This window comes from Micromonospora phaseoli, assembly GCF_900109115.1.
In the GTDB taxonomy this organism is placed as follows: Bacteria; Actinomycetota; Actinomycetes; order Mycobacteriales; family Micromonosporaceae; genus Micromonospora; species Micromonospora phaseoli.
Map to the genome: position 1 here is coordinate 341197 of NZ_FNYV01000006.1, position 56062 is coordinate 397258.

The window sequence follows — 56062 nt, forward strand, 5'->3', positions numbered from 1 at the left end:
TCCAACGCACCCAGGGCACCTCGAACCCCAGCCGCACCGCCGCCAGATCGGTGATCTCGTCGACCGGCCCGACGGCGTCCAACTGATTGTTGAGCGGCACGTTGCACCGTCCAGTCACACCGAGGGTGACGAGGTGGCCGACCAGCGCGGCGACGAGCCAGCCGAGCACCGCGCCACCGGTCCCGACGTACCCGGCGACAGCCACCGCGACCAACAACGGCCCGCCGAGAAACGCCGACAGGAACCAGCCGTTGATGATCTTTCGGTTGATCGACTGCATGGTGCCGACAAGGGTCCGATCGTCGGTCGCGGCCAGACCCGGCATAACCGAGCAGGCGTACGCGAAGAACAGCCCCGCCACCAGCCCGGTGGCCAGGGTGCCCCCGGCCAGGACGGCGAGGCGAATCGTCTCCGACATGCGGGACCTCCAGGGGTGGTGACGGCTCAGCCGATCCTGCCAGCCAAGGTCCACTCCCCTCGACCCCGTTACGCTGGCCAGAGCGGTGCATCGATGGCGAACCGGAAGCCGCGAACCCGCTCCCGGCAGTGTCCGGTAACCTGAGCGCGCGGGCCGCTAGCTCAATGGCAGAGCTGTGGACTTTTAATCCATAGGTTCAGGGTTCGAGTCCCTGGCGGCCCACGGACTTCCCTGACCTGCGGTTCTTGGTCGTGCCGCAGTCGGCATGCGAACCGGTTGATCGAAGCTTCGAGTCTTTCCTGGCGAGCGAGTGATGCTGCATGCATAATGAATGCATGGTTGCTCTCCAGATTCGGGACGTGCCGGAAGAAGTACGAGACGCCCTGGCGGCGCAGGCCAAGGCGCGAGGGCAGTCACTCCAGGCGTACCTGCTGGATCTGGTGGAGACGCAGGCTCGGCGGCTGCGCAACACGGCGGCCCTTGATCGCTTCGCCGGCCGATCGGACGGTGCTCGCTCCCTGCCGGGGGAGAGTGCGGCCGAGTTGAATGACCAGCGAGAGCAGCGCGGGCCATGGGGAAGCGCCGCATGATCGTCGTGGATGCGTCGGTTCTGGCCGATGCCCTGGTCGACGACGGGCCGGTCGGCGACGCGGCGCGGGCGGAGCTGACCGGAGATCCGCACTGGGCCGCACCGAGCCATCTTCTGGTCGAGGTCATGTCGGTGATCAGAGGCAAGGTTCTCGGTGGGAATCTGGGCCTTGCCCGGGCTCAGGAGGCGATCGACACCCTGCCCTCGTTGGTCATCGATGAGGTTGACATCGCTATGCTGCTCGACCGGATGTGGCAGTTGCGGGGCAATGTCACGGCGTACGACGCGGCTTACGTCGCGGCGGCGGAGTTGTTGTCCTGCCCACTCGTGACCGGTGATGGTCGGCTCGCCAAGGCCGGCGGCGTCCGCTGCGAGTTCCGACTGCTCGCGGTGTCCTGATGGTGGCCGCCCGCGGATCATCGGCCTGACGCCCATGGGCCGGCCAACCTGAGTGGAAGCGGATCACCGGCGATCGTCGCGGGGTGGTTCGCATCGTGGTACCTCCGGCCCACCACGGAAACTCCCACTCCGTGCAGTTCGGCCAGGGACGCAACGCATGCCTGCGGACGGGTTCTCGGGCGCGCCGCGAACTCGTCCGATCACACCTTGAGGACGTCCACGTCGTACAGCGCTATCGAGGCGTCGCGGGTGGCCAGGGTCAGATTCTCGGTGATCGCCTGTGCCACGAGCATGCGGTCGAAGGGATCGCGGTGGTGGGGTGGCAGGCGGCTGGCGGCGATGGCGTGAGCATGGGTCACGGGGAGTTCACGGAAGCCCATGTCCCTTACCCGCTCGGGAAGATCAGGGGGCCCGGCAAGCTTCCCCACGCTCTGTTTGATGGTGATTTCCCACAAACTGACCGGCGAGAGAAAGATGTCTGGCTCGTGGCGTAGCTGCTCGAGAAACTCGGCGCCGAGGGTCGCATCGCCGGTGATGGCCCAGAGCGCGACGTGGGTGTCCAGCAGTAGGGTCATCCGCCGATGCCGAAGTCAGCGGCGATCTCGGCGTTGGTCTGGGCGGAATCCCAGTCGCCTGAGAGGTCCAGCTTCCCGGCGAGGGAGCCGACTGCGGTCCGGTTGACCCGCCGTACAAGCGGCACCACTTTCGCCACCGGGGTGCCCGCCCGGTCGATGATGATCTCTTCCCCCCGTTCCACCCGTTCGATGATGCGCGACAGGTGGGTCTTGGCGTCATGCATGTTGTAGTGCACGGCTTCAGCCGACATCACTCGACCTCCTCGCTTAGCTAACAGCTTAGCCAACTCGACCCGGTGTCGTCACCGACGCACCGATTGAGCTGGGCGAACTCACGTGAACTGGGAAGGGACGGTGGCAGCGGGTTGCCGACGAATTGATCAATGCCCGGCTCGCCCGCCTCCGCCGGCCGGACGAAGCGGCTTGGTAGCGTCGTCGGGTCGCGAGGAGGCCAATGGGCAAGAACAGCCGTGAGCGCCCCAAAGCCAAGCGGAAGGCCGCCGAGGCGGCGCAGCGTCGGCGGGCCGGCGGTACCGCTGGCTATGACGAGCCGCTGGGCTTGTTCGGCGCGCCTCGTACGCGGTCCCAGAGTCAGCTCGCCGAGCAGATCATCGATCAGGCGGTGCACGCCCAGCACTGCGAAGCAACCGCCGAGCTGGACCGCTGCCGCGCTCTGCTGACTGCCGGTCCCGGCGGAACTTCCGGTATCCAGATCGTCAACCGGGTCCTGCTGGCCTGTCTGCTCCGCGAGGTCGAGCACGCGTGGCGGCGCGGTTGGCAGCCGACCGAGCTGGTACGGGTGGCCCGCCGTGAGTACAGCCCGCGACACGGTCGACTCGTGGTCGACGTTATCGCGGCGCAGATGCGCAGCTATTCCACCGCGACCGTCGATCCTCGGTGGCAGTCACAGTTGGGTGCGCTCGATGTGCGGGTGTGGTGGGAGCATGATGATCACTATGTGACGGTCTGGGGCGAGCGGCAGGACCTCGACCGTACCGGGGTGATCGCCGTCATCGTCGAGGTGCTTCATCTGCTCGTGACGCTACCGCCGATCGAGCGGGTCGGTCCGATGCCCGGTACCGCCAGGGCCGCCGCCGTGGCACCGCCGGCCGACCTCGATCAGCGGATGCTCGATCGGGTTCGGGCGCTACTGGCGAAGGCGGAGTCCACCGATTTCCCGGAGGAGGCCGACGCGTTCACGGCGAAGGCACAGGAGCTGATGGCTCGGCACCGCATCGATCACGCCCTGCTCGCCGCGAAGACGGGCGAGCGTGACAAGCCGGTCACCCGCAGGGTGGGCATCGACAACCCGTACGAGGCGCCGAAGACTCTGCTGCTGCAGGTCGTCGCGGAGGCCAACAGTTGCCGAGCGGTTTGGACGAAGCGGTTCGGTTTCACCACCATCGTCGGCTTCCCGGCCGATCTGGAGTCAACCGAACTGCTGTTCACGTCGCTGCTTGTCCAGGCGACGCGGGCGATGACGCAGGCCAAGCCGAGCACTGACAGGTACGGACGTAACACGACCCGCTCGTTCCGGCAGTCATTCCTGACCGCGTACGCGTCGCGGATCGGTGAACGGCTCGACGCCGCCACCGAGGGGGTCGACCGGGAAATGAACGCGTCGGCGGACGCCGCCCAACTACTGCCGGTCCTCGCTGCGCGCGGCGATGCGGTGCGCGATGTCTTCGAGAAGCAGTTCCCCGAACTGACACAGCAGTCGACGACCATCAGCAACCGGGCAGGCTGGGCATCGGGCCGGGCCGCCGCCGACCGGGCTTCGCTGCACGGGCGGCAGGCGGTTGCACCCGATTGATCGACTGCTGTGCTGGATCGGAACGTGGCGGTTCCCGAACCGTCCAGGTCAGCTGCTGGTACTGGGAAAGTTTCTGCTGGCATAGCGTCGGATCCGGGGCGAGTCGTTCGTAGCACAGGCGAGGGGCGGCTGGACGAGGCCGCCGGGACAAGGGAGTCATGGGATGACGCGGTACCTGATCTCGTTCAACGACGGCGCCATGGACCACATCCCCGACGACGACTGGCCCGACGTGGGCAAGGCCGCGCACGCGGTGATCGAGGAGGCCGTGCACGCCGGCGTCTTCGTGTTCGGCGCTGGACTCGAACGCCAGAAGGCCAGCGTCGTGGCCACGGACGGGATGGTCACCGATGGCCCTTACCCGGAAACCAAGGAGGTCATCGGCGGGTTCACGGTCGTCGACGTGGCCACGCGCGAGGAGGCCCTGACGTGGGCCGCCAAGATTGCCGTCGCCTGCCGCTGTGCGCAGGAGGTCCGGGAGCTTCTGCCCGACCCCGAAACAGACGCGATGCTCCGCCGGGCTGACGGGCAGGGGTGACATCCCGACGGCGTCTGCGCTCGGCGGGCGGCTGGTGGTTCGCTCGGCCGCGTCGGTCAGGGTGAAGCCGATCGTGTACTCGCCGACCGCCAGGCCGTACCAGCCCAGGTAGAGGTGGTCGGTGAGGGTGGCGGTGCGTGCCACCGCGCTGCCGAGGACCGTCGTCGAGGCGGCCAGGGCAAGCGTCAACGTCCCGCGGAAGAACCCACGGGCGAGAGTTCGGGACATGCAGGGATTGATGTCACTGCCGGCGCTTCCGGATGGCCCGGGTGAGCAAGGTCGGACAGAGCGGCACAGGCGGGGCGAGCCGCGCGGAACCGGCGCTGCCGTGGACGACCTCGCTCATGGATATGACCCGATCACCCGTGACGGTGATCCGCCTGCCGGACAGCGACGGAACCGTTCCGCCTTGCCCGGGCTGCCTGGCGTCTGTCAATATCGTCCGCCACGGGTGATCATCGCCCGGTCGGTACATGGGGGACAGCATGCGCATCGACTCGCGCTCAGTTCGACGGATCGTGGCGCTGCTGACGGTGACAGCACTCGGCGGCGCTGGGGGCGCGGTACCAGCGGCCACACCGGCCTTGGCGGCCAGCGCCACGCTGCAATCCGAGCAGAGCGTACGGCCGCCAGCGGTGAGCTCGTCCGCGTATCCGGCGTACCCCAACTCGCCCAACCTCGACTACACCGTCGGCGTGACAGGCACGTTCCAGTTCCTCTCGTACCGCACCGACACGGTTGCATTCGCCTGGCGGCTCGGCGATGACGGACCTTTCGGCACCGCCCCGGCCGCCGATCGCCAAGGGAGCGCGTCGATCACCCCGGATCGTGCCGGGATGCAGACGCTGTACGTCCGAGACGTGACCGCCGACGGGTCGCGACTGACCGAGACGGCCTACGCATTCAATGTGGACGACGGTCCACGGCTCGTCGATCCAGGCGAGTACGGCACGGAGTTGGTGGTCGGGGAGTCGCGGACGGTACGCCTGAAGCCGGGGGCGCGGGATGTCGTGTCCTACACCTACCGACTGCGCGACTGGCGGGGAACGACGCACGGCACGGGCACCGTGGCCGCGCGCCCGGACGGGACCGCGGACCTCACCTGGACGGCTACCCACTACGAGATCGACAACCTCACGGTCCAGAGCGTAAGCGCCGACGGTACGGTCTCCGCGACGCGTTACGTCAGCTACAGCGTCGACGGCGCGACGCCGACCGTGTCGCGCATCCCGGGCGTGGGCTGGGTGGAACCCACCTCGTTCACCGCCCGCACGCGAATGGCGGACCCCGTCGAGTACGTGGTCACCGTCAACTCCGACGAGGCCAGCCGGCAAACCCTGACGCCTGCGGCCGACGGCAGCGCCACCTTCCAACTCCTGCCCACCGTCAAGGGCACCCACTACATCTATGTCTTCGCCCGCGACGCCGCCGGTGTGCAGACGGATACCGCCGTCATCCTCTGGTCCGTGTCCAACCGCCCCCCGGTCACCTCGACCGCGTTCCCGGCGAACGGCATCGGCCGGGTATGGCCGGGCTCCTTCACCTTCACCGCCGGCATGCCCGGTACGACCGAGTTCCGTTACCGGCTCAACGGCGGTCCGGTGACCCCCCTCCCCGCCGGCCCGGACGGTAAGGCGACACTGGCCTGGACGCCGCCGGCGGTCGGCGGGTACGAGTTGCTCGTCTGGAGCGCGACGGCCACGGGCAGCACCTCCTCGGTCACCGAGCACCGATTTCAGATCGAGCACCGCCCGGTCTATCTCGACCAGGTGAGCCCGCGCTCGGTGACCACCGGCGAGGTGCACATGCTGGAGCTGACGGGCTTCGACCTGCAGAAGCAGGACGTCGTCGAGGTCACCCCGGCCGGCGGTGAACCGGTGCGGGCGCAGGTCCACCAGGTGACCGGGGACCGCGTGCGGATGCTGGCCTTCGTCGACCTCGCCGGCGCTGCCATCGGCCCCGCAACGGTGACGCTGACACCGCACGATGAACTCGGGTACTCGGTGAAGATGCCCGTCACGCTGCAGATCGTTGCACCGCCTGCGCCGAAGGCCACGAAGCTGCCGGCGATCACCGGGACGGTCGCCGTCGGCAGCGTAGTGAAGGCCGGCACCGGGACCTGGACTCCCGACGCAACGTCGTACAAGTACCAGTGGGCTGCGAACGGGACCGCGATCAAGGGTGCCACCGGTGCGTCGCTCACCATCCCGGCCGCCCTGCTCGGCAAGAAGCTCACGGTCACCGTGACCGCGATCCGGCCCGGTCACCCGAACGGCAAGGCCAGTTCGAAGGCGACAGTCGCGATCGCCAAGGGCAAGGCGCCCAAGGCGACGAAGAAGCCGACGATCAGTGGCACCGCGAAGGTGGGCCGGACGGTCAAGGCCCTGGTTGGCACCTGGTCACCGAAGGCCGATTCCTACCGGTACGAGTGGCGACTGAACGGAAAGGTCATCAAGGGGGCGACCGGCAAGACGCTGAAGCTGAAGTCGTCGATGCGGGACAAGAAGCTCACCGTCACCGTGATCGCCCGCAGGTCGGGTCATCTGGACGGCAAAGCGACCAGCAAGGTGGTCACCGTCCGCCGCTGACACTCCAGACGGCCCGGAACGACTGAGTCACCTGCCAGACCGGTCGGCCCGGGCCGGCCAGGGCCCGGACTTCTGCGGTTCGCGCACGTACGGAACGTCTCCGCCACCGCCCCGAGGTCACGCATCACTCGACCTTGGCGGCGGCGGTGCCTGCTGTCGGCGGCGCTGCGCCCGGCGTACCCGCCGACGCTGACCGAACGGCCCATACCCGGTCGGGCATACCCGGTCGGGCGCTCCTTCCGCCGCCCACCGGTCCCTTATGGAAGCCCTCTCACCTGCGCAGACTCGTCATCGAGACGTCAGCCCAGGCGCGAGAGAGGGGCGGTACCGGTGAGTGGAACCGTGACCACGGAGCACATCGAGCAGCTGCCCGAACTCCCGATGGAACGGAAGTGCCCGTACCACCCGCCGGCGGGTTACCGGGACCTCCGCGAGCGGGGGGCGGTCACCCGGGCGTCGCTCTACGACGGCACGCCGGTGTGGGTCGTCTCCGGATACTCGGCGGTCCGGACTATCCTGGCCAGCCCGCACACCACGGTGGACGTGCGGCACCCGAACATGCCGATCCCGGTGCCGGGTATGGCGAGCCTGCGGCAGAGCGGTTCGCCGACCATCGAGGCGTTGCTGCGTACCGACCCGCCGGAGCACTCGCGGCAGCGGCGGGCGGTGCTGTCCAGCCTGACCTACAAGAAGATCAGTGCGCTGGAGCCGGAGATCACCCGGCGCACCGACGTCTACCTGGATCGGATGCTGGCGACCTCCCCGCCGGTCGACCTGCTCGACGTGTTCGCCAAGCCGTTGGTCGCGGAGATCCTGGGCCGGCTGCTCGGCGTTCCGGAGGCCGACATCGAGCACTTCCAGACGCTGACCTACAAGCGGTTCAACCCGATCCGGTCGATGACCGGATATCTGATCCATCTGCTCACCGACGGCCGCGACGAGCTGCGTGAGGGCCAGCTGCGGGAGTTGGCCGGGCGGGTCGCCGAGGGCGAGCTGTCCACCGAGGAGGCGGCGAGCCTGGGCCTCGCCCTGGTCCTCGCCGGGCAGGACATCACCGTCAACACGCTGGGCCTGAGCGTGCTCACGCTGCTCGACGAGGGTACCCAGCTCGACCTGCTCCGGGCCGAGCCGGAGCGCTGGCCGGACGCGGTCGAGGAGCTGCTGCGCTACCTGTCGCTCACCGGCGGCACGGTACGCGTCGCGACCGCCGACCTTGAGGTGGACGGCCAACTGATCCGGGCCGGCGAGGGGATGGTCCTGCTGATCCCGGCGGCCAACCGGGACGCCGATCGGTTCGAGCGTCCCGACGAGCTCGACGTGCGGCGGTCCTCGCGCGGCCACCTGACCTTCGGTTTCGGCATCCATCAGTGCATCGGCCAGCATCTGGGCCGGCTGGAGTTGACCATCGCGCTGCGCGCTCTCTTCGAGCGGATCCCCGGGCTGCGCCTGGCCGTGCCGGTCGAGCAGGTCCCGGTCAAGCAGGGCGTGGTGTTCGGGCTCGGCCGGCTGCCGGTGCGGTGGTGAGCCCGATGACCATCCGGCTCACCGTCGAACCGGACCGCTGCCTCGGCGCCGGGCACTGCGTACGGCTCGTACCGGAGGTGTTCGACGAGGACGACCACGGAACGGTCGTACTGCTGGTGGGCGAGCCGGATTCCGATCGGCTTCCGGCCGTCCGGGAAGCCGCGCAGCTCTGCCCCAACCGGGCGATCTCGATTCAGACGACACAGCAGGAGCGTGAACGGTGACCAGCTTCAGGGCCCGAATGGAGATCAACGCCGAGCGGTTCGGCGAGCGGACCGCGTTCACCTACGCGGCCGACCCGCTGCTCGACGGCACACCCCTCAGCTACTCCTACGCGGAGATCCACGACGCCGCCCGCCGGGTCGGCGCGCTGCTACAGGGCCGGCTCGACGCCGGCGACCGGGCGATGCTGCTCTATCCGCCCGGCCCGCAGCTCGCCCTGGCCATCCTCGGCTGCCTCTACTCCGGGGTGATCCCGATCGTGGTGCCGATGCCGGACGGGCAGCAGCGCCGCAGCCAGCGGTTGATCGCCATCGTCCGCAACGCCCGGGCGGCGGCCCTGCTCACCGAGGCGAACGTGGCCGGCGACGTCGCGGCGTGGGCGGCTGCCGCCGGCGTGGCCGACCTGCCGTGCCTGGTGACCGACGCGATCGACATGCCCGGCGCGGAGCAACTCCGCGAGCTACCCGAGGATCCCGGCCGGATCGCCTTCCTGCAGTACACGTCGGGCTCCACCAGTCAGCCACGTGGAGTCGTGGTGACCCACGCCAACCTGGCCGACAACGCCGGCGTCTACCAGCGCATCCTCGACATGCCGTCGGATGCCCGGTTCGGCGGCTGGCTGCCGATGCACCACGACTTCGGCCTGATCGGGCTCCTCCTCTCCCCCTTGTTCGTCGGCAGCAGCACCGTGCACATGCCGGCGTCGGTCTTCCTGCGCCACCCGCAGAGCTGGCTGTTCCTGATCGACCGCTTCGACGTGCACGCCTCCCCGGCGCCCAACTTCGCCTTCGAGATGTGTCTGCGCCGGATCCCGGAGGAGAAGCTGGCCGGTCTGGACCTGTCCCGCTGGCGTCTGGCGATCAACGGTGCCGAGCCGATCCAGGCGAGCACGCTGACCCGCTTCCGCGACCGGTTCGCGCCCTACGGCCTGCGCCCGACGACGATCGGACCCGGTTACGGGTTGGCCGAGGCGACCCTCGCGGTGTCCTGCGCGGGCCAGCACCGGCTGCCCCGGATCACCCGGGTCGACGCGGAGCGTCTGGGCCGCGGCGAGCTGCGGCCGGTGCCGGCGGAGACCGACGGCGGCACCCGTGACCTGGTCGGCTGCGGCGGGGTCTCCGAGATGGACATCCGGATCGTCGATCCGCGCAGCCGCGCGCTGCTCCCCGACGGCGAGGTGGGCGAGATCTGGTTGCGCGGCCCCAGCATCGCGCGTGGCTACTGGGAGAACCCCGACGCCACGGCCGCGGTCTTCGACGCGGAGACCGCGTGCGGCGAGCGCGGCTTCCTGCGCACCGGCGATCTCGGGGTACGCCTCGACGACGAGCTCTACATCACCGGACGGATCAAGGAACTTCTGATCATCCGCGGGCGCAACCTCTACCCGCAGGATCTGGAGGCCGAGGCACGGTCGGTGCACCCGGCCCTGGCGCTCGGCGTCGGTGCCGCGTTCAGCGTGCCGGTACCGGAGGAGCAGGTCGTGCTGGTGCACGAGGTGCGGGCCGGGAAGGCGACGCCGGCGGAGCTGGCCGAGATCACGGCGGTCGTTCGCCGCCAGTTGTCCCGCGAGTTCGGGGTGGAGGCGAGCGTGGTGCTGGTCCGCCCCGGCGCGGTGCAGCGCACCACGAGCGGCAAGATCCAGCGGGTCGCGATCCGGGAGTCCTTCCAGGACGGTTCGCTCGCCGCGACGTACGCCGATCTCACCTCCGAGGTCCGGGCCCACCTTGCCGGACGGGACCAGCGCGAGCTGGCCGGAGCAGCCCGATGACCGCCGTCACCGCCTCGTCGGCGGACCTGCTGGACGCCGCCCTGGCCGCGGCCGAGCCGTTGCGCGCGGACCGGGTCGCCGAGCTGGACAGGACGGAGACCTTTCCCGCCGAGGCCTGCCGGATCCTGGACGAGCTGGGGGTGCCCGACTGGTATGTGCCGGCCCGCTTCGGCGGCGTGCTCAAGGACCATTCGCAGCTCGTCGAGGTGGTCCGCACGATCGCCCGGCACGACCTCACCGTGGCGATCGCGCACGCCAAGACGTACCTCGGCGCGGTCTGCGTCTGGGTGGCCGGCGACCCGGAACGGGCCGAGCTGCTCGGTGCCCGGATCCGGGCCGGCGCGGTGGTCTCCTGGGCGCTGACCGAGCGCGGGCACGGCAGTGACCTGCTGGCCGGCGAGCTGACCGCCACGCCCTGCGCCGGCGGGTACCGGTTGGACGGCGCGAAGTGGCCGATCAACAACGCCACCCGGGCGGAGTCGGTCTGCGTGCTCGCCCGCACCTCGGCCGACGCCGGGGCGCGCGGCTACAGCCTGTTCCTGGTCGACAAGGACCAGCTCGCGGCGGGCAGCTACCAGCCGCTACCGAAGGTGCGTACGCACGGCATCCGAGGGGCGGACATCAGCGGCATCGCCTTCGACGGCGCGGTGGCGCCGGCCGAGGCGCTGATCGGGCGGCCGGGCGAGGGCCTGGAGATCGTGCTCAAGGCGCTCCAGCTGACCCGGGTGATGGCCGCCGGGCTCTCGCTCGGTGCGGCCGACCACGCGCTGCGGCTGACCGTTCGGTACGTCCGGGAGCGCGAGCTCTACGGTCGTCGGCTGATCGAGCTGCCGCACGTACGCCGCAGTCTCGGGGAGATCGTCACCGCCGTGCTGGTCGCGGAGTCCGTGGTGATGTTCGCCGGGCGGGCCTCCGGCACGCTCACCGGCGAGATGAGCGTCTACTCGGCGGTCGCCAAGGCGCTGGCGCCGACCCTGATCGACGAGGCGATCGCGCGCTGCGGCGAACTGCTCGGTGCCCGGGCCTTCCTCAGCACCGTCTACGAGCACGGCGCCTTCCAGAAACTGGAGCGCGACCACCGCATCGTCGGCATCTTCGACGGCAGTACCTTCGTCAACCGGCATTCGCTGATCAACCAGTTCCCCCGGCTGGTGGCCGGCTGGCGTGAGCGCACCCGGGACGACGCCGGCCTGCGCGCCGCCACCGACCCCTACGGCGAGCCGGCCGAGCCGGGACGGCTGGAGCTGTTTTCCCGCACCGGGTGCAGCCTCGTGCAGAGCCTGCCCTCCCTGGTGGACCGGGTCCGCGCCGACGCGCCGGAGTCCGTGGTGCGGCTCGCGGAGCACCTGCTGGCGCGGTGCGAGCGGCTGCACGACGAGATGGCCGACCTGCCACCGCAGGGTGTGGCGGCCACCGCAGCGGCATTCGACCTGGCGCACCGGTACGAGCTGTGCGTGGCCGCCGCCGCGGTGCTCTCCCGCTGGTCCACCGAACCCACCCGGCCGGAGCTTGCCGCCGCGTTGACCCTGCTCGCCGACCGCCTCGGCGACCACCGGCCCGACCTGGCCGTCTTCGACCGGTTGACCGACGACCTCAAGGAGCTGTCATGACGGCCCCCGCGCGCCTGGACGACCTGGAACGCCTGCTCGGCGACCCGGCCGACGACGGCAACCCGATCGGCAACACCGCGGTGCTGGCGGCCGACGAGCGGGACGAGATGTTCGCCGCCGGCGAGCGCGTCCTCGACGAGTACTGCCTCAACGCCGAGTTCGTGCCGCGCCGCTACGGCGGCCGGCTGGCCGGCGCGGACGACCTGATCCAGGTGCTGCGCACGGTCTTCCGGCGGGATCCGGCGCTGGGGCTCGGCTACGGCGTCAGCTCGTTCATCTCGTCGGTCAACGTGTGGGCGTCCGGCTCACCGGAGCAGGCCCGCTGGGTCGCCGGGACGCTGCTGTCCAACCAGAAGATCGCCTCGGCGTACCACGAGCTCGCGCACGGCAACGACTTCTCCCGTGCTGAGTTCGCGGCGCGTCCGCAGGCGCAGGGTGGCTGGCGGCTGACCGGACGCAAGGAGGTGGTCACCAACGTCAAACGGGCTCGCGGGCTGGTGCTGCTGGCGCGTACCGACGAACGGGCGGGCAGCCGCAGCCACTCGCAGATCCTGGTGGACAAGCAGGCGGTGCCGGCCCGGGCGATACGCGACCTGACCCGCTATCCGAGCGTGGGCATGCGCGGCGTGCAGCTGGGCGGCATCGAGTTCACCGACTGCCCGGTGGGCGACGAGGCGGTGGTCGGCCGGCCCGGTCAGGGCATCGAGACCGCGCTGCGCTCGTTCCAGCTCACCCGGACCGCGATCCCCACGATGCTCGCCGGTGTGCTGGACTCCGGCCTGCGGCTCACCCTGGACTTCGCGGCCGGCCGGCGGCTCTACGGACGCTCGGTCGCCGACCAGCCCGAGGTACGCCGGCTGCTCGTGGACGCGTACCTCGACCTGCTGATCTGCGACAGCCTCGGCCTCGTGGTGTCCCGCGCGCTGCACCTGCTGCCCGGCCAGACCAGCATGTACGCCTCCGCCGTGAAGTACCTGGTCGCGAAGCGCCTGATGGACGCCATGCACCAGCTCTCCCTGGTGCTCGGCGCACACTTCTACCTCCGCGAGGGCCGGTACGGCATCTTCCAGAAGCTTCTGCGGGACCTGGCTCCGGCGGGGTTCGGGCACGCCGCCCGGGTCGCCTGCCTGGGCACCATGCTTCCCCAGGTGCCGCTGATGGCACGACGCGGCTGGGTGAACCCGGACCCGGCCGGTCCGGACCTGTTCCGGATCGGCGAGGAGCTGCCGGAGCTGCCCTTCGACCGGCTGCGGGTCTCGGCGGGCGGACTCGACGGCCTGGTCGGCTCGCTGACCGCAGCCGCCGACCAGATCGTCGGCGACTCACCGGAGCAGCGGCGACTGCGCCTGCTCGCCGGGCAGTTCCGTGCCGAACTCGGCGACCTGGCCGAGGCGGGGGCCGCGCTGCACCCCGGCGACCTGGGCGTCGACGCCCGCGTCGAGGTGCTCGGTCTGCCCGCCCGGTACGCCACCGTGCTCGCGGCCTCGGCCTGCCTGAACGTCTGGCTGGTCCGGGGGGACGGACCGGCCTGGGTGGTCGCGGCGCTGGACCGGCTCGCCCGCAGCATCGGACGTCCCGGCGCTGACCGCGGCGACCGCTACCGCGAACCCCTCTACCAGGAACTGGCCGCCCGGCACGCCGACCGGCGCAGCTTCGACCTGTCCCGTCGGGTGCTGCCGGGATGACCCGGGAGCCGACGAAGACCGGAAACCATCCGAGAAAGGAAACCGACATGGCATCGAACGCCGAGGGTCCGGCCGACCTGCGCGCCTGGTTGACCGGCTGCGTCGCGCAGTACCTCCGCCGCCCGGAGACCGAGATCGACCCCACCGTCCGCCTCGCCGACTACGGCCTGGACTCGGTCTACGCGCTCGCCCTGTGCGGCGATATCGAGACGCACCTGGACATGCGGCTCAGCGAGACGCTGGTCTGGGACTACCCGACCGTCGACGAGCTCGCCGCGCACCTGGAGGAGCTGGTCGCCGCGCAGCAGCCCGCGGGTGCGCGGTGACGACCATCGAGGCGGTCTCCGCCTATCTGCCGCCGACGGTCGTACCGATCGAGGAGATCGGCGAGCGGCTGGCGATGGACCCCAAGCAGGTGCGTACGTTCCGGCGCTTCTACGGCCTCTCCGAGGTCCGGTACGAGCCGGAGGGCGATCTCGCCCAGTTGATGCTCAACGCCGCCGGCAAGCTCACCTCGCTGATCGGCCGGGAGAGCCAGGTCAGGTACGTGCTCCAGGCGCGCACCCTGCAGACCGTGGCGCCGTACCCGGAGAACCCGCTGCACGAGGTGCGCCAGGCGCTCGGCCTGGAGCACGCGGTCACCTTCGCGGTCACCCAGCACGCCTGCGCCTCGGGTCTGCTGGCCGTGCATCTCGCCGGTGAGCTGCTCGCCGCGGACGGCGACCCGGACGCCCTGGCCCTGGTGTTCGCCGGGGAGAAGGCGTTCACGCCGACCGCACAGCTCATCCCGAACACCACGTTCATGGGCGAGGGCTCGGCCGCCGTGCTGGTCGGTACGGGCAGCGGGCACGATCGGCTGCTGGGCTACGCCACCCGCACGTACGGGCAGTTCAACGCGGGTCTGCGGATGACCGCCGAGCGGGCCGCCGAGTTCGAGACGATCTACCAGGACGGCCTGGCGGAGGTGGTCCTGGCGGCGGTCCAACGCGCCGGCGTCGACCTCGCCGACGTGCACCTGATCCTGCCGCACAACGTGAACCGGCTCTCCTGGGTGCGGCTGTGCAAGCAGCTCGGCTACCCGGTGGACCGGGTGCTGCTGGACAACATCGCGGTGACCGGTCACTGCTTCTGCGCCGACTCCTTCATCAACTACCAGACCGCGTTGGAGTTGGAGCGGCTCGCGCCGGGCGACCGCTACCTGATGGTCGCCGTCGGGCTCGGCGCGACCTTCTCCGCCATGGTCTTCGAGCACTAGGAGGTGTGATGACCGCACAGTTCATTCCCCGGCTGAAGACCGCGGTGGCCGGCGAGGAGGATGCTCGCTTCGTCTTCCTCGGCAACTTCGAGGTGGAGGACGTCTGGGGCGAGGGCGAGCCCGGCCTGCCACGGATGGCGTTCGGTTCCGGCAGCGCCGTGGTGAACCGGATGGACGAGTTCGCGATGCTGCTGGCCGGCCCCGGTGACCGGGTGCTGCTCAAGGCCGCTCCGGACCCCGACTACCTGGCCTTCCTGGAGGGCCTGGGGGTGGCGCTCCCGGAGATCCACACGGTGGCCGCCCAGAACCCGCAGCAGACCGTCAGCCAGGACGTGCTCGACGACCCGGAGCTGCTGCGTCTGGTGGCCGAGTGGGCGGAGCAGGGCGCGTACCTCTCGGTGCACGGCGTCTCGGTGCTGGAGGAGGAGATCGCCCGGCGTGCCGGGATCCGGATCGCCGCCAGCTCGGCGGAGATCTGCAAGGCGGTCAACAGCAAGGTCTACAGCCGCCGGGTCGCCGACGAGCTGGGCCTGCGTCAGCCGGCCGGCCGGGGCTGCCGCACGCTCACCGAGTGGTCGGCGGCGGTCACCTGGGCGAAGGAGATCCTGGCGTCCGGCCGTCGGGTGGTGGTGAAGGACGCGTACGGGGTGTCCGGCAAGGGCATCGTCGTGGTCGACGACCCGCGCCGGCTGGACCAGATGGACCGGATGGTCAGCCGCAAGGCCCGGACCACCGGCTCCGAGCGGGTCGGTCTGGTGGTGGAGGAGTTCGTCGCCAAGCGGGCCGACCTGAACTACCAGATGACCGTCGGACGCGACGGCGACGTCCGGTTCGACTTCGTCAAGGAGGCGATCACCGAGTCCGGCGTACACAAGGGGCACCGCATCCCGGCCCGGCTGGACGGGCGCCAGGAGGCGGAGATCCGCGAGGCCGCCCGGCTGCTCGGCGAGCGGCTGCACGCCGACGGTTACGTCGGGGTGGCCGGCGTCGACGCCATGGTCGGCGACGACGAGCAGCTGTTCCCGGTGACCGAGATCAACGCCCGCAACAACATGTCCACCTACCAGCTGCCGTTGCAGGAGCGCTTCGTACCCGAGGGCTGGGTGGCGTTGGCCCGGCAGTACCCGCTGCGGCTGCCCGAGCCGCTGCCGTTCAAGCGACTGGACCGGGCGCTCGGCGAAGTCCTGCTGAAGCGGGCCGGCGAGGAGGGTGTCCTGGTGAACAACTTCGCCACGGTCAACGCCGCAGCCGGTGGCGACGGTGGCTTCGACGGCCGGCTCTACGCGCTGGTCATCGCGCCGACCGAGGATCGGGTGCGCGAGCTCGACGAACACGTGGCCGGCGTGGTGGCCGGCCTGACCGAAAGGACCGGATCATGACCGCCGAGCACGACGTGCAGGGCATCGGCATCACCGAACTGGCCGAGCGATTCGGCACACCGATGTTCGTCTACGACGGCGAGGCGCTGCGGCGGCAGTACCAGGGCCTGCGGGAGCGGCTGCACCCCGCGGTGGACATGTTCTTCTCGCTGAAGGCCAACCCCAACCTGTCCATCTGCGCCGTGCTGCACAGCTACGGCGCGTGCGCAGAGGTCTCGTCGCTGACCGAGCTGATCACCGCCCGGCGCGCCGGGGTGGCACCACGGGACATCATCTTCCTCGGACCGGGCAAGAGCCGCGACGAGCTGGCCGCCTGCCTGCGTGAGCAGGTGTACGCGGTGGTGGTCGAGTCCTTCGGCGAGTTGGAGCTGCTCGACGAGGTGGCCGCCGAGCACGGCGTCGTCGCACCGGTGGCGCTGCGGGTCAACCCGGAGTTCGCGGTGAAGGGCGGCGGGCTGACCATGGGCGGCAAGCCGCGCCAGTTCGGCATCGACGAGGCGCAGCTCTTCGCCGCAGCCGACCTGGGCGTACGCCTGCCCAACATCCGGCTGATGGGCGTGCACGCCTACCTGGGCACGCGGATCCTCAGCGAGGAGGTCATCGCCGAGAACACCACCCGGATCCTGGATCTCGCCGAGCGCCTCGCCGAGCGGCACGGCTTCCCGCTGGAGATGGTCGACATCGGCGGCGGGCTGGGGGTCGCGTACTTCGAGGGTGAGACCGACCTGGACCCGGCCCTGGTGGCCGAGCGGGTGAACCCGGTGGTCGAGGCTTTCCGGACCCGGCACCCGGACACCCGCGTGATCATGGAGCTGGGTCGGTACCTCACCGCTCCGTCCGGCGTCTACGTGGTGGGTGTGCGCTACGTCAAGGAGTCGATGGGCCAGCGGTTCGCGGTGGCCGACGGTGGCACCAACCATCACATGGCGGCCGTCGGTACCGGCTCCTTCGTCAAGCGCAACTATCCGATGGTCCTGCTCAACAGGGTGACCGAACCGGCCGCCGCCGAGTGGCAGGTGACCGGCCCGCTCTGCACCCCCAACGACACCATCGGTAAGAACGTCCCGCTGCCGGCGGTGCGTCCCGGCGACCTGATCGGGGTGCTGCGCTCCGGCGCGTACGGGCCGACCGCGTCCCCGGTGCACTTCCTCAGCCACGGATACCCGGCCGAGGTGCTGGTCCACGAGGGACGCGCCTACCTGATCCGGCACCGGGACGACCCGGAGGACCTGCTCAGCCACCAGCCGATGCACGAAGACCTGACCACGCCGGCACAGCTCGTGCCGGCGGCCAGCACCAGCAACGGACACACCTCGAACGGAAGGATTCGCGTGTCATGATCGAGACGACTCTTCAGGGGCAGGCTCAGGGCACCGTGGACGAGGCCGTGGTGGCCAGCGTCCGCGCCGCACTCGCGGCGGTGCTGAAGCGGGACGCCGCCACCATCACCGGAGACACCCGGCTCTTCGACGACCTCGGCCTCGACTCGACCAGCGTGTTGGAGCTGCTGCTGGAGCTGGAGAACGAGATCGGTGCCGAGTTCGACCCGGACGACCTGGAGCAGCGGCACTTCGAGACCGTGACCACTCTCTCCGAGTACGTCACCGAGCACGTGAGCCGCTGACCGTGTTCACCACAGTCGCACCACGGCTCGCCGCCGACCGGGCCGGCCTCCTCCGGGAGTTGCCGGTCCGGCCGGCGGCCGCCGCCGCACGCACTTTCCCCGGGCACGGGCCGATCGAAGACGACGGCCTCGACCGCTACCTCTCCGACATGGTGACCGGCTACGGCCGCTCGTACGACCGGGAACTGCTGGCCCGCGCCCAGGTCACCTCGTACACGACGATGGCCTCGACGGTGGTCGCCGAGCTGGCCCTGCGGGTGGGCGGCCTGCAACGGATCGTCCTCGCGTTCGCCACCCCGGACATCGATTCCCGGGCCTCGGCCGGCTGTTACCTGGTCGAGGCGGTACCCGGCCGACCGACCGTCTTCTGCGTCAGCGACCAGGGCGTCACCGCGCCGTTCACCGCGCTGCGGCTGGCCGCCGACCACCTGCGCGATGCCGGACCGGACGCTCGGACCGGACTGCTCGTCCTCGACCAGCGCAACGTCCCGTGGGAGGTGGACGGTTCCGAGCGGCTGCCGGCCGAGGATGTCGCGGTCGCGTACGCGTTGCGCCCGACCGAGCCCGGTGAGGCCGGCGTGCTGCTTGCCCAGCGCACCAAGGTCTCCCCGGCGCAGGCGCCAGCGCTGCTGGTGGAGATCCTGCACGAGATCTCCGACCGCACGCAGCGGCGGTTCGACCTGATCGCCGGGCTGGACGCGCCGGTCACCCCGGAGGCCACCCTGCTGGCCGAGCGGGTACACCGGGTCGCGCCGGGCCCGCTCTGCACCGGGATCTGGGCCGCCGCCGGCGAACTGGCCGGACCGACCGTGCTGGCCGAGTACGACCCGCGGCTGCGCTACCTCTGCGTCCTCGCCTGGGACCCGGCATGGTGACCGTGGTCGCGGCAGTCGCTCTCGCCGACTGCCGCGCGATCGCCCGCCGGGATGGCCTCGACGCGGGATGGCAGGCCCTGGTGACCGCGACCGGCGCCGGTGAGTTGCTCTTCGGGCCGGGCGGGCACGGCCTGTGCCCACCGGGATGGCAGCCGCAGCGTGGCGGTACGGACAGTCGGCCCGCCGGCTGGGTGCTCGGGCTGACCTGGTTGCGACTCGGCGTCTCGCAGTGGCTGCTCGACCAGGCCAGGACCTACCTGGCCGGCCGGACCAGCGGCGGCGTGCCGCTGATCCAGCAGCAACTGGTCCAGGGCAGCCTCGCCGAGGCGGTGACCGAGCAGCAGGGTGTCGTCGCCGTCCTGGACGCGCTGGAGTCGGCGGGCGACGAGCTGAGCCCGTCCCTCGCCGCCCACCTGCACCGGCAGATCACCGACACCGACCGGATGTCACTGCGGCTGCTCGGCGCCGGCGGGTTCCTGTCGGACGGGCCGGGTGGCATCGCGCACCTGTCCGAACTGCTGGCCGACGCGCACCTCGACGGAGTTGATCATGACGATCACAGATCAGGATGACCGGCTGCGGGTGCTGCGTGAACGCGCCCGCGAATGGGCCGAGCAGCTCCGGCCGCACGCCTTCGAGCTGGAACGCGACCCCGACACCGTCTACCGGCACCTGGACCTGCCCGCGGTGGACTACGTCGGCAAGATGCTGATCCCGCCGCGGATGCAGCCCAACCCGATGCGCATCGGCGACTACGAGTACTACGGCACCACGGCGGTGGAGCGCGTGGTCGCCGCCGAGGAGATCGCCTCCGGTGACGCCGGGATGTTCCTCGCCTCGCCGGGCGCGTCGCTCAGCGGCGTCCTGGTCGGGATGCTCGGCGACGAGGCGCAGCAGCAGTGGTACTTCGGCCGGGTACGCGAGCGTCCGACCTGGACGTTCTTCGCCCTGACCGAGCCGGCGCGGGGCTCGGACGCGATGGCGCTGAGCACCACGCTACGCAAGGCGTCGGACGGTTCGCTGACCCTGCACGGCGAGAAGAGGTACGTCGGCAACGCGACCCGCGCCCAGCTGGGGACGGTGTTCGCGCGTACCGGGCCGGGGCCGCTCGGCGTGGTCGCGGTGCTGGTGGAGACCGACGCGCCGGGCTATCAGGCGGAGCCGCTGGACACGATCGGGCTGCGTGGGGCCCAGATCAGCGCCATCCGCTTCGACGGCGTGCCGGTGGATCCCGGCCGGGTGCTCGGCGCCCACCTGCCCGCCTCGGCGCGCGGCATGTGGAGCGCACTGCGCACGTTCAACCTGCTCCGCCCGGGTGTCGCCGCGATCGCGCTGGGAATCGCCCGGGCTGCCATCGAGTATGCTCGATCGAACGGCGAACGGGGTCGGCACCGGGAGGAGCTGGACCGGCTGGGCCATCGCGTGCACACCACTCGGCAGCTCATCCTGCGCGCCGCCCACGAGGTCGATCGCGACCCCCGCAACGGCTACCTCGCCTCTGCGGCGAAGGCACAGGCCGCCCAGCTCGCGGAGGAGGCCACCCTGCAGTCGCTGCGGATGCTCGGGCCGGGCGCCCGGTTCGAGCACCCATGGCTGGACAAGCTGGCCCGCGACGCCCGCGGTGTCGAGTTCATGGAGGGCACCCGCAACGTGCAGCGGCTGAACGTGTGCCACGCACTGACCAAGGGCAGGTTCGACGATGATTGAGTACCGCCGTCAGGTCCTGCGCCAGGCGACGCCGATGGTCCTCGGCGACCTGGTCGGCGTCCTGGTCCCACTCGTGGTGGTCGCCCTGATGAGCCGGATGGGCGACGAGGCGCTCTACGTCCGCTCGCTGTTCACCCCGATCATGTTCGTGATCATCGCGCTGCACGCCGGGCTCGCGGTGCCGAACCAGGTCGCCTCGGCGCTGAGCGGCGACGATTCGCAGGCCCGGATCCGGGCGCTGGCCGGGTTCGCGCGCATCGGCGCCGCAGCGTCGGTCGTGGTGCTCCTGACACTCGGCCTGGCGGCCCCCGCGATGGGCCGGCTGTTCGGGATCGACCCGGCGGTGCAGAGCGACTTCGTGTGGTTCGTCCGGTGGGTCTGCCTGGCCGCGCTGCTCGGGCTCGGCTCGGTGCTGTGCGGGGCCACCCTGCGCGGCGCGGGTCGGCCCCGGGAGGGCGCCGTGGTGCTGCTCGCCGCCGCAACGGTGGAGATCGTCGGTGTGGCCGCGCTCGGCCTGCCCGGCGGGCTGGGCCTGGGCCTGTGGTCGGTGCCGATCGCGATCGGCGCGTCCGGCCTGGTCGGCACCGCCCTCGGCGGCTACCTGCTGCGGCGTACCGGAGTGTGGCGGCCCGGCACCTCGCTGGCCTGGCGGCCCGACCTCGTCGGCCTGCTGGTCGGGGTGGGCCTGCCGGTCTTCGGGTCGTACGTGGCGATCTTCGCCAGCAACTTCGCCCTGACCTGGGTGGTGAGCGCGTTCGGCGCGACCGTGGTGTCCGGCTTCGCGGTGGCGTACGTGGTGCAGAGCGTGGTCATCGTGGCGGGCGTGGCGATCGGCGCGGCCACCGCCATCGTCGCCAACCAGTACCGGGGCATCGGAGAGAGCCACCGGATGCCCGGGGTGCTGCGCGCGGGACTACAGGTGACCGCGGCGTTCTACCTGGTCTGCGCGCTGCTGGTGTGGACCGGCCGCAACTGGCTGGCCGAGGTGACCGCGGCGGACCCGGCAGTGGCCGCGGAGGCGGCCCGCTACCTCGGCATCGTCGCGCCCACCTTCGTACTGATGGGCCTGGTCCTCGCCGCTCTCACGGTGTTGGAGCAGGTCGGCGGCGGTCCGCTGGCGATCACCCTGAACGTCGTCTACTTCGGCGGCATCGTGGCGGTCGGTGGCTACCTGGCCCGGGCCGCTGGCGGGCCGGAACCGCTCTACTGGACGGTCGCGATCGCCAACGTTCTCGGTATCGCCGCCGTCATCGTCACCATCCTCTTCGTCCGCCGCCGGGCGGGCGCTGGAGATCAGCGACAGACCGAGACCAGGACGCAAGAGGCGGAGGCGACATCATGGCGCGACTGACCCGACACACGGTACGGATCCACGGCGAGCGATCGACACAGGCGCCCGCCACCCTGGGCCAGCGCAGCATCTGGGTGGACATCGACCGGATGATGCCGGACACCTCGTTCTACAACTCGACGATCTTCACCGAGGTGCCGGAGGGTGTGGACCTGGCCGGGGTCTTCGCCGCGCTCGATGCCCTGGTCCGCCGGCACGAGGCGCTGCGTACCCTGTTCCACCGGGACCTGGCCGGCGAGCTGGTGCAGCAGGTGACGTCCGAGGGTGACCTGCCGGTCGAGGTCTGCGAGGCCGGCGCGGACGACCCGGACCCCCGGGCACTCATCGACGACCTGGAAGGACTGGTCCGCCGGTACCGGTTCGACCACACCCGGGACTGGCCGATCCGACCCGCGGTCGGCGTCCTCGACGGCGTGCCCCGGGTGGTGATCACCTGCCTGTCGCACGCGGCCACCGACTACCTCGGCGGTCAGGTGATCGGCGCCGAACTGGCCCGCCTGCTGGCCGGCGAGGAGCTGCCACCGCCGTCGATCCAGCCGGTCGAGCTGGCCGCGTTCGAACGGAGCGAGCCGGGTAGGCGCATCCAGCAGCGGTCGTTGGCGTACTGGCGAGAGCAGCTGGCGCTCACCCCGCCCGCCATCTTCCCGGCCCGGATGCCGGAGACTCCCCGGTACGCCGTGGCGGCGCTCAGCTCCAGCGCGGTCAAGCTGGCCCTGGACGCCCTCGCCACCCGGTACGCCATGAGCAGCTCGGTCGTGCTGCTCGCCGCCACGGCGACGGTCCTCGGTCGACGCACCGGCAACGGCCGGGTCCCGATGGTCCTGATCGCCGGCAACCGGCACCGCCCGGAGCTGCGCGGGTACGTCGGGAACCTGGTGCAGGACGTGCCGGCCACGATCGACGTCTCCGCGGAGGACTTCGGCGCGGTGGTCCGGGGCTGCTGGGGTACCGCGATGAAGGCCTACCGCAGCGGGATCAGCGACCGGCAAGAGGTCACCGTGTTGCGTGGCGCGCTGGGCGGCGTGGCCGACCTGTCCTGCTACTTCAACGACCTGCGCCAGGGTGGCGCGGCGGGTCAGGCCGAGCCGGCCACCGCCGGGCGGCTGCACGCCGCACAGGCGACCAGCCGGCTCACCTTCGGCGCGGGGTACGAGATGGACGAGCTGACCTTCTTCCTCAAGGCGATCGAGGACGGTCCGGACCGGGTGGAGCTGAGCGTCCGCGCCGACACCTCCCGGATCGCCCGCGCCGAGGTCGCCGAGATCCTGCGAGGGATCGAGGAGCTGTTGGTGACGGTGGCGGCGGACGAGAGAGTCCTGGCGGCCACGGGAGCGCGGTGATGCGGCTCGACGACGTCGTCCACGTCTGGCGGATACCGCTGCACGGGGTACCACCTGGCGACCCTGACCCGGAACGCCTGCTCGACCCGCACGAGCGTCGCCGGGCCGACCGGCTCGGCGACGCTCGGCTCCGCCGCCGCTACGTCCGGGCGCACGCCACCAGCCGGCTGATCCTCGGCGGGTACCTCGGCCTCCCACCGCACGAGGTGACCTGGTGCCGGGGTCGGCACGGCAAGCCCGCCCTGGCCGGGCGGCCGGAGGTGAAGGCCAACCTCTCCCACTCGGCGGACCTCGCGCTGCTGGCGATCACGAGGAGCCGGGAGATCGGCGTCGACGTGGAGAACCTCGGCCGGCAGGATCCGGGCGCGACGCTGCCGGCGGGCCGGCTCGCGGACCGGTTCTACCCGCCGACCGAGGCGGTCCGGGTCGGCCGCGCCCGCGGTCCGGCCCGGGACTGGTGGTACCTGCGTTTCTGGACCCGCAAGGAGGCCTGCGTCAAGGCCAGCGGCGGGCGGCTGGTGCAGGGACTGCCGGTGCGGGTCGGTGCCGGTCATCTCCCCCACGGGTACGGCCTGCGCTGCTCGGGCGAGGCCGGCATGCCTGGCCCGTGGGTGGTGCGTGACGTCTCGTTGGGCGACGGGAACGTCGCCGCGGTCGCGCTGACCGGCACCGCCGACTACCAGGTGGTGGTGCGTACCTGGCTGGGCCTACGCCGGTTCGGCCTGGATCAGCCGCTCCCGCAGTGCGATCGCCACCGCGAGGGTGCGGTTCGGTGAGTCCAGTTTGGTCATGATGCTGCCCACCAGGCGCTTGGCCCCGTGTTCCGAGACGCCGAGCCGGCGCCCGATCTGCCGGTTGCTCAGACCCTCGGCGAGCAGCCCCAGGGTCTCCCGCTCCCGTGGGGTGAGCACCGGGCCTCGGGTGCGTTCCCGCCGCGCCGGGCCCGTCGCCAGCTTCAGCAGGTGCCGGCCCAGCTCGGCGGGTACCGCCAGCTGACCGTCGGCCACCTGGAGCAGCGCCCGGTGCAGGGCCTCCGGCGTCAGGTCACGGGAGAGCAGGTAACCGTCCGCGGTAAGCCACCGCACGTTGTCCACCTGGTCCGGCTCGTCGAGCAGCACGAGGAGCTTGCGGGGCCGTCCGTCGTCGTGCCGCCAGACCGCCTCGTCCCGGTTGAGCGCCCGCAGTGAGGCGATGACCACGTTCGCGTCGTCCGGGGTGCTGCACATCCGGACCCACGGCACCTGCTGCACGACAGCCGCCAGACCCCGCCGGGCGACCTCGTTGTCCACCACCAGCGTGATCGTCAGACTGTCGGCCGGCATCGGCTGCCGGTGCCCTGGAAAAATTATCGGTCGTACCATCTCCTGCGTCATTTCCCCCGTCTCACTTCCCCCCGAGTCGAAATAGCGTCCCAGGGCTCACCCTAAACACTCGGCGGGATCGAAAGTAGTGGTAGATCCGGAGGTCCAGCACTAACTACCGGAAGGTGGCAGAAGGCGTACGACCAAAGTAGTAGACATATCTTCCGTTATTGTCGGAGCCGAATCGCCACCTGCGGCACCCAGAATAGACTCATCGAATTCGCGCCACCATTTGGGGGTCGGAGATGTCGAGTCCATCAATTACGCAGCCCGTTCCGATCGGATCCTTCTCGCGCATCGTCGGCCTCTCGTTCTCGGAAAGCCGGCCGATGGTGCAGGTCGTCTTCCAGCTCCGCTTCCTGACCGGGGCGCTGCTGGCCGCGCCGCCGCTGCAGGCCATGGCCGTGCGGGACGTGACCGTCGGCGCCCTGGCCTGGCTCTGCGCCACCTGGCAGGTCTACCTGCTCAACGGCCTCTGCGACCGCACCGAGGACCGGCACAACGGCTCCGGCCGGCCGCTCGCCACGGGCGCGTTGCCCGCCTCCGCCGCCCGTACGATCGCGACCGTCCTCAGCGCGGTGGCGGTGGCCCTCGGCGCGCTGGTCTCCACCGGCTTCGCGATGCTGGTGGTCGTCATGCTGGCACTCGGCTGGCTCTACTCGGCGGCACCCCGTCCGCAGAAGGCCAACCTGCCGGGGTTCGTCGCCGTGGTGGTGGCCGGCGGCCTGGTCACCTACCTGGCCGGGTGGCACGCGGCCGGCGGCGGCGTGCCGGATCCGCGGATGCTGGCGGTGGCGTTGGCGCTGTCGTTCTGGATGGGCCTGGTGGGGATGACCAAGGACCTGCCGGACGTCGCGGGCGATCGGCTGGCCGGCCGGCACACCCTGCCGATCGTGCTGCCCGAGCGCACCGCGCGAATCCTGCTGGCCCTGGGCGCGTTGATCGTCGCCGGTGGACTGGCCGCGGTCAGCGTGACCGAACCGACGCTGCTGCCGCTGGCCGGACTGCTGCTCACCGGCGCGGTCGTGCTGAGCTGCTGCGTGCTGACCCGGATCAGCGACGGAGACCGCAGCCGCCGGCGCCGGCCCTACCGGGCCTTCATGCTGACCCAGTACGCCGTGCACCTCACCGCGATCGCCCAGTGCCTCGCGATCTGAGTCACCGGGAGAGGCGGCGCCCGTCGGGGATGATCCGGCGGGCCACGGCCTTGCGGATGGCGTCCACCCGGGAGACGGCGTTGAGCTTCGCGTACGCGTTGGTCAGGTGCCGTTTCACGGTGGCCTCGGTGATGTGCAGCCGGGAGGCGATCTGCTGGTTGCTCAGCGCGTCCGAGGCGAGGATCATGATCTCCCGCTCCCGCTGGGTCAGCGCCTCACCCGGCCCGCCCGAGCCGGGTGGCCGCCGATCGAGCTGCTCGACCGTGCCACGCGAGACCGCCAGCAGGATGTTCGCCGACGAGCGGACCGAGCGGACCGCCGCCAGCAGTTCGTCCCGCAGGATCGTCTTCAGCAGGTACGCGCTGGCCCCCGCTTCGAGCACCTCGCGCACCAGCTCGGCGTCGTCGTGCATGGTGAGCACGATGATCTGGGTGTCCGGCCGCTGCCCGAGCACCTGCCGGATCGTCGCCGTCACCCCGGCCCCGGGCATCTCCACGTCGAGCAGCAGCACGTCCGGCTCGTGCTCGGCGGTCAGCTCGACCGCCTCCGGGCCGCTGCCACCGGCACCGACGATCTCGATGTCCGAGGCGGTGCCGAGGACTTCCTTCAGGCCCTCCCGGAACAGGGTGTGGTCGTCGACCAACACCACCCGGATGGGGCCTGGTCGCTTCATCCTTCCGTGCCGTAGACCGGCACCTCGACCGCGACGACCGTGCCGCTGCCGGGTGCGGAGGTGATGGTGAGGCGACCGTTGAGCAGATCGGCGCGCTCCGCCATGGATCGCAGCCCGAAGCCGGCGGCCTGCGCGGTGATCAGGTCGAAGCCGCGGCCGTCGTCGACCACCTCGGCGTTGACCGCCTCCTCCGCGGCGGCGATCGTGATGCGCAGCTCGGTGGCCTCGCCGTGCCGCACCGCGTTGCGGGCGGCCTCCCGCAGGATCAGGTAGAGCTCCTCGCCCACCTCGCGGGGGATGGCCTTGACGTCGCCGGTGACGGTGAGCCCGGTCCGGATGGTGGCCGGCACGCTCGACGAGAGGTAGCCGCGCAGGGCCGGCTCGATGCCGTCGGCGCCGAACGAGCGGCGCAGCTCCGCGGTCAGCTCCTGCACGGTCCGCATCGCCTCGCGCATGTCGTCCATTGCCGCGTCGACCTTGTCGGCGGCCCGCCGCGGTTCCTGGGTGCCGTAGTGCCGGGAGAGGTCGAGGTTCTGCAGGGCGAGGCCGATCGAGTGGCCGAGCCGGTCGTGTAGATCGCGGGCGATCCGGCGGCGTTCCTCGCGGCGCGAGGCCTGCAGCTTCTCGATCAGGTAGTTGACGTAGGCCAGCGAGGAGAGCGACACCCGCCGGGAGATTGCGTCGTGCAGGGCGAGGCTGACGGCGGCCACCCGCGCCGGATCGGTGATGACGTGACGGCGCAGGATGATCGGAAGCGCCACCTCGAAGAGCAGCGCGGCGGCGCGGAGCGACTCGATCGGATGGATGTTGCGCAGCGCCCGGTCCACGCCGATCTCGGTGGGCAGCAGCGCGTCGTCGATCACCTCGCCGACGTCGAACACCTCGCCGGTTTCATCGACCGTCCCGGTCGAGGACGCCGGCAGATCAAGCTGTTCCGTCACGTCCGTGACGATCGCGTGGACGTTACGCCGCAACTGGCCGAGCACCGGGGCGTTGCGGGTCAGCGCGATCGAGGCGGCCTCCAGCCGCCGGTAATGCTCACGGAAGATTTCCTCGGCCAGCTCGACATTCGTGTGTGAGTGATGACCCACGCCGTCCCCGGATTCGTATTCGTTTCCGCTGATTGGGATTAGGTATTTCGAACCACGTGCTCCTGTGAGTGGATCCGATTACGGCTACGTTTCATGGGAGCGCTCCCGAAGCGCCACTCTAGCAGGGAGGATGGGTTGCAGCAAGCGATCAACTGGTCACCCACGTCGGCGTACGCGCACGGTCGCGTCGATGCGCCGGCACTTCGACTGTTTCGGGAGTATTAGGTCGAGGAATTCCCTGATCGGTGCACCTTGGCGGTGAATCGGCCCGGTTCGCCCCGCCGGTAGGGGCGAAATACTGGAAAGCGATCTGAATGCCGCACGGCCGCCGACAGCAACGCGGGATTGTCGAGGGCTGAACGGCGAATCATGGCGGTCCGAACGGCCGATCTCACCCCTGGTTCTCCCGCGCAGGCCGGCCCGCCGAGGGCTCGAACCGCAGATGGGTGACGTGCGGTGACTCCAGCACCATGGTCCGTTCGAGCTCGACATGGTCGGTGCCGAGGTGGTCGAAGAGTCTGGTGCCGGCCCCGAGCAGCACCGGGACGAGCTGGAGCCGGATCTCGTCCACCAGCCCGGCCCGGAGGTACTGCTGCGCGATCGTCGGGCCACCCATCACCAGGACGTTGCGGTCACCTGCCGCGCGGCGCGCCTGCCGGAGCGCGTCCCCGACGCCACCGGTGACGAAGGTGAAGGCCGCGCTGCGCATGGCCAGCGGCTCGCGGGAGCCGTGGGTGACCACAAAGGTCGGGACCGGATAGGGCGTGTCCTGCCACAGATCGACGCCGATGTCGAACATCCGCTTGCCGATCACCGCGGCCCCCGTGCTCGCCTGCAGGTCCCGTGCCTGCTCGGCGTCGACGCCGCTCGGCAGGATGCCATCGGCAGCGACCGCGCGGTCGGCGTCGTCCGGGAACAGCCACTCGTGCAGCCGTTCGCCGCCTCGGCCCATCGGGTGTTCGGCGCTGATGTCAGGCCCGGCCGCGAAGCCGTCGAGGGAGACGCTCATGTTCAGCAGGACCCGCCCCATGCCACTCCTCCGTCTTCTCGACAGCTCAACCGTCCGCACTTCGCAAGCAGTAGCCACGACCGTAGGCGTACTGGTTGCAGGATGCAAGCAGTATCGTCACTCTCGGGCGCGTTCGAGGCCGTCGAAGAGCAGATCGAGAGTGAACTCGAACTCGACCTGACCGTCGCACCAGCCCAGCGTCGGGTCCTCGGCGTCGTGCATCTCGGCAGCCACCATCGCCGCCAGACGGGGCAGCTTCTCGGCCATCACGGCCAACTGCGCCTCGGCCGCCCCGACGTCGGCATTTCCGCCCGCCGACGCCGGCTGGAAGACCTCCTAGGCGAAGCCGAGCGCCAGGCTGCTGGTGCGTGCTCCGGTCGGGCTGGCTGCCCCGCGCCCCCGGCTGGATCCTCCTCGTCGGCGGCCCCGGCTACGTGCTCAGCACCTTCGTCGGGTACCTCGCCCCGAGCGCCGGTATCGTCGCCGACCTGCTGGTGGTACCCGCCACCGCGGGCGAGTTGTGGATCCTCGGCTACTTGATCATCTTTGAGGTCCGCAGCCAGGCGATCACCGAGGCCCCGCAGGCCACGCCCGTCGATCCGGCCGCCGCTCCGTCACCCTCGTGACGTCCCCGCCGGCTCCGGCCGGGACGCGCTCCACGCTGGAGGTACGCCTGACCCGGGGCCGGCGGCCCTGCCGTGTCGTTGATCCGGTTGTGCCCACAACCCACCGGTGACCACGGTGGGGGCGCCGAGAAGTCCGGGGAAGGACGCCGATGACCAGCGAACGTGAGACCGTCGAGGTCGACTACACCCTGTTCCAAGCCGTCTACGACTCACCCGCCTCGCTGCCCGGCCGGCACCGTTGGACGACACCCGAGTCCGACGTACGGCGGATCGAGAAGCTGCTCGGCATGCCGTCGCGCACCATCGGCGCGCCCCTGTGGGTCAGCGGCGACCAGCCGGACTGCCCGAAGTGCGGTCGCCGGATCACCTGGTACGACATCGTCGGCTCGGCGCTGAAGGGCGTGCACGACTCGATGATGATCGCCACCGTGATCCTCGGCGACCGCCGGTACGTGAACACCGGCCTGCCCGACGCCATCCCTGGAGTGCGCTGTGCCGACTGCCGCTCGCCGATCGAGGGACTGCGCAGCTTCAAGTGCCACAACTGGGCGTACGCCTTCGAAGAGCTGGAGGTGGTGCGGCAGCGGATGTCCGGCGGGTCAGTCCTCGGCGACCAGCGTGAGCACGTGCCGCAGCCCGGGTCGACCATCGAGTGACACCTCGCCGACCGGCACGAAGCCGGTGCGTCGCAGCACCGCCAACGAGGCGGCATTGTCCAGCGTGGTGGACGCGGTCAGCCGGCGCAGCCCGTACGCCGCTCGGGCGAGCGCGGCCACCCGCCGTACGCCTTCGGTGGCGACCCCGCGCCCGGCGGCCCGCCGCGCCACCCGATAGCCCAACTCGGCCTCGCCCGCCTCGACGTCGACCAGGTTGAATCGGCCGAGCAGCTCCTCGCCGTCGACCAGCAGGTGGAAGTGACACCGGCCGGTGGCCTGCTCGGCGAGGAGCGCGGCGTGCCGGGCGGCGAACTCGGCGAAGTAGCCGGCGCCCCGGTCCGGCACCGAAAGGGCGAACCACTCGCGATTGTCCCGCTCGAAGGCGAGCAACGCGTCGGCATGCTCGGCGCTGAGCCGTTCCAGTTCAGGCACCCGCGCACCCTAGCGTCCGCCGGGCGGGCGGAGTGATCTGTTAATAGGGGGCCCTTCCTCTACCGCAGGCGTTAACAAGGGGCCCTTCCTTACCCCTCAGCGGCGGGCGGGGCGGCGGCCCGGGGGCGAGGGCGGCTCGTCGCCGAAGTCGGGCAGCGGCGGCATCGGCCGCCTCACCGGTGCGTCGGCGGTCACCCGCACCCACTCACCGTGATGCCACAGCTCCATGGCGGCGTCAGCCTCGGCATCGGGCAACTCGTAGCGGGCCTCGTCGGCGGTCAGCGTGACCAGCAGCCGATGACCGTGCCAGCGCAGGCTGAACGCCAGCCGGTCGATCCGGCGGGGCAGCCGGGGGTCGAAGGAGAGCCGCTCCCGGTCGTCGCGCAGGCCGCCGAAGCCCTGCACCAGCGCCAGCCAAGCCCCGCCCAGGGAGGCCAGGTGCAACCCGTCGCCGGTCTTGTCGCCGAGGTCCTCGAGGTCCTGCAACACCGACTCGGCGAACAGGTCGTACGCCAGGTCGAGGTGGCCCAGTTCGGCGGCGAGCACCCCCTGCGGGGCGGCGGACAGCGACGAGTCGCGGACGGTGCGCGCCTCGTAGTAGGCGAAGTTCGCCGCCTTCTCCTCGGCGGTGAACTCGCCGGGGCAGCGCAGCATGGCCAGCACCAGGTCGGCCTGCTTGACCACCTGGTGGCGGTACAGCTCCAGGTAGGGAAAGTGCAGCAGCAACGGGTAGTCGTCGTCGCCGGTGCCGGCGAAGTCCCACTCCGGCCGCGCGGTGAATCCGGCGGCCTGCTGGTGCACGCCGCGCTTGGCGTCGTACGGCACGGCCATCGCGTCGGCCGCGGCCCGCCAGCCGGCCACCTCGGCCGGGTCCACGCCGAGCCGGTCGCCCGCCTCCGGGTACCGCTCGACGGCGTCGGCCGCGCCGCGCAGGTTCCGCCGGGCCATCAGGTTGGTGAACAGGTTGTCGTCGACCAGCGCGGCGTACTCGTCCGGGCCGGTGACACCGACGAGGTGGAAGACACCGTCGTCGGTGAAGTGCCCGAAGCCGTGCCACAGCCGGGCGGTGGCCACCAGCAGGTCCAGCCCGGCCCCGGTGAGGAAGTCCTGGTCGCCGGTGGCCCCGGCGTAGCGCAGGACCGCGTCGGCGAGGTCGGCGTTGACGTGCAGGGCGGCGGTGCCGGCCGGCCAGTATCCGGAGCACTCCCGGCCGCTGATCGTCCGCCACGGGAAGGTCGCGCCGGTCAGCCGCAGCTCCGCCGCGCGGTCTAGTGCCTGCGGCAGGTGCCGGTGCCGCCAGCGCAGCGCCGACCGGACCACCTCGGGAGCGACGTACGTCAGTGCCGCCAGCACGTACCCTTCGGTGTCCCAGAGCACGTGCCCGTCGTAGCCGTTGCCGGTCAGCCCCTTGGCGGGGATGGTCCGGTCGCCGTCCGACCGGCCCGCCTGGATCAGGTGGAACATCGCGAACCGGATCGCCAGCTGCAACTGCTCGTCACCGTCGAGGACCACGTCGGCGGTGCGCCAGGCCTCGTCGAAGGCCGCACGCTGCTCGGCGAACAGGGTCTCGAAGCCCACCGTACGGGCGGCGTCCGCCTCGGCCACCACCTGCCCGGCCAGCTCCTCGGCCGTCGATCCGTCGACGGGCGCCCACTCGTACGCCGCGAACCTGGTCAGCCGTACCTGCTCGCCGGGCCGCAGCGACCCGGTGAGGGTGAGCCGGATCCGGTCCGGGGTGGCGTCACCGTCGCTGGCGAAATGCTCCGGGACCGTCGGCCGGTGCGCGACGGCGACGGCGACCCGTTGTCCGCTGTGCTCGGTGCGGTGCACCAGCAGCCCGTCCGCGTCGTCGACGTGGTGCAGCTCGGCGACCAGCGGGTCCTGGATCAGCGAGGCGGCCCGCGGGTCGTCGGCGCGCTCCGGGACGCGTTCGTTGGCCAGCAGGTCCGCGCTGATCCGCACGTCGACCGGCCCGTCCAGGGGTTCCACGGTCCAGTCGACGGCGGCGATCCGGCGGCGGGGCAGCGACACCAGCCGGGTGCTGCGTACCCGCACCCCGCGCCCGGCCGGCGAGATCCATTCGGTGAGCCGTTCGAGCACTCCGGCCCGCAGGTCCAGCACCTGTTCGTGGGCGAGCAGCGTGCCGGTACGCAGGTCCAGTGGCTCGCCGTCGACCCAGAGCCGGACGAGCGTGGCGTTGGGCGCGCTGATGACCGTGTCGCTGAGCTGCGGGAAGGCGTACCCGTCCTCGGGGTAGTTCAGCGCGCGCCGTTCGTGCAACCCGTTGAGGTAGCTGCCGGGCATCTCGACCGGCGCACCCTCGTCGAGGGTGCCGCGCCAGCCCAGCCAGCCGTTGCTCAACGCGAAGATCGACTCGGTCTCGCCGAGCCGATCCAGGTCGTCCCGGGTCCGCCGGATCCGCCAGCGCTCGTCGGGCTGAGCGGACGGCCGATCGGGGGTGGGTTGCACTGCGCCTCCAGGAGATTACGACGGTCCCTGCGGGCTGACATTTCCCCGCCGACCGGCTCACCACACCAGCAGCAGCGCACCGAGGGTGCCGAGCACCAGGTAGGGCCCGAACGGCAGGTGGCTCGACCAGCGGGCCCGGCGGCTCACCAGCAGGCCCAGGGCGACCACTCCGGACAGCGTCAGCGCGAGCACCAGCCCGAGCACGGGCACGCTCCAGCCGTACCAGCCGAGCAGGGTGCCCGCGCTCAACGCGAGCTTGGCGTCGCCGATGCCGAAGCCCCGCGCGCCGAGCAGCAGCGTGGTGGCGGCGAAGAAGAGCGCCAGCCCGAGCCCGGCGGCGGTGGCGCGCAGCCACGGTGCCGGCCCGGTCCCGGTGAGGGCGGCGACGCCGAGCAGCAGCCAGGTGCCGGCGGCGGCGGGCCAGGTGAGCCGGTCGGGCAGCCGGTGCACGGCGAGGTCGACGAAGAGCAGCGGCACCGCGAAGGCCAACCACCAGGCGGCGGCCACCCCCTCGATGGCGGGCGGACGGGCCAGCAGCAGCGCGGCCAGGGCCGCCACGGCGGCCAACTCGACGGTGGCCGGCGGTGCGCCGATCCGGGCACCGCATTCGGCGCAGCGGGCGGACGGACCCAACGCCGGCCACGGCCGGTCGGGGCCGATCGACGCGCCGCAGGCGTCGCAGCCGGTCCGGCGGTCGGTTCCCGGGGGTACGGCGTGCCGGGCGACGGCGTACCGCAGCAGCGGGGTGAGCGTCAGCAGGGCCGCCGCGCGGTGCCACGGTCGACGGGGTGGCGGGGTGTGCTCCGCTGGCGGGTGGCCGGCCTCGGCGCGGTCACGCACCGACTCCGGGCTGTCGGGGCGGCTCACGCCGGCTGCCCCGCGCTACCTGCCAACACGGAGGGTAGTCTGTCCGGTCGTGTCCGGTGGTGGCCCGAACGTCGGGCGGGGGTCGCCGTCCCGCCCGAGCGGCATCGGCCGGAATGTACCGAACGGGCAGACGCAATTCCCATAGAAAGCAATTGACGCCCGATTGGCACCCTTTTACCGGGGGACGGATCGGACCGATTGCCATTTCCTACCGCATCACGGCCGCCCGCTCGAATGGCCGGCCGGCGGCGGAGTCGACCGCCCGACCGCCCGCGCCCACCCGGCTGCCACCACGGGCCGATCGACGCCGACAACCCTCCGGTAGCCATCCGGCACCACCACCGTTCATAACTCAGAGTGTTCAGTTGGATTGCCTCTGTTGCATTGGCTGGCGTCAGCCTATGCTCGCCCCTTGGATGTGACGCAACCCACGTCCACGGCCCACGACCAACCAAGGCAGTGCATTTGTAGACGATCCATTGAGGTAAATGCGGCTGCGTGTTGGACAGGACCGGAGACAGTCGTCCGGTCGCGCTGCCGCACGCCCGGAAACGCCGGCGACGGCGGTCGCCGGGTCGGCACCGAGGAGGGCACGAGGGTGCGAGCACGGCAGCTGAGCCGCTGGACGGCCGGTCTGGTCGCGGCGGCCACGGTCGGCACGACCACCGCCTGCGGCGGTACGCAGGAGGCGTCCACCCCTACCGGGCCCGAACGGAGCAGACCCGTCGGCGCCCAGCGGGCCGCCGACGAGGCGGCGGCGGAGAAGGCGGCCCTGGCGGCCTACGCCGGCTACCTCAAGGCGTCCCGCACGGCGAGCCGGCGCAGCGACCCGCAGGCGCCCGAGCTGACCCGGTTCCTCGCCGACCCGCTGCTGACCCGGGTCCGACTGAACCTTCGTCAGGCCCGCGAGCACGGCGCGGTCAGCACCGGCACGCTGCGATCCGAGGACCCCACCGTGGTCTCGGTGGACCTGGACGCCGAGCCACCCTCCGTGGAGATCCAGGACTGCGTCGACGCCAGCGGCTACCGGCTGGTCTACCTCGAAGACGACAAGGTGGTACCGGGTACCCGAGGCTCCCGCCACCTGGCCACCGCCACCGCCACCCGCTATCCCGACGGCCGCTGGCTGATCAGCACCGGCACCGCCCACCAGGACCAGCCGTGCTGACCCGGGCCGTCACGCATTGCCGGCCGGACGGCCGGCGAGTCCGGCGCGGCACCCGTGCCGTGCGCCGGGTGCTGCTCGGCGCTGCGCTGGCGGTGCTGCTGGCGAGCGCGTCAGCGGTGCCGGCGACGGCCGCCGACCCGGGTGCCGAGTGCCCACCGGCCCAGCCGAACTGCAACGTCTGGGACGACGACCCGGGCACCCCCGGTGGTGGCGACAACGGCGGCGGGGACGGCGGGGACAACAACGGCGGGGGCGGCGGCGGGGGCTGCCAGTGGAACGGCCGCACCATCCCCTGCTACGACGACGTGCTCGGTTGGTTCGACAACAGCATCGGCTGCTACTACAAGCTCGCCGAGCCCCAGCCGGAGGCGCCCGAGGGCCAGCAGTGGTACGTGCGCAGCTGCGTCGACGGCGCGCTCGGCGACAGCCGCGTCGTGCCGCTGGACGAGCCGCCGCCCGGCTTCGGCGCCCCGCCCGACCCGGAGGAGTTGGCCCGCCGGGCGTTCGCCTCGATCAGCCTGCTGGCGCCCCGCGCCGCGGTCGCACCGCGCAAGTCCGTCGGCCCCGGGCTGGTCGGCCTGCCGGTCTGGATGTGGGCCAGCCGGGGCGAGAACTACTTCGGCCCGCTGAGCGCCTCCGCCTCGGACCGGGGCCTGACAGTGACGATCCGGGCGGAGGTCGACCGGGCCGTCTGGGACATGGGCAACGGCGACAAGGTCACCTGCACCGGGCCCGGCACCCCGTACGACCCCAGGGGCCAGCATGCCGGCCGGCCCTCGCCGGACTGCGGCTACCGCAACGGCTACCAGGAGGCCAGGACGTACGAGGTCCAGGCGACCACGCACTGGTCCGTCACCTGGACCAGCACCGGTGGCGAGAGCGGCAACATCCCCGGGGTCACCCGCACCACCGGCACCGTCGAGATCCAGATCAACGAGCTTCAGGTGGTGACCCGGTGAGCGCGAGGAGTGAGCCGGTCCTGCGAGCCCCGCAACCGCGAACGAAAGGTGGGGACCGATGAGTGTGGCGACCCGTGACGCAACCCCTCCGGTGGACGCGCCGGTCGCCCCGCCCCGAGTGGTCCGGCAACGCCGGGTACGCCCCGGACTGCTCGGCCTCGCCGTCCTGCTGATCGCCCTCGGCGGGCTGGGTTCCGCGTTCGCGGTCACCTCGGTCCGGGCGACCGGCAGCTACCTGGCGGTGGCCCGCGCGGTCGAGGTCGGCAGCGTGGTACGCGCCGACGACCTGGTGTCGGTGCAGGTGGCCGGTGGTCAGGGGCTCGCTCCGGTGCCGGCCGGCCGACTCGCCGACGTGATCGGCATGCGGGCCGCCGTCGCGCTCGCCCCCGGAACGCTGCTGACCATGGCGCAGCTCACCGACGACCCGCTGCTCGGCCCCGGTCAGCAGCAGCTCGCCCTCGGGCTGCGCGCGGCCCAGGTGCCGGCGCCGAAGCTGCGTCCCGGCGACGAGGTGCTGCTGGTCAGCACCCCGAGCAACGACGACAGTGGGCCCGCCTCCGGCGCCACCCGGTTCACCGCCACCGTCACCGACGCCGTCAGCACCGACGGCCGGGACGAGGTCGTGGTCTACCTGGCGCTCGCCGTCCGCGACGTGCCGGCCGTGGTGGCGCTGGCCGCGCAGGACCGGATCGCGGTCGTGCTGACCAAGGCGGCCTGAAGTATGGCGATCGTCGCGCTGGTCTCGGCCAAGGGCTCGCCCGGCGTCACCACCACCGCGCTGGCCTGCGCGCTGAGCTGGCACCGGCGACTGATCCTCGCCGAGTGCGACCCGGCGGGCGGCTCGGTCCTCGCCGGCTACCTCGGCGGCGCGCTCGACGGCCCGCGGGGCATCGGCGAACTGGCCGTCGGTGAGCTGCGCGACGGCAACCTGGAGAGCGCGTTCTGGTCGCAGCTGGTCGACCTGGACGCACCGAGACGCGAGCGGCTGCTGCTGCCCGGGGTGGTCGACCCGGCCCAGGCGGGCAGCATCACCCCGCTCTGGCAGCGGTTCGCCGACTTCTTCACCAGCCTGGAACGCGGCGACCCGCCGTACGACGTGATCGTCGACTGTGGCCGTCTGCAGGTGCTCGGCCCACCCTGGCCGCTGCTGCGCGCCGCCTCGGTGGTGCTGGTGGTGACCCGGGCACAACTGCCCGACCTGTCCGGCACCCGGGCGATGCTCCGCAGCATCGAACGCGACTTCGCCGAGCATCGGGTACCGCCGGGCACGCTACGACTGCTGCTGGTCGGCGACGGCCATGGCAAGAGCGAGATCAGCAAGGCACTCCGGATGCCGGTGATCGCCCGGCTGCCGCACGACCCGCGTACCGCCGGGGTGCTCAGCCTGGGCGGAACCGTACGGGCCGGACGGCCGTTGCTGCGCGCGGCGCGCGGGCTGGAGGTGCCGATCGGGACGCTGCTGGAGCGCCGCCGGGCCCGGCTGGCGTGGCCGGTGTCGCAGGGGGTGCCGGATGCGATTTGAAGCGGTCTCGTCCGACCCGCGCCGACAGCCACCCGGAGCCACCTCGACGGCCCCACCGCTGCCTCCCGCCAACGGCCGGCACCATCCCGCGCCGGACCCGGTGCCCGTGGTGGCGACGCCACCGGCACCACCGCCCCGGCCACGGGTGGATTTCCAGGTGGTCCGCGAGCTTCGCCGGCAGCTGAGCGAGCGGCTGACCCGATGGCAGCGTGGCCGGGAGTTCAGCGTCGACGAGGAGGACGTCGAGCGGGCCCGGCTCGCGGTCGAGCTGGTCGCCGAGTACGCCGACGCGGTGCGCCGGGCCGGCACCCCGATGGCCGCCGGCGCGGAACGCCTGCTGCTCGACCAGGTCACCGCCGAACTGGCCGGCCTCGGCCGGCTGCAGACGCTGCTCGTCGACGACACCATCGAGGAGGTGCACATCCTCGGCTGCGACCAGGTGCGCATCACCCGGCACGGCGGTGGCGTCGACTGGGCCGAGCCCATCGCCGACAGCGACGACGAGCTGGTGGAGATCCTCCAGGCGGCGGCCCGCCGGGCCGGCGCGACCGAACGCTCGCTGTCCACCTCGAAGCCCACCCTCGACCTGCAACTGCCCGACGGCAGCCGGCTGGCCGCGGTGTTCCTGGTCAGCCACCGCCCGTACGCGGTGATCCGCAAGCACAACACCCTGGAGGTGACCCTGGACGACCTGGCCGGCGCCCGCGGCGACCTCGACGAGATGGTCGACCCGCTGCTGCGCGACTTCCTCCGGGCGTCCATGCGGGCCGGGCTGAACATCATGGTCGCCGGGCTGGCCGGTGCCGGCAAGACCACCGTGATCCGGGCGCTGATGAGCGAGATCCCGCCCGACGAGCCGTACGTGCTGCTGGAGGAGAGCCGCGAGCTGCTGCCGGCCCGCCGGGGCGACCGGCACCGCGCGGTGATGAGCTTCGAGTCCCGGGAGGGGCACGGCGAACGCGGACCGGACGGCCGCCCGGCCGGCGAGGTGAGCATCGCCGACCTGATCCCGGTCTCGCTGCGGATGGGTGTGCTGCGGATCATCGTCGGTGAGGTTCGCTCCCGGGAGATCGTGCCGATGCTCCAGGCGATGACCACCAGTCGGGGCTCGATGTGCACGATCCACGCCCGTACGCCGGCCGGGGTGAGTGAGCGGATCATCGAGCTGGCGCTGGCGCACGGCCGGGAGATGACCGTCGACCAGGCCCGCCGGATGGCCGGCAACGCACTCGACCTCATCGTCTATGTCACCGTCGACGACGAGACCGGCATCGGCGGGCGCAAGCACCGCTTCGTCTCGCACGTCGAGGAGGTGCTGGGCGTCGGCGAGAGCAGCCGGATCACCACCACGCAGGTGTTCGGCCCGGGGCCGGACGGCCGGGCGGTGCCCCGGCACCTGCCCGAACGGGTCCGGGACCAGTTGTTGCGGGTGGGCTACGACGCCCGGCTGCTGAGCCGCTGGATCGAGGCCGGCCAGGGTGCCTGGCGCCGACCCCGGCAGACCCGACTCGGTCGGCGGTGAGGCCATGGGTACGAACATCGAAGTGATCGCCGTGATCTCCGGGGCGGCCTGCGTGGCCGGCCTGGTGCTGGCGATCGTCGCGCTGGTCGGCACCCGTCGGCCACCCGGTCCGGCACCCGGCGCCGGCCCCGGGCTCGAACGGCTCTGGCGCGGCTCCGGCAGCACCGAGCGCGAGCAGCGGGCGCACCAGGCGCTGCTGCTCGGCGCAGTGGTCGCCGGCGCGCTGGCCTTCCTGCTGACCGGCCTGCCCGTGGTCGGGCTGCTGGTCGCGGTGGCGGTGCCCGGCACCCCGTGGCTGTTCTCGGTGGGCCGGGCCGAGCAGCGGGCGATCGCCCGGATCGAGGCGGTCGGTGAGTGGACCCGCCGGCTCAAGGACGTCTCCGCCACCGGGCAGGGGCTCCAGCAGGCGATCATCGGTACGGTCGCCACGGCACCGGAGGAGATCCAGGAGGAGGTACGCCTGCTCGCCGCCCGGCTCCAGGCCGGCTGGCTGGCCCGCGCCGCCCTGCTGGCCTTCGCCGACGAGATCGGCGACCCGGTCTGCGACCAGGTGGTCGCGGCGCTCATCCTCCACCTCAGCGACCGGGGTGAGCGGCTCGGCGACGTGCTGGGCTCCATCGCCTCGGCCGCCGCGGCCGAGGTCGCCACTCGACGGGAGATCGAGGCCAAGCGCACCCAGCCCCGGTTCGCGGTCCGCTTCCTCACCGGGATGACGCTGGCCACCATCGCGTACGGGCTGCTGAACCGCGAGTACGTCCAGCCGTACGACACGCCGTTCGGTCAGCTGGTGATGGCGGTGCTCGGCGCCGCCTTCGTGGCCCTGCTGGCCTGGGTGCGTTCGATGAGTCAGCCGCCCCGGCCGGCCCGGTTCCTGCCGGCTCCCGATCACAGCGAGGTGGTGGCGTGAACCTGCACCTCACCCTCGCCGTCGTCGCCGGGGCCACCGTCGGCCTGGGTCTCTTCCTGGTGGTCCGCGAGCTGGTGCCGGCGACCCCCGCGCTCGGCCCGGCGCTGCGCCGGCTGCACCAGCCGCCGGGAGCCGCCCGGACGGCTACCGCGAACCGGCGCCTGGAGTGGCTCACCGAGCTGGCCCGCTGGCTGCGTCCACCGCACCGGCAGCTGGCGTTACTCGACCGCACGCCCGAGCAGTACGCGCTCTCGCTGCTGCTGTCGGCCCTGATCGGGTTGTCCGCACCGGCCCTGCTCAGCGTCACGCTCCTCGCGGTCGGCATCTCGTTGCCGCTGGCCGTGCCGGTCCTGGGCAGTCTCGGGCTGGCGCTGCTCTGCGCGCTGGTGGCGCACCGGGCCGTGTTGACCAGGGCCGACGCCGCGCGGGACGAGTTCCGCCAGGCCGTCTGCACCTACCTGGACCTGGTCGCGTTGCAGTTGTCCGCGGCACACGGCCCGGTGCAGTCGCTGGAGCGGGCGGCGGCGATCTGCGAGGGCTGGGTCTTCGACCGGATCTCGGAGGCACTGCGGATGGCCCAGATGCAGATGCACTCCCCCTGGGACGAGCTGCGCGATCTCGCCGACCGGATCGGCATCCCGGAGCTGGGCGACGTGGGCGCGATCATGCGCTCCTCCGGGAGCGAGGGCGCGCAGGTGCACGAGACCCTGCGCAGCCGGGCCGACTCGCTGCGCGACCAGATCCGCACCGACAACCTGGCCCGGGCCGAGGGGGTGACCAGCCGCCTCGACATCCCCGGTGCGCTGCTGGTCTTCGTCCTGCTCGGCTTCGCCATCTACCCGTTCCTGGCCCGCCTCTAGGCCGACCCCGAGTAAAAGGAGCCCCCGAATGTCCGTCCTCACCTATGTACACGTCGCGCTGCGTGTGCGGCTGGCGGAGCTGCGCGGCGATCGCGGCGACAGCCCGGTACCGACCGCTGTGATCATCTTCGGCCTGGTGGCCGTGGCGATGGCGGTGACCGCCGCCGCCCTCGGCGCGGCAAACGACTGGATGGACAAGATCCCCGCGCCCCAGGACCCGGTGGACGACTGACCGATGCGCCGTCCCCACTCCGCTGGCTGGTGCCGGGTGTTCACCGCCATCCGGCGCCTCCGGCTGCCCGGCGACGGGGAGCGGGGCGGCAATCCGGTCGAGCTGGCGGTGGCGCTACCGGCGATCCTGGTGATGCTCTTCGCCTCGATCCAGGTCGCCGTCGTGTTCGTCGCCCGGTCCACCGCGCTCAACGCGGCGCAGAGCGGGGTCAACGCCCAGCGGCTCCACCAGGCCCCGGCGGGTGCCGGCGAGGATCGCGCCACCAGGTTCCTGCGGGCCGCCGGGGACTGGCTGGTCGGCTGGGACGACCCGGGCCCGAGCTGCGTCGCCACAGCTACCGACGTGACCTGCACGGTGACCGGCCGGTCCCTCTCGGTCGTGCCGGGAGTCAGCTTCTCCGTCCGACAGACAGCGCACGGAACGGTGGAACGATGGACCGCACCATGAGCCGGGGCTCGGTCTCGATCGAGGTCGCGGTGCTGGCACCGGCCCTCGTGGCGCTGATGGTGCTGGCCGGCGTGGCCGGGCGTACCGCGATCGCCACCGAGGCGCTGGAGGCCGCCGCACACGACGCGGCCCGGGCCGCCTCGATCTCCCGGGACGCCCCCACCGCCCGCCGGGAGGCCCGGCAGGCGGCCCGCAACCAGCTCGACTGGCGGGGCGTGTCCTGCTCCGGCGCACCGCAGGTGACCTTCCGCGGCTCGGTCGGCGGCCGGTCCACCACCTTCAACCGGGCCTTCAGCAGCGCCGTCGGGCAGGACGCCACGGTCACCGTCGAGATCGCCTGCACCGTCTCCTACGCCGACATCAAACTGCCCGCGCTGAAGATGCCGGACGGAAGCCGGATCACCGCGTCGTTCACCTCGCCGCTGGACCGCTACCGGAGTCGGGGATGACGGCCGGAGGCGGCGACACCGGACGGGTGAGCATCTTCCTCGCCGTCGCCATGGTCGGCGTACTGGCCATCATCGGCATGGCGTTCGACGGCGCGGGGCAGCTCCGGACGCTGCAACGCGCCGAGAACCTGGCCGCCGAGGCGGCCCGTGCGGGCGGACAGGCAATCGACCGGGCGACCGCGATCGAGGGCGGGCCCAAGCGGATCAACAAGCCCCAGGCCCGCCGGGCCGTCCGGGACTATCTGACCGCCGCCGGGGCCAGCAGCCACACGGTCAGCTTCCCGGTGGTCGACGGCGAAACCCACATCCGGGTACGCGTCTCGGTCACCTACGACCGGGCCATGCTCGGCCTCTTCGGCTTCTCCAACACCGTCACCGTTTCCGGTGAAGCGACCGCGCGGGCGCTGACCGGGGCCCCCTAGGGAAGGAAGGTAGCCATGGCCGCATCGGGTGGTACCGCCGTCGTACGGCGGGCCGGTCGGGTGCTGACCGGGTTCGGTGCGCTGGTCGTACTGATCGGTCTGCTGGTCGGCGGGCCGATCGCGCTGCTGGCCTTCGCCGGCAACCCGCTCCCCGACCACGTACCCACGCTGACCGAGATCGGCACCACGCTGACCAGCCGCGACGACGGACAGCTCTTCCTGCGGGCACTGGCGATCGTCGGCTGGTTCGGCTGGGCCACCTTCGCCCTCTCCGTCCTGGTGGAACTAGGTGCGCAGTCGGCGCGCCGGCCGGCTCCCCGCCTGCCCGGCATGGGCCGGCAGCAACGGGCCGCCGCCGCGCTGGTCGGGTCGGTCGCACTGATCCTGGCCGCCAGTCCGGCCGCCGCGGCTGCCACCACGGCCTACGCCGGCCCGACGTATGCGACCCCGGCCACCCCGAGCGTCGCGCTCGCACCGGCAACGGCACCCGTGCTGGCGGCGGACCCGTTGGCGACGGGCCCGCTGACGGCCGAGCCGTTGGTGGCGGCGCGGGCGGACCGGGCCACGACGCCCGCCGCCGCGCCGGTGTACCAGGTTGCCAAGGGCGACTACCTCGGTGGGGTCGCCGACCGGTACCTCGACGACTTCGACGACTACCGGAAGCTGGCCGCGCTCAACAAGCTGCGCGACCCGGACCAGATCCGCCCCGGCCAACTGATCAAGTTGCCGTCCCAGGCGAAGGACCAGGGTTCCCGGCCGCACGCCACCGGCCGCCTGGTCGCACCGAAGGCGCGGCCCGCACCCGCGCCGGCGACACCGGAGCGGGCCGGGGACATCCGCCCCACGCCGGGCGGCACGGTCGAGCGGCCCGACGGCACGGTGGACCGCCCCGACGGCACGGTCGAGCGGCCCGGCTCCGCCACACCCGCACCGGAGCCGGCCACGCCCGAGGGGCCGCAGTCGGCGCCGCCACGCGGTGAGACGCCGGACGGCCACCCCCCGGTGGTGACAGTGGGTGCGGCCCGGGCCGGCGAACCCGATCGGGTGAACCGTCCGCTCGCCGTCTCCGCCGTACTGGCCGTGGCCAGCATCGTCGGTGCACAGATCGGCGCGGTCCTCGGCCTGCGCCGCCGGCCGGTGGTGACACGTACCGCAACGGGCCAGCAACCGCAGCTCAACCTGCCTCGCGAGCTGCCGGCGGGCCGGCACCGCAAGGGCTGACGGTGCCACGGCCGTGCCGCGGAGCACTGTCTTGCCGCGGGGGGCATTGTCCTGCCGCGGAGCACGGGCGCCGGCAACAGCGGACCCACTCGCCACGAAGCGCGCGACGCCGCCAGGGTCGACACTGGGCGGCACCGCCACGGTCGACACTGGGCGGCAGCGCCACGGTCGACACTGGGCGGCAGCGCCGCTGTCGAGCTGACAGCACAGACGGATCACGTCACCGGACCGTGGTCGGCCGCCGAGTCGAATCAGGGCAGCCGGGTCTCCAGCACGCCGTCGACGATCCGGGTGGGCAGGATCTGCTGGTCGTTCGAGGACGGTCCGTGCACCACCTCGCCGCCGTTGAGACGGAACGCGCTGCCGTGCCACGGGCACACCACGCACGCGTGACCGTCGATCTCGCGTACCTCGCCCTCGCCGAGCGGGCCGCTCTGGTGCGGGCAGCGCTCCAGCATGACGGTGACCTCGTCACCGTGCCGGTAGAGGATCAGCGAGACCTCGTCCACCTCGCGGGTGACCAACTCCCGCTGCGGCAGCGCGGCCAGCTCGGCGAGCGAATGCCAACCGTCGCTGATCAGGTGCAGGTCGGAGACGCTCATGTTGACCTGGGCGCCCTGCTTGTACGCCAGGTGCCCACCGAGGTACGCGCCGGCACCGACGGCGCCGAGCCCGAGCCAGCCCAAGGCACGGCCGAGACCGTGCCGGCCGGACAGCCGCGCGGCCAGTGAGCCGCCGTACAGCGCCAACCCGACCGTGTTGGACGCGGCATGCACCAGGCCGACCCGGCGCTGGTCACGGGCGAGCGCCGCCCAGTCGTTGAGCCCGGCGACCGCCGCCGGCACCGCGCTCAGTGTGCCGAGGGCGGTAAGCGTGGTGGCGGCCCTGCGCTGACCGGGCATCAGGTCGAGCACGGCCGCGCTCATCCAGGCACCGACCGGCACCTGCACCATCGCCGGGTGCAGCGGGTGGCCCAACCAGACCCCGTGCAGCAGGTCCCGGACCCGCTGCCCACGGAGGGTGCCCTGCACGGCACGCTGCAACCGGTCGCCGAACCGGTCCAGGCCGGAGGCTTGCTCGATCTTCGTCAGGAACGCTCGCACGCTTACCGACTTCCCGCCGTACGCGGACGCAAACCGGTCGTCGGGGACGAATAGCCAGCCGGGCCTCGGCAGGGCATCCTGATGCGATGGCGGTACGGGTGGCCCGTGACGGGCCGGTGACTACGGTGATCCTGGACCGGCCGGCGGTGCGTAACGCGGTCGACGGGCCGACCGCGCGCGCCCTGGCCGACGCGTTCCGGGCCTTCGACGCCGACCCGGATGCGGCCGTGGCGGTGCTCTGGGGGGCCGGCGGCACGTTCTGCGCCGGTGCCGACCTGAAGTCGATCGGCACGCCCAGCGGCAACCGGGTGGAGGCCGACGGGGACGGCCCGATGGGCCCGACCCGGATGGTCCTCGGCAAGCCGGTGATCGCCGCGATCTCCGGGTACGCGGTGGCCGGCGGGTTGGAGCTGGCGATCTGGTGCGACCTGCGGGTCGCGGAGTCCGACGCGGTGCTCGGGGTGTTCTGCCGGCGCTGGGGGGTGCCGCTGATCGACGGCGGGACGGTCCGGCTGCCCCGGCTGATCGGCGAGAGCCGGGCGATGGACCTGATCCTGACCGGGCGGGCCGTGCCGGCCGAGGAGGCGTACGCCATGGGGTTGGTCAACCGGCTGGTCGGCCCGGGTGAGGCACGGGCGGCGGCCGAGCAGTTGGCCGCCGAGATCGCCCGCCACCCGCAGACCTGCCTGCGCAACGACCGTGCCGCGGTCCTGGCCGCCGCCACCCAACCCGAGCCCGACGCCCTGGCCACCGAGCTCGCCTACGGCCTGCACTCCCTCGCCACCGACGCTGCGGCCGGCGCCGCCCGCTTCACCGCCGGCGCCGGCCGCCACGGCCTCCCCACCCCCTGACCCGCCCCACCCCTCTCCCGCGATCATGCAGTTGTGGCACCGGAAACAACCCTTTCGCGGTTTTTGCGAGGCGCCACAACTGCATGATCGGCGCAACGGGAGGGGGTGGGGGGTGGGAGGGGGGTGGGGGTGGGGTTAGTTGCGGGTGATGGTGAAGGTTGAGGTGGTGTTGCGGATGTCCTGCCAGTTGTTGCTCAGGCGGAGGTTGTTGAAGGTGACGGAGCCGACGGCCGGGCCCTGGCCTGGCTCGGGTAGCTCGTTGGCCCAGATGCCGAAGCCCGACTTGGCGTCGAAGGCGTCACCACTGCGCTGTGCGCCGGAGATCGACACGTTGGTGAAGACCGTGTCGGTGATCGGGTTCTCCGGCTGAGCGCCGGTGTACTTGGTCTGGAACATGATGCCCGAGTAGGTCGGGTCCACGATGTCCACGTCGGTGACGCGGATCCCGCGGAACTCCTTCGACGCGGAGAACACCCAGATCGCCGGGAAGGTCTGCGCGCCCCAGAAATGACCACCGGCCCGGATCAGCGAGATGTTCTCGAAACGGGTCGGTGGGCTGGCCCCGAACCCGATGAACGGGTATCCGAAGTCCAGCGAGCTGATCGTGATGCCGGAGTACGTCAGCATGTCCGCGATGTAGAGGTTGCGGAACACGTTGTCGTAGCCGCCGTACACCGCGACCCCGGCCGCCCGCCAGGTCAGCGTGGCGGTCAGGTTCTCGAACACGTTGCCGTGGTTGCCGGTGGACGCGCCCTGGTCGGTGGCGGAGAAGAGCGCGAACGCGTCGTCACCGTTGGAGCGGCCCTCCGAGTTGCTGACCAGGTTGTTCGTGCTGCCGTTGGTCAGGTTCACCGCGTCGGCGAAGGTGTTCCGGAACCGGCTGTTTGTGATCTTCAAACCGCTGACGCTGACACCCCAGTACGCGCACACCGTGTGCTCGACCCAGACGTTGTCCAGGGTCAGGTTGTCGACGTCCTTCAACTCGCCCCAGACCTTGCCCGGCCCGTCCTGGCGGACGGTGTAGTTGCCGAAGAAGGCCAGGTGTTCGAAGGACGACCCGCTGGCGCTGGGCTCCACCCGGAAGCCGGCGTCGGTGTTCTGCTGCGACGCCGGCGTGGAGAACCGGGTGAACCACATGCCCGCGCCGACCACCTTGACCGCCTTGCCGTACACCTGGAACTTTTGCGCCGTCTCGTAACTGCCCGCAGGCAGGTAGACGCCGACCAGGTTGCCGGTGGTGTCCATCCGGACCGCGTCCAGGGCGCTCTGCACGTCGGCATGGCTGAACCCGTTGGGCACCCGGTACCGGGCCGGATCCGGGTTCTCCCGGGGCGTCACCTGCTCCAGGTTGATGAAGTCGATGGCGTACGTGGTGGTGTTCGCCGGGTCCTTCTGCAACCGGATCCGGCTGCCGGCCGGGATGGTCGAGTTGAGCAGTACGTTCGCCTCGTCGTAGAGATGCCGGGGTGGCCCGGCGCTCGGCGAGTCGCTCGGGCTGGCCTCCGCGCCGTACAGCCAGATGTGCTTCGAGGTGAGGCTGATCGGCTTGTGCAGCACCCCGTTGACGTAGACGTTCAACGTCGAGTTGATTCCGCCACCGTTCGGGGCGTCCGGGATGGAGAAGCGGGTGACCAGGGCGTTGGCGGGCGCCTTGGTGGTCCACTCGACGTACGCGCCGGTGGTGTTGAGGGTCACCGCCCGCCGGCCGGACGCCTCACCGGCCAGGTCGCCGATGGTCCGGTTCGGCCCGACCACCTGCGCGCCACCGCCGACCGAGCCCTCCTCGGCCTCGTACATGTCGTACGACAGGTTGGCGCCGCGGCCCACGAACAGCGGTCGCTCGCTGGTGTTGTTGGCCCGCTTCACCGGCAGTTCGTTGGCGTCGGCGGCGAGCACCACCCGGACCGTGTACCGACCGTTCGCCGCCGTCCAGGTGCCGAGGTTGACCGGGCCCACGGTGGCACCGGCACCGATGGTTCCGGTGTACGAGCCGGTGAGCGTGCGTACCGCCGTGCCGGAGTCGTTGAGCACGGTCAGCGTGACGCCGTGCTCGCCGCCCGCCGAGGCGATCGCGCCCTGGTTACGCAGCGTCACCGAGAAGTTGACGGTGGCGCCTGCGCTCGGCGTGCCGGGCGACCAGGTGACCGCCGAGGCGACCAGGTCCGAGCTGGCCACCGGGCTGACCACCAACGCGCTGGCGCTGGTCCGACCGTTGTTCGACTCGTCCTGCTCGATGATCGTGTTCGCCGGGTCGACCACGGCGCTGAGCTGGTAGCTTCCGGCGTCCCGGGCGCTGATCGTGGCCGAGACGGTGCTCGACGCGCCGGCGGCCAGAGCCCCGACGGCCGCCTGGCCCACCTTCGTCCCGTCGAGGGCGAAGTCGACCGTGGTCGCGCCGGAGCCCTGCGTGCCCGCGTTGCGCACGGTGGCGGAGAGGGTGATCTGGTCGGTCTCCACCGGCGCGGTGGGCGCGAAGGTCACGTTGGTCACGGTGAGGTCCGGGTTCGGCGCCGGGGTGCCGATCACCTGAAGTTCCGCGACCTGCCCGTTGGTCGACCCGGTGTTGGCGGTGAACTGGAGTCGGACGTCGGCGGACGTCGCCGACACCGGAATGGTCACCGTGTTGCTGCCGGCCGGGCTGAACGAGTAGTTCGCCGAGCCGACCAGGGTGCTGAAGCCGGAGCCGGACTGCTCCCGGCCGAGCACCGAGATGGTCTGGGTACGCGGACCCCAGGCCGGATCCGGGTTGAGCTTCACCACGATCGCGCTGATGCTCGCGTTCGCGCCGAGCGCGACGGTCAGCGTGCTCGGGTACGCCCCCGGTGCACCCTCCCAGTAGGTGCTGACATCGTCGTCCACGGCGTTGGCCGCCGCGAAGACGTGCACCATCGAGGAGGCGGTGGCCGGCTTGCCGGCGGCCAGGTTCGTGCCGCCCGGGGTGCTGCCCACCCGGGTCACCGTGTTGCTGTTGCCCGAGGCGTTGCCGGCCGCGTCCCTCGCCCGCACGAAGTAGGACACCGTGGCACTGGCCGGCTGCGTGTCGGTGTACGTCGACGTCGTCCCCGACACGCTGGCCCGCAACGAACCATTCGCGTACACCTCGTAGCCGGTCACCGCGACGTTGTCCGTCGACGCCGACCAGGTCAACCGGATCTGTCCACTGCCCGGCTCGGTGAACGCCAGGCTTGTCGGCGCGGTCGGCGCCTGGGTGTCGCCGCTGGCTGCGCCGTACACCTCCAGTTCGGCGAGCTGGCCGGCCGGCCAGGCGGTGTTCGCGGTGATCAGCAACCGGACGTGCCGGGTGGCGGCCGAGCCGACGGTGACGGTCACCGTGTTGTTGGCCGTCGGGTTGAACGCGTACCCGGCGGAGGCGACCAGGGTGCTGAAGGTCGATCCGTTGGTGCTGCCCTGCACGGTCAGCGTCTGGGTACGCGCACCCCAGCCGCCGGGCAGCTTCAGCACCAGCCGCTCGACGGTGACCGTGGCACCGAGGTCCACCTGGATCCACTGCGGGAAGGCGTTGTTGGCGCTCTCCCAGTAGCTGCCCTGGTTGCCGTCGTTGGCGTTGCCGGGCCCGTAGACGTCGGACTGGCCGCTGGCCGACATGCTCCGGCCGGCCGCCAGGTTGGTCGACGAGCTGGCCGCGCCGTACACCTCCAGCTCGGACAGCTGGGCGGCCGGCCAACCGGTGTTCGCGGTGATGGCGATGCGGACGTAGCGGGTGGTGGTGGCCGGGAAGTCGAGGGTGACGGCGTTGCCGGGGGGGCTGAAGGCGCGTCCCGCCGAGCCGACGATGGTGCTGAAGCTGGTGCCGTTCGTGCTGCCCTGCACCGACAGCGTCTGGGTACGGGCCTCCCAGCCGGCCGGCAACTTCAGCTTGACCTGATCGATCGACTGGCCGGAGCCCAGGTCGACCTGGACCCACTGCGGGAGGGCACCGCTGCTCTCCCAGTACGTGCCGGCGTTGCCGTCGGTGACGTTGCCGGCGGCGTACGAGCCGTTGGTGCTGCTGGCGGTGGCGGTGCGGCCGGCCGCGAGGTTGGGGCCGCCGGCCGCGACGGCCGGGGGTGCGGGCGCTGCGGTGAGGGCGAGGCCGACCACAGCGAGCACGGCGGTCAACCGGGTACGGAATCTGGACATGGGGAATCGACACCTTCTTCCGGGACGTGGAGAGGCGTTGCGGGGGTGGCGCTTCTTGCGACATGGGTGGGCCCCGTTTCGGCGTACGGGCCCACCCACGGATCAGGTGGGGTGGATCTCGAATTCGGCCAGCTGAGCCGCTGACCAGCCGGTGTTGCCGGTGACGTTGAGTCGCAGGAACCGGCGCTCGCCGGCCGGCAGGTCGATGGAGACGGTGTTACCGGTGGCCGGGTCGAAGGTGCGTCCCGCCGAGCCGGCCAGGGTGGTCCAGGAGTTGCCGTCGGTGGAGCCGAGCACCGACAGCGTCTGGGTGCGGGTCTGCCAGGCCGACGACGGTGGCAGCCTCAGCACCACCCGACCTACCTGCCGGGCGACGCCCAGGTCGACGGTGAGGGTCTGTGGGAAGGCGTTGTTGGCGCTCTCCCAGTAGGTGTTCGCGTTGCCGTCCACCGCGTTGCCGGCCAGGTACACGTCGGTGTGACTGGAGGCGACCGCCGGCCGGCCGAGCGCCAGGTTCCCCGTCGGCGGCGGGGTGGTGGGCGGTGGGGTGGTCGGCGGTGGGGTGCTGCCGCCGCCGTACACCTCGAACTCGGAGATCTGGGCCGCGGGCCAGCCGGTGTTCCCGGTGATGCTCAGCCGGAGGAACCGGCGCTCACCGGCCGGCAGGTTGATCGACACGCTGTTGCCGGTGGCCGGGTTGAAGGTGCGCCCCGCCGAGCCGGCCAGGGTGGTCCAGGAGTTGCCGTCGGTGGAGCCGAGCACCGACAGCATCTGGGTCCGCGTCTCCCAGCCGGCAGGCAGTTTCAGCACCGCCCGGTCGACGGAGCGGGCGCTGCCCAGGTCGACGGTGAGGGTCTGCGGGAAGGCGCTGTTGACACTCTCCCAGTAGGTGCCCGGGTTGCCGTCGACGGCATTCCCCGCGACATAGCTCTGGTTGTGGCTGGACGCGACGACCGGCCTGCCCTGCGCCAGGTTTCCACCTGCCGGCGGCGGGGTGGTGGGCGGTGGAGTGGTGGGCGGTGGAGTGGTCGGCGGCGGCGAACTGGGCGGAGGGCTGGTCGGGCCGCCACCCCACTGCGGCTCCGGCCAGGGGCCGCAGTACGGGTTGGCGGTGTACCAGCCGGAGTTTCCGGCCCCCTGGGTGATCTGGAAGCCGCTGCCCACACAGTTGTGCATCGGGTTGGCCTGCGCGATGCCGGTGGCCCGCACGTTGGTGAAGGACACCTGGCTGGGCGCCTGCACCTGGAGGGCGTACGTGCCCGCGCCGTCGATGCGTACGTTGTTGAAGCTGATTCCGCTGGTGGTGCCCTCGATCCAGTGCAGCGCCGCGTAGGAGCTGTCCAGGATGTCGGTGTCGCTGACCACGATGGACGCGCCCTGGATCGGCTCGTTGAGCGCGGAGAACCAGATCGCTCCGACGCCGAACCGCCAGTTGTAGTCGGAGTTGCCGTTGCGGATCAGCGTGTTGCGGGCGACGGTGATGGTGCCGGCGACGGTGGTCGGCCCGTTCACCCCGGTGTACCGGTTGGCCACGTGGATGCCGCCGCCGTTGGTGACCGAGTCGGCGGTCACGTTGTCGGTGATCCGGATGTCCCGCCCGCCGTAGGTGACCAGGTGGTTGGCGAGGACGGTCACCCCGATGGTGTTGTGGGTGAAGGAGTTGCCGACGTTCGGCACGGTGTCCGCCCACATGGCGAGGGCGTCGTCGCCGGTGTTGCGGACGAAGGTGTTGGTCACCGTGGAGTTGGTGACCCCCCAGTGGAAGTTCACCCCGTCCGCGGTCTGGTCCAGGATCCGGCTGTTGCGGATGGTGAAGTTGTTCATCGGGCCGTCCATCCAGGCACCGACCTTGGTGTGCTGCATCCAGACGTTGTCCACCACCGAGTCCGACATCGCCCCGCCGATGGCGTTGACCTGGTCGTCGTCGATCCGTTCCCGGATGTCGCCGATGATGGCGAAGTCGCGCAGCAGCACGTTGCGGCTGGGGCCGCCCGCCTCGTGCGGACGGATCTCACCCCGGTAGCCGCCACCGTTGACGTACTTGCCGTAGATGCCGGCGGCGCGCTTGCGGTCGGTGGGGTGCCGGCCGCCGAGCACCGAATACCAGGGGCCCGCGCCGCGCAGGGTCACCCCGTCGACGACCACGTGGTCCCAGAGGGTGAAGGAGCCCGGCGGGATCCACACCGCCCGGCCCTGGGCCCGGCCGGCGTCCACGGCGGCCTGGAACCGGGCGGTGGAGTCGGTGCCGCCGGTCGGGTCGGCACCGAAGTCGGTCACCACGTCGAGCACGTTCGCCGGCTTGGCGATCGGTGCGGCGACCAGCTCGAAGTCGGCCAGGTCGATGGTGAAGGTCGGCGACTGGGCGGTCGAGGAGACCTGGAGCCGGATCTTCGCGCCGGCCGGATAGGTGGTGCCGAACAGCGTCCGGGTCTCGTCGTAGAAGTGGTGCGGGTTGGTGTCGCCCGGGTTGTTGTTGAACGGGTAGCCGCCGTAGTACCAGCCGTACTTAGAGGTCACCGGAACCGCCTTGACCAGGGTGCCGTTCGCCCGCAGGTCGATGGTGGCGTCCCGGCCGGTGCCGGCGGCGTTGTCCGGGATGCTGTATCGGAAGGTGATCGCGTTCGCCGGCGCGGTGAGGGTGAACTCGACGTACTCCCCGACCGCGTCGAGGGTGATCGCCTCCCGGCCGCTGGCCTCCGACGGCAGCGTGCCGTACCGCCGGTCCGGGCCGATCCGGCTGCCGTTGTGCGCGGCGCTTTCGGCTTCGTGCTCGATGAACGCGACGGTGGCGCCCCGGCCGACGATGTCGAACGGTGAGAGTCCGGCGGCGCGCGCCGGGGTCGCGGTGGTGGTGAGGGTGACGACCGAGATCGAGGCGGCGGCCAGCGCGGTGCCGGCGAGCGCGGCGAGCGCGGTACGGGTCCGATGTCTGGGCGGGTGGTGGTGCGGGGCGGTGTGGTCGGCCATGAGCAGGCTCTCCCTATTCCTCAAGGTGGCCAGGTCCCCCGTGGATGCGGCTTGCCGGTTGTGCGGATACCTCCTCGTGCGGTGCGGGCTGGCGGGGTGGTCGACGGCCGGCGGCCCGACGGCGCCGCCGGCCGGGCGACGCCGGTGGCGGGACGGGACCACCGGCGTCGCGCGGGGCTATCCGGGCTCCCCCGGGGTACGCAGCCAGACAGCGGTGTCCGGGGGCAGCCGGTCGTCGTCGAGCGGGCCGCTGGCCAGCAACTGCTCCTGGTGCGGCGGCAGCGGCACCGTCGCGCCGGAGAGGTTGACCAGGCAGGTGAAGCCGGGATCCCGCCGGAACGCCAGCACACCGTCCGGCGCGGGTAGCCAGGTCAGCGTCCCGTCACCGAGCGCCGCCTCGGTACGCCGCACCGCGATCGCCGCCCGGTACAGCTCCAACATCGAGTGCGGGTCGCCGCTCTGGGTCCGGGCTGTGCGGTCCTTCCAGTCGGCCGGCTGGGGCAGCCACGGCACCGCGCTCGCGCCGTCCGGGCTGAAGCCGAACGGCGGCCCGTCACCGGACCACGGCAGTGGCACCCGGCAACCGTCCCGGCCCGGGTCGACCCCGCCGGAACGGAAGAACATCGGGTCCTGCCGCAGCGCGTGTGGGATGTCCTCCACCTCCCACAGGCCCAGCTCCTCACCCTGGTAGACGTACGCTGCGCCGGGCAGCGACAGGGACAGCAGTGCGGCGGCCCGGGCTCGGCGGGTGCCCAGCTCCAGATCCGTGGGGATCCCCTCCCGCTTGGCGGCGAAGCTGAACGTGGTGTCGGCCCGGCCGTAGCGGGTGACGTGCCGGGTGACGTCGTGGTTGGAGAGCACCCAGGTCGCGGGCGCGCCGACGGGCGCGTGGGCGCTCAGCGTGCCGTCGATGCTCTCGCGCAGCGCCGCGGCGTCCCAGGCGCATCCGAGGAAGTCGAAGTTGAAGGCCGCGTGCAACTCGTCCGGGCGCAGGTATTTGGCGAACCGCTGCCGGTCGGGCAGCCACACCTCGCCGATCAGGGCCCGGTCACCGGGGTACGCGTCGGCGATCCGTCGCCAGTCCCGGTAGATCTCGTGCACCCCGTCGAGGTCGTGGAACGGGTGCGGCTGCTCCGGCCGGATCTCGGGCAGCGTCGCGTCCTTGACCAGCAGGCCGGCCGAGTCGATCCGGATGCCGTCCACCCCACGGTCGAACCAGAACCGCAGGATGTCCTCGAACTCGGCCCGCACCCGGGGGTGGTCCCAGTTGAAGTCCGGTTGTTCGGGGGCGAAGAGGTGCAGGTACCAGTCGCCGGGCGTGCCGTCCGGGTTGGTGGTCCGGGTCCAGGTCGGGCCGCCGAACTCGCCGACCCAGTCGGTGGGCCGCTGGTCGCCGTCGGGGCCCCGGCCGGGGCGGAACCAGAAGAGGTCCCGTTCGGGCGCGTCCGGCCCACCGGCGAGGGCCGCCTGGAACCAGGGGTGCGCGTCGGAGCAGTGGTTCGGCACCACGTCGACGATGGTCCTGATGCCCTGCGCGTGCGCCTCGACGATCAGCGCCTCCGTCTCGGCCAGGGTGCCGAAGACCGGGTCGATGTCCCGATAGTCGGCCACGTCGTACCCGGCGTCGGCCATCGGGGAGGGGTACCAGGGGCTGAACCAGATCGCGTCGATGCCGAGCGCCGACAGGTAGCTCAACCGGGACCGGATGCCGGCGATGTCGCCGATGCCGTCACCGTTGCCGTCGGCGAAGCTACGCGGGTACACCTGGTAGATAACCGCTCCACGCCACCACGGACCGCTGTCTGCTGTGGACACGAGCACCTGCTTTCTGGGTTGGGGATCATCCCTTGAGACCGCCCGTGGTGAGGCCGGACATGATGTTCCGTTGGAAGACCAGGAAGATGATGACGGTCGGTATCGCGGCGATCACCGAGGCGGCGATGACCACGTTCATCGGCGTACCGCCGGCGAAGGCGTAGATGCCGACGCTGACCGTCCGGGTCTCGGGCGACGGCATGACCAGCTTCGGCCAGAGGAAGTCCTTCCAGACCGCGGTCACCGCGAAGATCGAGACAACGCCGAGGATCGGACGCGACATCGGCAGGACGATCGACCAGAGCGTGCGCAGCGGCGTCGCCCCGTCCATCAGGGCCGCCGCCATCAGATCCTCCGGAATCGAGTCGAAGAACCTCTTCAGCAGGAAGATGTTGAAGGCGTTGGCGACCAGGGGCAGCCAGATCGCGAACGGCGAGTCGAGCAGGTTGATGTGCAGGATCGGCAGGTCGATCACGGTCACGTACTGCGGGACGATCAGGACCATCGCCGGGATCATCAGCGTCGCCAACATCATGCCGAGGATCACGTTGCCGAAGACCGGCCGGAGCTTCGACAGCGAGTACGCCGCGGCGGTGTCGAAGACGAGTTGGAACAGCACCGCGCCGGCCGCGTAGTAGAAGGTGTTGAACAGCAGCTTGGCCAGGTCCAGGTTGTTCCACGCGTCGGCGTAGTTCTGCCACTGCGGGTCCTGCGGGATCAGCGTCGGTGGGGTCTGCGCGATCTCCTGGCCGGACTTGAGCGCGCCGGTGACCATCCAGTAGAGCGGTCCGAGGAAGACGAGCGTGAACCCGATGATCACGACGGCGAGCAGCATCCAGTAGGTCGCCCGCCCACGGCCGCGCCGGAGCTGCGCCTGGGAGATGAGGGTACGGGTCCCGGTGTCCTGTGCCATGGGTGGTCCGTCCTAGTCCTGTTTCGCGGTCAGCCGCAGGTAGACGGCGGAGAAGCCGGCCAGCACCACGAGCATGATCACGCCGAGTGCCGCAGCGCCGTTGAGGTCGTTCTGGAAGAACCCGTGCTGGTAGATGAGGTACGCGACCGAGGTCGCCGAGTCCTCCGCGCCCGCACCGTTGGCCAGGATCAGCGGCTCGATGAAGAGCTGCATGGTGGCGACGATCTGCAGCATCGCCATGAGCGCGAGGATCAGGCGGGTCTGCGGGATCGTCACGTGCCGGATCCGCCGCCAGACCCCGGCGCCGTCGAGCTCGGCCGCCTCGTACAGCTCGCCGGGAATGTTCTGCAACGACGCCAGATAGATCAGCACCGCGCCGCCCATGTTCATCCAGGTCGACGCGATCACCATCGCCGGCATCGTCATCTCGGGGGATTGCATCCACTGCGATGTCGGCAGGCCCAGGGATTTGAGGATCGCGTTGAACAGCCCCGCGTCGCTGGGGTCGTACGCGTAGAACTTGAAGAGGAAGAGTGCCGAGGCGGGCGGCAGCATCACCGGCAGGTAGACCAGGATCCGGAGGTACCCCTGGGCGTGCCGGAACTCGTTCAGCAGGATCGCCACGAAGAACGGCACCGCGTACCCGAGGACGAGCGCGAGGGCGGTGAAGTAGAACGTGTTCTTCCAGGCGGTCCAGAAGCTGGGGTCGTCGAGGATCCGCAGGTAGTTGTCCCAGCCGACCCAGGTGGTCTCGCCGCGCCGGGTGCGCTGGAAGCTCATCACGACGCCGCGGACCATCGGGTACCAGGAGAAGACCGCGAAACAGAGCACCGCACCGATCAGGAACGTGTGCCCGGTGAGGTTGTCGCGTACCTTGCGGCCGAGGCTGGTACGCGGGGGGCCCGCCGGGGACGACGGCGCGGGGCGACCTGGTGCTCGGACGGCACCCGGGACGGTGGTGAT

At 71.4% G+C, this 56062-nt stretch carries 54 protein-coding genes and 1 tRNA gene (2 of these 55 running past the window's edge); 38 read left to right on the plus strand and 17 right to left on the minus strand.

The genetic code is table 11. The features are described 5' to 3' along the window. Nucleotides 1-418, minus strand: the 5' portion of a protein-coding gene (locus tag BMY89_RS17915; RefSeq protein WP_092381132.1) for an anthrone oxygenase family protein. The gene continues 68 nt to the left of window position 1, outside the view; only the first 418 of its 486 coding nucleotides appear in the window; the start codon lies at nucleotides 416-418; the stop codon falls past the left edge of the window. 150 nt (nucleotides 419-568) lie between these two features. Between BMY89_RS17915 and BMY89_RS17920 the strand changes: the two genes are divergently transcribed. The 3 genes from BMY89_RS17920 (at nucleotide 569) to BMY89_RS17930 (ending at nucleotide 1406) form a co-directional block, all read left to right on the plus strand. Next, nucleotides 569-640 (plus strand) — tRNA-Lys (locus BMY89_RS17920). A gap of 113 nt (nucleotides 641-753) precedes the next feature. Then, nucleotides 754-1008: a FitA-like ribbon-helix-helix domain-containing protein gene (locus tag BMY89_RS17925; RefSeq protein ID WP_092381133.1), complete on the plus strand. Its 255-nt coding sequence runs from the start codon at nucleotides 754-756 to the stop codon at nucleotides 1006-1008. Then, nucleotides 990-1406 (plus strand): type II toxin-antitoxin system VapC family toxin, encoded by a 417-nt coding sequence (locus BMY89_RS17930; RefSeq protein WP_092381134.1) that lies wholly within the window; start codon nucleotides 990-992, stop codon nucleotides 1404-1406. Before BMY89_RS17925 ends, BMY89_RS17930 begins: the two co-directional genes overlap by 19 nt. A gap of 200 nt (nucleotides 1407-1606) precedes the next feature. On the opposite strand, the gene BMY89_RS17935 is transcribed toward BMY89_RS17930, so the two are convergent. After that, nucleotides 1607-1981 (minus strand): type II toxin-antitoxin system VapC family toxin, encoded by a 375-nt coding sequence (locus BMY89_RS17935; RefSeq protein ID WP_092381135.1) that lies wholly within the window; start codon nucleotides 1979-1981, stop codon nucleotides 1607-1609. Further along, nucleotides 1978-2232, minus strand: coding sequence for a type II toxin-antitoxin system Phd/YefM family antitoxin (locus BMY89_RS17940; protein WP_092381136.1), 255 nt, complete (start codon nucleotides 2230-2232; stop codon nucleotides 1978-1980). Before BMY89_RS17940 ends, BMY89_RS17935 begins: the two co-directional genes overlap by 4 nt. A gap of 203 nt (nucleotides 2233-2435) precedes the next feature. Here BMY89_RS17940 and BMY89_RS17945 point away from each other — a divergent pair, with 203 nt between their 5' ends. From BMY89_RS17945 to BMY89_RS18040, 19 genes are all read left to right on the plus strand, one after another. Next, complete coding sequence (locus BMY89_RS17945; RefSeq protein ID WP_092381137.1) at nucleotides 2436-3794, plus strand: DUF2786 domain-containing protein; 1359 nt, start codon at nucleotides 2436-2438, stop codon at nucleotides 3792-3794. Nucleotides 3795-3957: 163 nt separating this feature from the next. Then, complete coding sequence (locus BMY89_RS17950) at nucleotides 3958-4332, plus strand: YciI family protein (protein ID WP_092381138.1); 375 nt, start codon at nucleotides 3958-3960, stop codon at nucleotides 4330-4332. 635 nt (nucleotides 4333-4967) lie between these two features. Then, complete coding sequence (locus BMY89_RS17960) at nucleotides 4968-6920, plus strand: hypothetical protein (RefSeq protein ID WP_139217965.1); 1953 nt, start codon at nucleotides 4968-4970, stop codon at nucleotides 6918-6920. A gap of 330 nt (nucleotides 6921-7250) precedes the next feature. Further along, nucleotides 7251-8444, plus strand: a complete 1194-nt coding sequence (locus tag BMY89_RS17965) for a cytochrome P450 (protein WP_139217966.1) — start codon at nucleotides 7251-7253, stop codon at nucleotides 8442-8444. A 5-nt stretch (nucleotides 8445-8449) separates the two neighbouring features. Beyond that, complete coding sequence (locus BMY89_RS17970; RefSeq protein ID WP_232521397.1) at nucleotides 8450-8668, plus strand: ferredoxin; 219 nt, start codon at nucleotides 8450-8452, stop codon at nucleotides 8666-8668. Further along, on the plus strand, nucleotides 8665-10434 hold the full coding sequence (locus tag BMY89_RS17975; protein ID WP_139217967.1) for a fatty acyl-AMP ligase: 1770 nt from the start codon (nucleotides 8665-8667) through the stop codon (nucleotides 10432-10434). Before BMY89_RS17970 ends, BMY89_RS17975 begins: the two co-directional genes overlap by 4 nt. Beyond that, complete coding sequence (locus BMY89_RS17980) at nucleotides 10431-12044, plus strand: acyl-CoA dehydrogenase family protein (RefSeq protein ID WP_092381143.1); 1614 nt, start codon at nucleotides 10431-10433, stop codon at nucleotides 12042-12044. The genes BMY89_RS17975 and BMY89_RS17980 overlap by 4 nt, the downstream gene beginning before the upstream one ends. Then, nucleotides 12041-13729 carry an acyl-CoA dehydrogenase family protein gene (locus BMY89_RS17985; protein ID WP_092381144.1) on the plus strand — a complete coding sequence of 563 codons (1689 nt, stop codon included), beginning with the start codon at nucleotides 12041-12043 and terminating at the stop codon, nucleotides 13727-13729. The genes BMY89_RS17980 and BMY89_RS17985 overlap by 4 nt, the downstream gene beginning before the upstream one ends. A 47-nt stretch (nucleotides 13730-13776) precedes the next feature. After that, nucleotides 13777-14055, plus strand: coding sequence for an acyl carrier protein (locus tag BMY89_RS17990; protein ID WP_175510380.1), 279 nt, complete (start codon nucleotides 13777-13779; stop codon nucleotides 14053-14055). Then, nucleotides 14052-14984 carry a ketoacyl-ACP synthase III family protein gene (locus BMY89_RS17995; protein ID WP_092381146.1) on the plus strand — a complete coding sequence of 311 codons (933 nt, stop codon included), beginning with the start codon at nucleotides 14052-14054 and terminating at the stop codon, nucleotides 14982-14984. Before BMY89_RS17990 ends, BMY89_RS17995 begins: the two co-directional genes overlap by 4 nt. Nucleotides 14985-14992: 8 nt before the next feature. Next, nucleotides 14993-16363 (plus strand): preATP grasp domain-containing protein, encoded by a 1371-nt coding sequence (locus BMY89_RS18000; protein ID WP_092381147.1) that lies wholly within the window; start codon nucleotides 14993-14995, stop codon nucleotides 16361-16363. Then, nucleotides 16360-17703: a diaminopimelate decarboxylase gene (lysA, locus tag BMY89_RS18005; RefSeq protein WP_092381148.1), complete on the plus strand. Its 1344-nt coding sequence runs from the start codon at nucleotides 16360-16362 to the stop codon at nucleotides 17701-17703. Before BMY89_RS18000 ends, lysA begins: the two co-directional genes overlap by 4 nt. Further along, nucleotides 17700-17987: an acyl carrier protein gene (locus BMY89_RS18010; protein WP_092381149.1), complete on the plus strand. Its 288-nt coding sequence runs from the start codon at nucleotides 17700-17702 to the stop codon at nucleotides 17985-17987. The genes lysA and BMY89_RS18010 overlap by 4 nt, the downstream gene beginning before the upstream one ends. 2 nt (nucleotides 17988-17989) lie before the next feature. Beyond that, nucleotides 17990-18862 carry a hypothetical protein gene (locus BMY89_RS18015; RefSeq protein WP_092381150.1) on the plus strand — a complete coding sequence of 291 codons (873 nt, stop codon included), beginning with the start codon at nucleotides 17990-17992 and terminating at the stop codon, nucleotides 18860-18862. After that, nucleotides 18856-19434 (plus strand): acyl-CoA dehydrogenase family protein, encoded by a 579-nt coding sequence (locus BMY89_RS18020; protein WP_092381151.1) that lies wholly within the window; start codon nucleotides 18856-18858, stop codon nucleotides 19432-19434. The genes BMY89_RS18015 and BMY89_RS18020 overlap by 7 nt, the downstream gene beginning before the upstream one ends. Beyond that, a complete protein-coding gene (locus BMY89_RS18025; protein ID WP_092381152.1) occupies nucleotides 19412-20569 on the plus strand; it encodes an acyl-CoA dehydrogenase family protein in 1158 nt (385 codons plus the stop codon). The genes BMY89_RS18020 and BMY89_RS18025 overlap by 23 nt, the downstream gene beginning before the upstream one ends. Next, nucleotides 20562-21920 (plus strand): MATE family efflux transporter, encoded by a 1359-nt coding sequence (locus BMY89_RS18030; protein ID WP_092381153.1) that lies wholly within the window; start codon nucleotides 20562-20564, stop codon nucleotides 21918-21920. Before BMY89_RS18025 ends, BMY89_RS18030 begins: the two co-directional genes overlap by 8 nt. Then, nucleotides 21908-23260 carry a condensation domain-containing protein gene (locus BMY89_RS18035; RefSeq protein ID WP_092381154.1) on the plus strand — a complete coding sequence of 451 codons (1353 nt, stop codon included), beginning with the start codon at nucleotides 21908-21910 and terminating at the stop codon, nucleotides 23258-23260. Before BMY89_RS18030 ends, BMY89_RS18035 begins: the two co-directional genes overlap by 13 nt. Beyond that, nucleotides 23260-24036, plus strand: coding sequence for a 4'-phosphopantetheinyl transferase family protein (locus tag BMY89_RS18040; RefSeq protein WP_092381155.1), 777 nt, complete (start codon nucleotides 23260-23262; stop codon nucleotides 24034-24036). The genes BMY89_RS18035 and BMY89_RS18040 overlap by 1 nt, the downstream gene beginning before the upstream one ends. Here BMY89_RS18040 and BMY89_RS18045 read toward each other — a convergent pair. After that, on the minus strand, nucleotides 23968-24582 hold the full coding sequence (locus BMY89_RS18045) for a helix-turn-helix transcriptional regulator (protein WP_198414039.1): 615 nt from the start codon (nucleotides 24580-24582) through the stop codon (nucleotides 23968-23970). The two genes, BMY89_RS18040 and BMY89_RS18045, sit on opposite strands and share 69 nt — an antisense overlap. A gap of 368 nt (nucleotides 24583-24950) precedes the next feature. Between BMY89_RS18045 and BMY89_RS18050 the strand changes: the two genes are divergently transcribed. Beyond that, entirely contained in the window at nucleotides 24951-25778 is an 828-nt protein-coding gene (locus BMY89_RS18050) for a UbiA family prenyltransferase (protein WP_170147699.1), read from the plus strand. Between the two features lies 1 nt (nucleotide 25779). Here BMY89_RS18050 and BMY89_RS18055 read toward each other — a convergent pair whose 3' ends face one another. The 4 genes from BMY89_RS18055 to BMY89_RS30975 all read right to left on the minus strand — a co-directional run bounded on the left by BMY89_RS18055 (nucleotide 25780) and on the right by BMY89_RS30975 (nucleotide 28818). Further along, nucleotides 25780-26451, minus strand: coding sequence for a response regulator (locus BMY89_RS18055; RefSeq protein ID WP_092381158.1), 672 nt, complete (start codon nucleotides 26449-26451; stop codon nucleotides 25780-25782). After that, nucleotides 26448-27542, minus strand: coding sequence for a sensor histidine kinase (locus tag BMY89_RS18060; protein WP_092381159.1), 1095 nt, complete (start codon nucleotides 27540-27542; stop codon nucleotides 26448-26450). Before BMY89_RS18060 ends, BMY89_RS18055 begins: the two co-directional genes overlap by 4 nt. 391 nt (nucleotides 27543-27933) lie before the next feature. After that, nucleotides 27934-28572, minus strand: a complete 639-nt coding sequence (locus BMY89_RS18065) for a dihydrofolate reductase family protein (RefSeq protein ID WP_092381160.1) — start codon at nucleotides 28570-28572, stop codon at nucleotides 27934-27936. A 96-nt stretch (nucleotides 28573-28668) separates the two neighbouring features. After that, on the minus strand, nucleotides 28669-28818 hold the full coding sequence (locus BMY89_RS30975; protein ID WP_232521398.1) for a hypothetical protein: 150 nt from the start codon (nucleotides 28816-28818) through the stop codon (nucleotides 28669-28671). Nucleotides 28819-28919: 101 nt separating this feature from the next. On the opposite strand from BMY89_RS30975, the gene BMY89_RS18075 reads away from it, so the two are divergent. Together BMY89_RS18075 and BMY89_RS18080 are read left to right on the plus strand one after the other, a co-directional pair. Next, on the plus strand, nucleotides 28920-29177 hold the full coding sequence (locus BMY89_RS18075) for a DUF4386 domain-containing protein (protein WP_092381161.1): 258 nt from the start codon (nucleotides 28920-28922) through the stop codon (nucleotides 29175-29177). 149 nt (nucleotides 29178-29326) lie between these two features. Further along, complete coding sequence (locus BMY89_RS18080; RefSeq protein WP_092381162.1) at nucleotides 29327-29833, plus strand: hypothetical protein; 507 nt, start codon at nucleotides 29327-29329, stop codon at nucleotides 29831-29833. Here BMY89_RS18080 and BMY89_RS18085 read toward each other — a convergent pair. The 3 genes from BMY89_RS18085 to BMY89_RS18095 form a co-directional block, all read right to left on the minus strand. After that, entirely contained in the window at nucleotides 29777-30265 is a 489-nt protein-coding gene (locus BMY89_RS18085; protein WP_092381163.1) for a GNAT family N-acetyltransferase, read from the minus strand. The genes BMY89_RS18080 and BMY89_RS18085 overlap by 57 nt on opposite strands. Nucleotides 30266-30361: 96 nt before the next feature. Further along, nucleotides 30362-32734, minus strand: coding sequence for a glycoside hydrolase family 65 protein (locus BMY89_RS18090; protein WP_092381164.1), 2373 nt, complete (start codon nucleotides 32732-32734; stop codon nucleotides 30362-30364). 57 nt (nucleotides 32735-32791) lie between these two features. After that, nucleotides 32792-33493: a prepilin peptidase gene (locus tag BMY89_RS18095; protein WP_232521411.1), complete on the minus strand. Its 702-nt coding sequence runs from the start codon at nucleotides 33491-33493 to the stop codon at nucleotides 32792-32794. A 706-nt stretch (nucleotides 33494-34199) separates the two neighbouring features. Between BMY89_RS18095 and BMY89_RS18100 the strand changes: the two genes are divergently transcribed. The 12 genes from BMY89_RS18100 to BMY89_RS18155 are packed head-to-tail and all read left to right on the plus strand — an operon-like array spanning nucleotide 34200 to nucleotide 43310. After that, nucleotides 34200-34769, plus strand: a complete 570-nt coding sequence (locus BMY89_RS18100; protein WP_092381165.1) for a hypothetical protein — start codon at nucleotides 34200-34202, stop codon at nucleotides 34767-34769. Then, a complete protein-coding gene (locus BMY89_RS18105) occupies nucleotides 34763-35728 on the plus strand; it encodes a hypothetical protein (RefSeq protein WP_372433321.1) in 966 nt (321 codons plus the stop codon). The genes BMY89_RS18100 and BMY89_RS18105 overlap by 7 nt, the downstream gene beginning before the upstream one ends. 58 nt (nucleotides 35729-35786) lie before the next feature. Further along, the gene (locus BMY89_RS18110) at nucleotides 35787-36446 is read left to right on the plus strand and encodes an SAF domain-containing protein (RefSeq protein WP_092381166.1); all 660 of its coding nucleotides are present in this window, start codon (nucleotides 35787-35789) and stop codon (nucleotides 36444-36446) included. 3 nt (nucleotides 36447-36449) lie between these two features. Further along, nucleotides 36450-37250: a CpaE/TadZ family protein gene (locus BMY89_RS18115; protein WP_092381167.1), complete on the plus strand. Its 801-nt coding sequence runs from the start codon at nucleotides 36450-36452 to the stop codon at nucleotides 37248-37250. Further along, nucleotides 37240-38772, plus strand: a complete 1533-nt coding sequence (locus tag BMY89_RS18120; RefSeq protein ID WP_092381168.1) for a TadA family conjugal transfer-associated ATPase — start codon at nucleotides 37240-37242, stop codon at nucleotides 38770-38772. The genes BMY89_RS18115 and BMY89_RS18120 overlap by 11 nt, the downstream gene beginning before the upstream one ends. Nucleotides 38773-38776: 4 nt before the next feature. Then, nucleotides 38777-39679 carry a type II secretion system F family protein gene (locus BMY89_RS18125; RefSeq protein WP_092381226.1) on the plus strand — a complete coding sequence of 301 codons (903 nt, stop codon included), beginning with the start codon at nucleotides 38777-38779 and terminating at the stop codon, nucleotides 39677-39679. Further along, nucleotides 39676-40539: a type II secretion system F family protein gene (locus BMY89_RS18130; protein WP_092381169.1), complete on the plus strand. Its 864-nt coding sequence runs from the start codon at nucleotides 39676-39678 to the stop codon at nucleotides 40537-40539. The genes BMY89_RS18125 and BMY89_RS18130 overlap by 4 nt, the downstream gene beginning before the upstream one ends. Before the next feature lie 28 nt (nucleotides 40540-40567). Then, nucleotides 40568-40771 carry a hypothetical protein gene (locus BMY89_RS18135; RefSeq protein ID WP_092381170.1) on the plus strand — a complete coding sequence of 68 codons (204 nt, stop codon included), beginning with the start codon at nucleotides 40568-40570 and terminating at the stop codon, nucleotides 40769-40771. A 3-nt stretch (nucleotides 40772-40774) separates the two neighbouring features. Further along, nucleotides 40775-41218 (plus strand): TadE/TadG family type IV pilus assembly protein, encoded by a 444-nt coding sequence (locus tag BMY89_RS18140; RefSeq protein WP_092381171.1) that lies wholly within the window; start codon nucleotides 40775-40777, stop codon nucleotides 41216-41218. Further along, entirely contained in the window at nucleotides 41203-41667 is a 465-nt protein-coding gene (locus tag BMY89_RS18145; protein ID WP_092381172.1) for a TadE/TadG family type IV pilus assembly protein, read from the plus strand. Before BMY89_RS18140 ends, BMY89_RS18145 begins: the two co-directional genes overlap by 16 nt. Beyond that, nucleotides 41664-42089 carry a pilus assembly protein TadG-related protein gene (locus tag BMY89_RS18150; protein ID WP_092381173.1) on the plus strand — a complete coding sequence of 142 codons (426 nt, stop codon included), beginning with the start codon at nucleotides 41664-41666 and terminating at the stop codon, nucleotides 42087-42089. The genes BMY89_RS18145 and BMY89_RS18150 overlap by 4 nt, the downstream gene beginning before the upstream one ends. 15 nt (nucleotides 42090-42104) lie before the next feature. After that, the gene (locus tag BMY89_RS18155) at nucleotides 42105-43310 is read left to right on the plus strand and encodes a LysM peptidoglycan-binding domain-containing protein (protein ID WP_092381174.1); all 1206 of its coding nucleotides are present in this window, start codon (nucleotides 42105-42107) and stop codon (nucleotides 43308-43310) included. A 251-nt stretch (nucleotides 43311-43561) separates the two neighbouring features. Here BMY89_RS18155 and BMY89_RS18160 read toward each other — a convergent pair whose 3' ends face one another. Then, on the minus strand, nucleotides 43562-44413 hold the full coding sequence (locus tag BMY89_RS18160) for a Rieske (2Fe-2S) protein (protein ID WP_092381175.1): 852 nt from the start codon (nucleotides 44411-44413) through the stop codon (nucleotides 43562-43564). A gap of 86 nt (nucleotides 44414-44499) precedes the next feature. Here BMY89_RS18160 and BMY89_RS18165 point away from each other — a divergent pair, with 86 nt between their 5' ends. Further along, a complete protein-coding gene (locus BMY89_RS18165; RefSeq protein WP_092381176.1) occupies nucleotides 44500-45264 on the plus strand; it encodes a crotonase/enoyl-CoA hydratase family protein in 765 nt (254 codons plus the stop codon). Between the two features lie 135 nt (nucleotides 45265-45399). Here BMY89_RS18165 and BMY89_RS18170 read toward each other — a convergent pair whose 3' ends face one another. From BMY89_RS18170 to BMY89_RS18190, 5 genes are all read right to left on the minus strand, one after another. Then, entirely contained in the window at nucleotides 45400-49404 is a 4005-nt protein-coding gene (locus BMY89_RS18170; protein WP_092381177.1) for a galactose-binding domain-containing protein, read from the minus strand. A 102-nt stretch (nucleotides 49405-49506) separates the two neighbouring features. Beyond that, nucleotides 49507-52371, minus strand: coding sequence for a discoidin domain-containing protein (locus tag BMY89_RS18175; RefSeq protein ID WP_092381178.1), 2865 nt, complete (start codon nucleotides 52369-52371; stop codon nucleotides 49507-49509). Between the two features lie 177 nt (nucleotides 52372-52548). Next, nucleotides 52549-54186, minus strand: coding sequence for a glycoside hydrolase family 13 protein (locus BMY89_RS18180; protein WP_092381227.1), 1638 nt, complete (start codon nucleotides 54184-54186; stop codon nucleotides 52549-52551). Nucleotides 54187-54211: 25 nt separating this feature from the next. Further along, complete coding sequence (locus tag BMY89_RS18185; RefSeq protein ID WP_092381179.1) at nucleotides 54212-55099, minus strand: carbohydrate ABC transporter permease; 888 nt, start codon at nucleotides 55097-55099, stop codon at nucleotides 54212-54214. A gap of 12 nt (nucleotides 55100-55111) precedes the next feature. After that, a protein-coding gene (locus BMY89_RS18190) for a carbohydrate ABC transporter permease (protein WP_092381180.1) crosses the window boundary here: on the minus strand, nucleotides 55112-56062 show its 3' portion. The gene runs 6 nt beyond the window's last position; the window shows 951 of its 957 coding nt (coding positions 7-957); its start codon lies off the right edge, out of view — the gene reads right to left on this strand; it ends in the stop codon at nucleotides 55112-55114.

What these genes read in the sequence shown, in the direction of transcription:
- BMY89_RS18050 (WP_170147699.1), top strand. Translation starts at nt 24,951, where the DNA reads ATGGTGCAGGTCGTCTTCCAGCTCCGCTTCCTGACCGGGGCGCTGCTG.
- BMY89_RS18150 (WP_092381173.1), top strand. Translation starts at nt 41,664, where the DNA reads ATGACGGCCGGAGGCGGCGACACCGGACGGGTGAGCATCTTCCTCGCC.
- BMY89_RS18010 (WP_092381149.1), top strand. Translation starts at nt 17,700, where the DNA reads ATGATCGAGACGACTCTTCAGGGGCAGGCTCAGGGCACCGTGGACGAG.
- BMY89_RS17950 (WP_092381138.1), top strand. Translation starts at nt 3,958, where the DNA reads ATGACGCGGTACCTGATCTCGTTCAACGACGGCGCCATGGACCACATC.
- BMY89_RS18145 (WP_092381172.1), top strand. Translation starts at nt 41,203, where the DNA reads ATGGACCGCACCATGAGCCGGGGCTCGGTCTCGATCGAGGTCGCGGTG.
- BMY89_RS18020 (WP_092381151.1), top strand. Translation starts at nt 18,856, where the DNA reads ATGGTGACCGTGGTCGCGGCAGTCGCTCTCGCCGACTGCCGCGCGATC.
- BMY89_RS17935 (WP_092381135.1), bottom strand. Translation starts at nt 1,981, where the DNA reads ATGACCCTACTGCTGGACACCCACGTCGCGCTCTGGGCCATCACCGGC.
- BMY89_RS17980 (WP_092381143.1), top strand. Translation starts at nt 10,431, where the DNA reads ATGACCGCCGTCACCGCCTCGTCGGCGGACCTGCTGGACGCCGCCCTG.
- BMY89_RS17925 (WP_092381133.1), top strand. Translation starts at nt 754, where the DNA reads ATGGTTGCTCTCCAGATTCGGGACGTGCCGGAAGAAGTACGAGACGCC.
- BMY89_RS18110 (WP_092381166.1), top strand. Translation starts at nt 35,787, where the DNA reads ATGAGTGTGGCGACCCGTGACGCAACCCCTCCGGTGGACGCGCCGGTC.
- BMY89_RS17970 (WP_232521397.1), top strand. Translation starts at nt 8,450, where the DNA reads ATGACCATCCGGCTCACCGTCGAACCGGACCGCTGCCTCGGCGCCGGG.
- BMY89_RS18185 (WP_092381179.1), bottom strand. Translation starts at nt 55,099, where the DNA reads ATGGCACAGGACACCGGGACCCGTACCCTCATCTCCCAGGCGCAGCTC.
- BMY89_RS18030 (WP_092381153.1), top strand. Translation starts at nt 20,562, where the DNA reads ATGATTGAGTACCGCCGTCAGGTCCTGCGCCAGGCGACGCCGATGGTC.
- BMY89_RS18035 (WP_092381154.1), top strand. Translation starts at nt 21,908, where the DNA reads ATGGCGCGACTGACCCGACACACGGTACGGATCCACGGCGAGCGATCG.
- BMY89_RS18055 (WP_092381158.1), bottom strand. Translation starts at nt 26,451, where the DNA reads ATGAAGCGACCAGGCCCCATCCGGGTGGTGTTGGTCGACGACCACACC.
- BMY89_RS17940 (WP_092381136.1), bottom strand. Translation starts at nt 2,232, where the DNA reads ATGTCGGCTGAAGCCGTGCACTACAACATGCATGACGCCAAGACCCAC.
- BMY89_RS18120 (WP_092381168.1), top strand. Translation starts at nt 37,240, where the DNA reads ATGCGATTTGAAGCGGTCTCGTCCGACCCGCGCCGACAGCCACCCGGA.
- BMY89_RS18025 (WP_092381152.1), top strand. Translation starts at nt 19,412, where the DNA reads ATGACGATCACAGATCAGGATGACCGGCTGCGGGTGCTGCGTGAACGC.
- BMY89_RS18115 (WP_092381167.1), top strand. Translation starts at nt 36,450, where the DNA reads ATGGCGATCGTCGCGCTGGTCTCGGCCAAGGGCTCGCCCGGCGTCACC.
- BMY89_RS17945 (WP_092381137.1), top strand. Translation starts at nt 2,436, where the DNA reads ATGGGCAAGAACAGCCGTGAGCGCCCCAAAGCCAAGCGGAAGGCCGCC.
- BMY89_RS18175 (WP_092381178.1), bottom strand. Translation starts at nt 52,371, where the DNA reads ATGGCCGACCACACCGCCCCGCACCACCACCCGCCCAGACATCGGACC.
- BMY89_RS17990 (WP_175510380.1), top strand. Translation starts at nt 13,777, where the DNA reads ATGGCATCGAACGCCGAGGGTCCGGCCGACCTGCGCGCCTGGTTGACC.
- lysA (WP_092381148.1), top strand. Translation starts at nt 16,360, where the DNA reads ATGACCGCCGAGCACGACGTGCAGGGCATCGGCATCACCGAACTGGCC.
- BMY89_RS18140 (WP_092381171.1), top strand. Translation starts at nt 40,775, where the DNA reads ATGCGCCGTCCCCACTCCGCTGGCTGGTGCCGGGTGTTCACCGCCATC.
- BMY89_RS18125 (WP_092381226.1), top strand. Translation starts at nt 38,777, where the DNA reads ATGGGTACGAACATCGAAGTGATCGCCGTGATCTCCGGGGCGGCCTGC.
- BMY89_RS18045 (WP_198414039.1), bottom strand. Translation starts at nt 24,582, where the DNA reads ATGCCGGCCGACAGTCTGACGATCACGCTGGTGGTGGACAACGAGGTC.
- BMY89_RS18080 (WP_092381162.1), top strand. Translation starts at nt 29,327, where the DNA reads ATGACCAGCGAACGTGAGACCGTCGAGGTCGACTACACCCTGTTCCAA.
- BMY89_RS18065 (WP_092381160.1), bottom strand. Translation starts at nt 28,572, where the DNA reads ATGGGGCGGGTCCTGCTGAACATGAGCGTCTCCCTCGACGGCTTCGCG.
- BMY89_RS18040 (WP_092381155.1), top strand. Translation starts at nt 23,260, where the DNA reads ATGCGGCTCGACGACGTCGTCCACGTCTGGCGGATACCGCTGCACGGG.
- BMY89_RS17930 (WP_092381134.1), top strand. Translation starts at nt 990, where the DNA reads ATGGGGAAGCGCCGCATGATCGTCGTGGATGCGTCGGTTCTGGCCGAT.
- BMY89_RS18170 (WP_092381177.1), bottom strand. Translation starts at nt 49,404, where the DNA reads ATGTCCAGATTCCGTACCCGGTTGACCGCCGTGCTCGCTGTGGTCGGC.
- BMY89_RS30975 (WP_232521398.1), bottom strand. Translation starts at nt 28,818, where the DNA reads ATGGCCGAGAAGCTGCCCCGTCTGGCGGCGATGGTGGCTGCCGAGATG.
- BMY89_RS18135 (WP_092381170.1), top strand. Translation starts at nt 40,568, where the DNA reads ATGTCCGTCCTCACCTATGTACACGTCGCGCTGCGTGTGCGGCTGGCG.
- BMY89_RS18000 (WP_092381147.1), top strand. Translation starts at nt 14,993, where the DNA reads ATGACCGCACAGTTCATTCCCCGGCTGAAGACCGCGGTGGCCGGCGAG.
- BMY89_RS18155 (WP_092381174.1), top strand. Translation starts at nt 42,105, where the DNA reads ATGGCCGCATCGGGTGGTACCGCCGTCGTACGGCGGGCCGGTCGGGTG.
- BMY89_RS18165 (WP_092381176.1), top strand. Translation starts at nt 44,500, where the DNA reads ATGGCGGTACGGGTGGCCCGTGACGGGCCGGTGACTACGGTGATCCTG.
- BMY89_RS17985 (WP_092381144.1), top strand. Translation starts at nt 12,041, where the DNA reads ATGACGGCCCCCGCGCGCCTGGACGACCTGGAACGCCTGCTCGGCGAC.